67 protein-coding genes and 5 pseudogenes (3 of these 72 cut by a window edge) are annotated in these 52,764 nt (G+C 60.9%); 17 read left to right on the top strand and 55 right to left on the bottom strand.

The annotated features are described in order from the left end of the window. Positions 1-329, top strand: the 3' portion of a protein-coding gene (locus tag AC3EMP_RS18905; protein WP_352713244.1) for a LysR family transcriptional regulator. 631 nt of this gene lie to the left of the window's left edge; the window shows 329 of its 960 coding nt (coding positions 632-960); the start codon falls outside the window, past its left edge; it ends in the stop codon at positions 327-329. 44 nt (positions 330-373) lie between these two features. Here AC3EMP_RS18905 and AC3EMP_RS18900 read toward each other — a convergent pair whose 3' ends face one another. From AC3EMP_RS18900 to trbB, 11 genes and pseudogenes are all read right to left on the bottom strand, one after another. Continuing rightward, entirely contained in the window at positions 374-598 is a 225-nt protein-coding gene (locus AC3EMP_RS18900) for a DUF2274 domain-containing protein (RefSeq protein WP_023673788.1), read from the bottom strand. A 1-nt stretch (position 599) separates the two neighbouring features. Next, complete coding sequence (locus AC3EMP_RS18895; RefSeq protein ID WP_352713247.1) at positions 600-1,853, bottom strand: TraB/TrbI/VirB10 family type IV secretion system protein; 1,254 nt, start codon at positions 1,851-1,853, stop codon at positions 600-602. After that, positions 1,850-2,989, bottom strand: coding sequence for a P-type conjugative transfer protein TrbG (gene trbG / locus AC3EMP_RS18890; RefSeq protein ID WP_352504300.1), 1,140 nt, complete (start codon positions 2,987-2,989; stop codon positions 1,850-1,852). Before trbG ends, AC3EMP_RS18895 begins: the two co-directional genes overlap by 4 nt. Further along, the gene (trbF, locus tag AC3EMP_RS18885) at positions 2,986-3,669 is read right to left on the bottom strand and encodes a conjugal transfer protein TrbF (RefSeq protein ID WP_023697518.1); all 684 of its coding nucleotides are present in this window, start codon (positions 3,667-3,669) and stop codon (positions 2,986-2,988) included. The genes trbG and trbF overlap by 4 nt, the downstream gene beginning before the upstream one ends. Before the next feature lie 2 nt (positions 3,670-3,671). Further along, positions 3,672-5,034, bottom strand: a pseudogene (gene trbL, locus AC3EMP_RS18880) (P-type conjugative transfer protein TrbL). 1 nt (position 5,035) lies between these two features. Continuing rightward, on the bottom strand, positions 5,036-5,431 hold the full coding sequence (trbK-alt, locus tag AC3EMP_RS18875; protein ID WP_352713253.1) for a putative entry exclusion protein TrbK-alt: 396 nt from the start codon (positions 5,429-5,431) through the stop codon (positions 5,036-5,038). A 10-nt stretch (positions 5,432-5,441) separates the two neighbouring features. Continuing rightward, on the bottom strand, positions 5,442-6,200 hold the full coding sequence (gene trbJ, locus AC3EMP_RS18870; RefSeq protein WP_023825257.1) for a P-type conjugative transfer protein TrbJ: 759 nt from the start codon (positions 6,198-6,200) through the stop codon (positions 5,442-5,444). Beyond that, on the bottom strand, positions 6,197-8,650 hold the full coding sequence (gene trbE, locus AC3EMP_RS18865; protein ID WP_352713256.1) for a conjugal transfer protein TrbE: 2,454 nt from the start codon (positions 8,648-8,650) through the stop codon (positions 6,197-6,199). The genes trbJ and trbE overlap by 4 nt, the downstream gene beginning before the upstream one ends. Before the next feature lie 14 nt (positions 8,651-8,664). Further along, complete coding sequence (locus AC3EMP_RS18860) at positions 8,665-8,961, bottom strand: VirB3 family type IV secretion system protein (protein ID WP_352713259.1); 297 nt, start codon at positions 8,959-8,961, stop codon at positions 8,665-8,667. Further along, positions 8,961-9,293, bottom strand: a complete 333-nt coding sequence (locus AC3EMP_RS18855) for a TrbC/VirB2 family type IV secretion system protein (protein WP_023694927.1) — start codon at positions 9,291-9,293, stop codon at positions 8,961-8,963. Before AC3EMP_RS18855 ends, AC3EMP_RS18860 begins: the two co-directional genes overlap by 1 nt. Then, positions 9,290-10,306 (bottom strand): P-type conjugative transfer ATPase TrbB, encoded by a 1,017-nt coding sequence (gene trbB / locus AC3EMP_RS18850; protein WP_023715508.1) that lies wholly within the window; start codon positions 10,304-10,306, stop codon positions 9,290-9,292. The genes AC3EMP_RS18855 and trbB overlap by 4 nt, the downstream gene beginning before the upstream one ends. A gap of 342 nt (positions 10,307-10,648) precedes the next feature. Here trbB and AC3EMP_RS18845 point away from each other — a divergent pair, with 342 nt between their 5' ends. Beyond that, positions 10,649-10,777, top strand: coding sequence for a hypothetical protein (locus AC3EMP_RS18845; RefSeq protein ID WP_023694925.1), 129 nt, complete (start codon positions 10,649-10,651; stop codon positions 10,775-10,777). Positions 10,778-11,000: 223 nt separating this feature from the next. Here the strand turns inward: AC3EMP_RS18845 and AC3EMP_RS18840 are convergent, their stop codons facing one another. The 18 genes and pseudogenes from AC3EMP_RS18840 to AC3EMP_RS18755 all read right to left on the bottom strand — a co-directional run bounded on the left by AC3EMP_RS18840 (position 11,001) and on the right by AC3EMP_RS18755 (position 23,325). Continuing rightward, positions 11,001-11,318 (bottom strand): helix-turn-helix domain-containing protein, encoded by a 318-nt coding sequence (locus AC3EMP_RS18840; RefSeq protein ID WP_006338687.1) that lies wholly within the window; start codon positions 11,316-11,318, stop codon positions 11,001-11,003. Beyond that, the gene (locus AC3EMP_RS18835) at positions 11,315-11,662 is read right to left on the bottom strand and encodes a type II toxin-antitoxin system RelE/ParE family toxin (RefSeq protein WP_488494736.1); all 348 of its coding nucleotides are present in this window, start codon (positions 11,660-11,662) and stop codon (positions 11,315-11,317) included. Before AC3EMP_RS18835 ends, AC3EMP_RS18840 begins: the two co-directional genes overlap by 4 nt. A 110-nt stretch (positions 11,663-11,772) precedes the next feature. Further along, on the bottom strand, positions 11,773-12,228 hold the full coding sequence (locus tag AC3EMP_RS18830) for a ribbon-helix-helix domain-containing protein (protein WP_023825250.1): 456 nt from the start codon (positions 12,226-12,228) through the stop codon (positions 11,773-11,775). A 7-nt stretch (positions 12,229-12,235) separates the two neighbouring features. Then, positions 12,236-14,222: pseudogene (locus tag AC3EMP_RS18825) on the bottom strand (conjugal transfer protein TraG). Between the two features lie 27 nt (positions 14,223-14,249). Then, positions 14,250-15,989 (bottom strand): relaxase/mobilization nuclease domain-containing protein, encoded by a 1,740-nt coding sequence (locus AC3EMP_RS18820; RefSeq protein WP_352713266.1) that lies wholly within the window; start codon positions 15,987-15,989, stop codon positions 14,250-14,252. A gap of 243 nt (positions 15,990-16,232) precedes the next feature. Beyond that, positions 16,233-17,006 (bottom strand): lytic transglycosylase domain-containing protein, encoded by a 774-nt coding sequence (locus AC3EMP_RS18815; protein ID WP_352713269.1) that lies wholly within the window; start codon positions 17,004-17,006, stop codon positions 16,233-16,235. 3 nt (positions 17,007-17,009) lie between these two features. Next, entirely contained in the window at positions 17,010-17,345 is a 336-nt protein-coding gene (locus tag AC3EMP_RS18810; RefSeq protein WP_352713271.1) for a DUF736 domain-containing protein, read from the bottom strand. Between the two features lie 70 nt (positions 17,346-17,415). After that, positions 17,416-17,919, bottom strand: a complete 504-nt coding sequence (locus AC3EMP_RS18805; RefSeq protein WP_488494735.1) for a S26 family signal peptidase — start codon at positions 17,917-17,919, stop codon at positions 17,416-17,418. 38 nt (positions 17,920-17,957) lie between these two features. Further along, positions 17,958-18,479: a DUF2840 domain-containing protein gene (locus AC3EMP_RS18800; protein ID WP_352713277.1), complete on the bottom strand. Its 522-nt coding sequence runs from the start codon at positions 18,477-18,479 to the stop codon at positions 17,958-17,960. Continuing rightward, on the bottom strand, positions 18,476-18,718 hold the full coding sequence (locus AC3EMP_RS18795) for a hypothetical protein (protein WP_352713279.1): 243 nt from the start codon (positions 18,716-18,718) through the stop codon (positions 18,476-18,478). Before AC3EMP_RS18795 ends, AC3EMP_RS18800 begins: the two co-directional genes overlap by 4 nt. After that, complete coding sequence (locus tag AC3EMP_RS18790) at positions 18,715-19,875, bottom strand: replication initiator protein A (RefSeq protein ID WP_352713282.1); 1,161 nt, start codon at positions 19,873-19,875, stop codon at positions 18,715-18,717. Before AC3EMP_RS18790 ends, AC3EMP_RS18795 begins: the two co-directional genes overlap by 4 nt. Before the next feature lie 17 nt (positions 19,876-19,892). Then, positions 19,893-20,174, bottom strand: a complete 282-nt coding sequence (locus AC3EMP_RS18785) for a helix-turn-helix transcriptional regulator (protein ID WP_023690466.1) — start codon at positions 20,172-20,174, stop codon at positions 19,893-19,895. A 140-nt stretch (positions 20,175-20,314) separates the two neighbouring features. Then, positions 20,315-20,860, bottom strand: a complete 546-nt coding sequence (locus AC3EMP_RS18780) for a DUF2285 domain-containing protein (protein WP_023673528.1) — start codon at positions 20,858-20,860, stop codon at positions 20,315-20,317. After that, complete coding sequence (locus AC3EMP_RS18775) at positions 20,832-21,080, bottom strand: transcriptional regulator domain-containing protein (protein WP_084013101.1); 249 nt, start codon at positions 21,078-21,080, stop codon at positions 20,832-20,834. Before AC3EMP_RS18775 ends, AC3EMP_RS18780 begins: the two co-directional genes overlap by 29 nt. 134 nt (positions 21,081-21,214) lie before the next feature. Then, a complete protein-coding gene (locus AC3EMP_RS18770; protein WP_352713284.1) occupies positions 21,215-21,475 on the bottom strand; it encodes a DNA -binding domain-containing protein in 261 nt (86 codons plus the stop codon). A gap of 175 nt (positions 21,476-21,650) precedes the next feature. Next, complete coding sequence (locus AC3EMP_RS18765; protein ID WP_023673530.1) at positions 21,651-21,977, bottom strand: DUF736 domain-containing protein; 327 nt, start codon at positions 21,975-21,977, stop codon at positions 21,651-21,653. 613 nt (positions 21,978-22,590) lie between these two features. Then, positions 22,591-23,031, bottom strand: coding sequence for a hypothetical protein (locus AC3EMP_RS18760; protein WP_352713287.1), 441 nt, complete (start codon positions 23,029-23,031; stop codon positions 22,591-22,593). 126 nt (positions 23,032-23,157) lie between these two features. Beyond that, positions 23,158-23,325 carry a hypothetical protein gene (locus tag AC3EMP_RS18755; protein ID WP_352713290.1) on the bottom strand — a complete coding sequence of 56 codons (168 nt, stop codon included), beginning with the start codon at positions 23,323-23,325 and terminating at the stop codon, positions 23,158-23,160. Positions 23,326-23,676: 351 nt separating this feature from the next. Here AC3EMP_RS18755 and AC3EMP_RS18750 point away from each other — a divergent pair, with 351 nt between their 5' ends. After that, on the top strand, positions 23,677-23,955 hold the full coding sequence (locus tag AC3EMP_RS18750) for a hypothetical protein (RefSeq protein WP_023694917.1): 279 nt from the start codon (positions 23,677-23,679) through the stop codon (positions 23,953-23,955). 53 nt (positions 23,956-24,008) lie between these two features. On the opposite strand, the pseudogene AC3EMP_RS18745 reads toward AC3EMP_RS18750, so the two are convergent. After that, positions 24,009-24,228 (bottom strand): annotated as a pseudogene (locus tag AC3EMP_RS18745) (DUF768 domain-containing protein). Positions 24,229-25,672: 1,444 nt separating this feature from the next. Here AC3EMP_RS18745 and AC3EMP_RS18740 point away from each other — a divergent pair. From AC3EMP_RS18740 to AC3EMP_RS18730, 3 genes are all read left to right on the top strand, one after another. Continuing rightward, on the top strand, positions 25,673-25,879 hold the full coding sequence (locus AC3EMP_RS18740) for a CsbD family protein (protein ID WP_023690464.1): 207 nt from the start codon (positions 25,673-25,675) through the stop codon (positions 25,877-25,879). Positions 25,880-25,949: 70 nt separating this feature from the next. Further along, positions 25,950-26,129 carry a hypothetical protein gene (locus AC3EMP_RS18735; RefSeq protein WP_023697507.1) on the top strand — a complete coding sequence of 60 codons (180 nt, stop codon included), beginning with the start codon at positions 25,950-25,952 and terminating at the stop codon, positions 26,127-26,129. 54 nt (positions 26,130-26,183) lie between these two features. Continuing rightward, positions 26,184-26,474 carry a helix-turn-helix domain-containing protein gene (locus tag AC3EMP_RS18730; RefSeq protein WP_031203328.1) on the top strand — a complete coding sequence of 97 codons (291 nt, stop codon included), beginning with the start codon at positions 26,184-26,186 and terminating at the stop codon, positions 26,472-26,474. Between the two features lie 42 nt (positions 26,475-26,516). Here AC3EMP_RS18730 and AC3EMP_RS18725 read toward each other — a convergent pair whose 3' ends face one another. After that, complete coding sequence (locus AC3EMP_RS18725; protein ID WP_156936055.1) at positions 26,517-26,924, bottom strand: hypothetical protein; 408 nt, start codon at positions 26,922-26,924, stop codon at positions 26,517-26,519. Positions 26,925-27,067: 143 nt separating this feature from the next. Between AC3EMP_RS18725 and AC3EMP_RS18720 the strand changes: the two genes are divergently transcribed. Further along, entirely contained in the window at positions 27,068-28,216 is a 1,149-nt protein-coding gene (locus tag AC3EMP_RS18720) for an ATP-binding protein (RefSeq protein ID WP_023690463.1), read from the top strand. A gap of 706 nt (positions 28,217-28,922) precedes the next feature. On the opposite strand, the pseudogene AC3EMP_RS18715 reads toward AC3EMP_RS18720, so the two are convergent. The 3 genes and pseudogenes from AC3EMP_RS18715 to AC3EMP_RS18705 form a co-directional block, all read right to left on the bottom strand. Beyond that, a pseudogene (locus AC3EMP_RS18715) lies at positions 28,923-30,118 on the bottom strand (IS256 family transposase). Positions 30,119-30,926: 808 nt separating this feature from the next. Beyond that, entirely contained in the window at positions 30,927-31,097 is a 171-nt protein-coding gene (locus AC3EMP_RS18710) for a hypothetical protein (protein WP_245262835.1), read from the bottom strand. 140 nt (positions 31,098-31,237) lie between these two features. Further along, complete coding sequence (locus AC3EMP_RS18705) at positions 31,238-31,978, bottom strand: SDR family NAD(P)-dependent oxidoreductase (RefSeq protein WP_023673881.1); 741 nt, start codon at positions 31,976-31,978, stop codon at positions 31,238-31,240. Between the two features lie 359 nt (positions 31,979-32,337). On the opposite strand from AC3EMP_RS18705, the gene AC3EMP_RS18700 reads away from it, so the two are divergent. Beyond that, entirely contained in the window at positions 32,338-32,550 is a 213-nt protein-coding gene (locus tag AC3EMP_RS18700; protein WP_023695016.1) for a hypothetical protein, read from the top strand. A gap of 89 nt (positions 32,551-32,639) precedes the next feature. Here AC3EMP_RS18700 and AC3EMP_RS18695 read toward each other — a convergent pair whose 3' ends face one another. Beyond that, on the bottom strand, positions 32,640-32,879 hold the full coding sequence (locus AC3EMP_RS18695) for a hypothetical protein (RefSeq protein ID WP_023695015.1): 240 nt from the start codon (positions 32,877-32,879) through the stop codon (positions 32,640-32,642). 219 nt (positions 32,880-33,098) lie between these two features. On the opposite strand from AC3EMP_RS18695, the gene AC3EMP_RS18690 reads away from it, so the two are divergent. Next, positions 33,099-34,097, top strand: coding sequence for a hypothetical protein (locus tag AC3EMP_RS18690; RefSeq protein ID WP_460221720.1), 999 nt, complete (start codon positions 33,099-33,101; stop codon positions 34,095-34,097). A gap of 146 nt (positions 34,098-34,243) precedes the next feature. Here the strand turns inward: AC3EMP_RS18690 and AC3EMP_RS18685 are convergent, their stop codons facing one another. The 3 genes and pseudogenes from AC3EMP_RS18685 to AC3EMP_RS18675 all read right to left on the bottom strand — a co-directional run bounded on the left by AC3EMP_RS18685 (position 34,244) and on the right by AC3EMP_RS18675 (position 35,845). Continuing rightward, positions 34,244-34,549: a hypothetical protein gene (locus tag AC3EMP_RS18685; RefSeq protein WP_023673877.1), complete on the bottom strand. Its 306-nt coding sequence runs from the start codon at positions 34,547-34,549 to the stop codon at positions 34,244-34,246. After that, positions 34,546-34,704: a hypothetical protein gene (locus tag AC3EMP_RS18680; protein ID WP_155929886.1), complete on the bottom strand. Its 159-nt coding sequence runs from the start codon at positions 34,702-34,704 to the stop codon at positions 34,546-34,548. Before AC3EMP_RS18680 ends, AC3EMP_RS18685 begins: the two co-directional genes overlap by 4 nt. Before the next feature lie 275 nt (positions 34,705-34,979). Then, a pseudogene (locus AC3EMP_RS18675) lies at positions 34,980-35,845 on the bottom strand (ATP-dependent DNA ligase). Between the two features lie 126 nt (positions 35,846-35,971). Between AC3EMP_RS18675 and AC3EMP_RS18670 the strand changes: the two are divergent. From AC3EMP_RS18670 to AC3EMP_RS18660, 3 genes are all read left to right on the top strand, one after another. Beyond that, positions 35,972-36,157: a DUF3606 domain-containing protein gene (locus AC3EMP_RS18670; protein ID WP_023815822.1), complete on the top strand. Its 186-nt coding sequence runs from the start codon at positions 35,972-35,974 to the stop codon at positions 36,155-36,157. 193 nt (positions 36,158-36,350) lie between these two features. Beyond that, positions 36,351-36,545, top strand: coding sequence for a hypothetical protein (locus AC3EMP_RS18665; protein WP_023699326.1), 195 nt, complete (start codon positions 36,351-36,353; stop codon positions 36,543-36,545). A 41-nt stretch (positions 36,546-36,586) separates the two neighbouring features. After that, positions 36,587-36,814: a KTSC domain-containing protein gene (locus tag AC3EMP_RS18660; protein WP_023673160.1), complete on the top strand. Its 228-nt coding sequence runs from the start codon at positions 36,587-36,589 to the stop codon at positions 36,812-36,814. Positions 36,815-36,948: 134 nt separating this feature from the next. Here AC3EMP_RS18660 and AC3EMP_RS18655 read toward each other — a convergent pair whose 3' ends face one another. The 6 genes from AC3EMP_RS18655 to AC3EMP_RS18630 form a co-directional block, all read right to left on the bottom strand. After that, positions 36,949-37,233 (bottom strand): hypothetical protein, encoded by a 285-nt coding sequence (locus AC3EMP_RS18655; protein WP_023673895.1) that lies wholly within the window; start codon positions 37,231-37,233, stop codon positions 36,949-36,951. Between the two features lie 782 nt (positions 37,234-38,015). Continuing rightward, positions 38,016-38,936 (bottom strand): YihY/virulence factor BrkB family protein, encoded by a 921-nt coding sequence (locus AC3EMP_RS18650; RefSeq protein ID WP_352713820.1) that lies wholly within the window; start codon positions 38,934-38,936, stop codon positions 38,016-38,018. Positions 38,937-40,076: 1,140 nt separating this feature from the next. Beyond that, positions 40,077-40,319 (bottom strand): DUF982 domain-containing protein, encoded by a 243-nt coding sequence (locus AC3EMP_RS18645; RefSeq protein WP_352713818.1) that lies wholly within the window; start codon positions 40,317-40,319, stop codon positions 40,077-40,079. After that, positions 40,319-40,549, bottom strand: a complete 231-nt coding sequence (locus AC3EMP_RS18640; protein ID WP_023690600.1) for a hypothetical protein — start codon at positions 40,547-40,549, stop codon at positions 40,319-40,321. Before AC3EMP_RS18640 ends, AC3EMP_RS18645 begins: the two co-directional genes overlap by 1 nt. Before the next feature lie 574 nt (positions 40,550-41,123). Further along, positions 41,124-41,879 carry a Crp/Fnr family transcriptional regulator gene (locus AC3EMP_RS18635; protein ID WP_023706251.1) on the bottom strand — a complete coding sequence of 252 codons (756 nt, stop codon included), beginning with the start codon at positions 41,877-41,879 and terminating at the stop codon, positions 41,124-41,126. 433 nt (positions 41,880-42,312) lie between these two features. Then, positions 42,313-42,504 (bottom strand): hypothetical protein, encoded by a 192-nt coding sequence (locus AC3EMP_RS18630; protein WP_352713825.1) that lies wholly within the window; start codon positions 42,502-42,504, stop codon positions 42,313-42,315. A 320-nt stretch (positions 42,505-42,824) separates the two neighbouring features. On the opposite strand from AC3EMP_RS18630, the gene AC3EMP_RS18625 reads away from it, so the two are divergent. After that, positions 42,825-43,097 (top strand): hypothetical protein, encoded by a 273-nt coding sequence (locus AC3EMP_RS18625; protein ID WP_023690703.1) that lies wholly within the window; start codon positions 42,825-42,827, stop codon positions 43,095-43,097. A 645-nt stretch (positions 43,098-43,742) separates the two neighbouring features. Here the strand turns inward: AC3EMP_RS18625 and AC3EMP_RS18620 are convergent. The 6 genes from AC3EMP_RS18620 to AC3EMP_RS18595 all read right to left on the bottom strand — a co-directional run bounded on the left by AC3EMP_RS18620 (position 43,743) and on the right by AC3EMP_RS18595 (position 48,536). Next, complete coding sequence (locus AC3EMP_RS18620; RefSeq protein WP_245261975.1) at positions 43,743-44,111, bottom strand: VanZ family protein; 369 nt, start codon at positions 44,109-44,111, stop codon at positions 43,743-43,745. Positions 44,112-44,814: 703 nt separating this feature from the next. After that, a complete protein-coding gene (locus tag AC3EMP_RS18615) occupies positions 44,815-45,060 on the bottom strand; it encodes a hypothetical protein (protein ID WP_023673947.1) in 246 nt (81 codons plus the stop codon). A gap of 663 nt (positions 45,061-45,723) precedes the next feature. Next, positions 45,724-46,104, bottom strand: a complete 381-nt coding sequence (locus AC3EMP_RS18610; RefSeq protein ID WP_023690706.1) for a hypothetical protein — start codon at positions 46,102-46,104, stop codon at positions 45,724-45,726. Between the two features lie 381 nt (positions 46,105-46,485). After that, positions 46,486-46,896, bottom strand: a complete 411-nt coding sequence (locus AC3EMP_RS18605) for a TadE/TadG family type IV pilus assembly protein (RefSeq protein ID WP_023708223.1) — start codon at positions 46,894-46,896, stop codon at positions 46,486-46,488. Beyond that, a complete protein-coding gene (locus AC3EMP_RS18600; protein WP_245260130.1) occupies positions 46,886-47,311 on the bottom strand; it encodes a TadE/TadG family type IV pilus assembly protein in 426 nt (141 codons plus the stop codon). The genes AC3EMP_RS18605 and AC3EMP_RS18600 overlap by 11 nt, the downstream gene beginning before the upstream one ends. A 19-nt stretch (positions 47,312-47,330) precedes the next feature. Continuing rightward, positions 47,331-48,536, bottom strand: coding sequence for a pilus assembly protein TadG-related protein (locus AC3EMP_RS18595; RefSeq protein ID WP_348529196.1), 1,206 nt, complete (start codon positions 48,534-48,536; stop codon positions 47,331-47,333). Between the two features lie 147 nt (positions 48,537-48,683). Here AC3EMP_RS18595 and AC3EMP_RS18590 point away from each other — a divergent pair, with 147 nt between their 5' ends. Next, positions 48,684-48,908, top strand: a complete 225-nt coding sequence (locus AC3EMP_RS18590) for a hypothetical protein (RefSeq protein WP_084013115.1) — start codon at positions 48,684-48,686, stop codon at positions 48,906-48,908. Positions 48,909-49,489: 581 nt separating this feature from the next. On the opposite strand, the gene AC3EMP_RS18585 is transcribed toward AC3EMP_RS18590, so the two are convergent. Beyond that, positions 49,490-49,702, bottom strand: coding sequence for a hypothetical protein (locus AC3EMP_RS18585; RefSeq protein WP_023690461.1), 213 nt, complete (start codon positions 49,700-49,702; stop codon positions 49,490-49,492). A gap of 132 nt (positions 49,703-49,834) precedes the next feature. Next, positions 49,835-50,044: a hypothetical protein gene (locus tag AC3EMP_RS18580; RefSeq protein WP_023694061.1), complete on the bottom strand. Its 210-nt coding sequence runs from the start codon at positions 50,042-50,044 to the stop codon at positions 49,835-49,837. Between the two features lie 363 nt (positions 50,045-50,407). On the opposite strand from AC3EMP_RS18580, the gene AC3EMP_RS18575 reads away from it, so the two are divergent. The 3 genes from AC3EMP_RS18575 (at position 50,408) to AC3EMP_RS18565 (ending at position 52,031) form a co-directional block, all read left to right on the top strand. Then, positions 50,408-51,043: a class I SAM-dependent methyltransferase gene (locus AC3EMP_RS18575; RefSeq protein WP_023670654.1), complete on the top strand. Its 636-nt coding sequence runs from the start codon at positions 50,408-50,410 to the stop codon at positions 51,041-51,043. A gap of 585 nt (positions 51,044-51,628) precedes the next feature. Next, positions 51,629-51,853 carry a hypothetical protein gene (locus AC3EMP_RS18570; protein ID WP_023690459.1) on the top strand — a complete coding sequence of 75 codons (225 nt, stop codon included), beginning with the start codon at positions 51,629-51,631 and terminating at the stop codon, positions 51,851-51,853. Continuing rightward, entirely contained in the window at positions 51,843-52,031 is a 189-nt protein-coding gene (locus AC3EMP_RS18565) for a hypothetical protein (RefSeq protein ID WP_245261925.1), read from the top strand. The genes AC3EMP_RS18570 and AC3EMP_RS18565 overlap by 11 nt, the downstream gene beginning before the upstream one ends. Before the next feature lie 109 nt (positions 52,032-52,140). Here AC3EMP_RS18565 and AC3EMP_RS18560 read toward each other — a convergent pair whose 3' ends face one another. Beyond that, a complete protein-coding gene (locus AC3EMP_RS18560; RefSeq protein WP_023670652.1) occupies positions 52,141-52,419 on the bottom strand; it encodes a hypothetical protein in 279 nt (92 codons plus the stop codon). Positions 52,420-52,461: 42 nt separating this feature from the next. Continuing rightward, positions 52,462-52,764, bottom strand: partial view of a LysR substrate-binding domain-containing protein gene (locus AC3EMP_RS18555; protein ID WP_084013112.1) — the 3' portion only. 66 nt of this gene lie beyond the right edge of the window; only the last 303 of its 369 coding nucleotides appear in the window; its start codon lies beyond the right edge, outside the window; the stop codon is at positions 52,462-52,464. After that, a protein-coding gene (locus AC3EMP_RS18550; RefSeq protein WP_023690457.1) for a LysR family transcriptional regulator crosses the window boundary here: on the bottom strand, positions 52,736-52,764 show its 3' end. 598 nt of this gene lie beyond the right edge of the window; the window shows 29 of its 627 coding nt (coding positions 599-627); the start codon falls outside the window, past its right edge — the gene reads right to left on this strand; it ends in the stop codon at positions 52,736-52,738. The genes AC3EMP_RS18555 and AC3EMP_RS18550 overlap by 95 nt, the downstream gene beginning before the upstream one ends.

Raw genomic sequence — 52,764 nt, 5'->3', positions numbered from 1 at the left:
TTGCCGCAAGTGGTGGCCCCGCTATTCAAATATGTCGCGCGAGCGAAGCGACGGTCATCCTCAAGGTGCAACTCGGTCAAGGCGTTACTCTGGCGGGCGAAGGTTTTGCCAGGACAGTCGCCATCGACGCTACAGTATGGAAACCCATTGACGGTCAGCACAGCATCAGTTCGATTAAGGCGGTGTGGCTGGAATCGAACCCAAAGCGTGCGCTTCTGCGCCTGGTTGGGACCGCAAGAAACCTGGTGGCCGCAACGCGACCCGGGCCTACCCCTGTCAATGGAGGAAGTTCGGGACGCCGCGGCGCGATTTCTGAAGTCACGCCATGACTGGGAGGTGCGACTGACCCGGTTTGACTTCAGTCGTCCAGCCTCTAACCACCCTCCGAACGCTTTGCCCTGGCAAAGCCTCGATCCGTCGCAATGAACCGCTCCAGCATCGCAACGATGAGGCGCGGCGCATCGGCGGGCCGTTGCCCCGCTTCGCGGCCGAGGATCTCGGCATAAGCCGTCAGATCACGGTGCAGTGCCGCAGGGAGTTCCACCATGACCTTGACAGGCTTGTCGTCAGCGATTGGCCCCAGTTTCAGCTTGGCCATTTCAGCCCCCATAAGGTTCGAGCACGAGATCGCGTGTGACGATCACCCGCACCGGGAATCCCGGTCGGATGGTGAGCGTCGGCGCTATGTTGAGCTGCCGCTGGACGATCTGCTGGCCTGTCTGGCTGATGCTGTCGGAAGCACCCTGGCGAAGAGCGCGCATGATGTCGCTCTCCTGGCCCGATGAGCCTGCTTGCGCGCCGATGCTCAGAACCGTGGAAAGTGCTGCAGCCTTGAACAACTCGCCCCAGTGATAGTCGACGCCGTCCTCGAGACCGGCATAGCCCTCAGCGTCCGCGCCAGGCTCACGTTCCAGAACGATGGAGCGGCCGTCAGGAAAAATCAGCCTGGTCCATACCAGCAACACGCGACGCTGGCCGAAGCCGACCCCATTGTCATACTGGCCGATGAGGCGCGTCCCCTGCGGAATGAGACGGATATGTCCGGTGGGGCTGTCATAGACATTCTCCGTCACCTGCGCGGTAATCTGACCGGGCAGGTCTGAGCGAATGCCAGTGATGAGGGCAGCTGCGATGACGGCGCCCGCCTGCAGGACGTTTTTCGACGCCGGCGCCGCAACACGATCCGACGAGACGGTGCGCTTGTCAGGCGGCTGGTCGAGGAACGCAAGTTGGCGGTCTTGCGCCGAGGGCGTCGCTGACTGCGGCGCGAGGCCAAGGTTGGCGAGATCGGTTTGTGGCATGGTGTCTGTCGTGGCTCGAGCGACAGTCGCGTCACTAGCGGGCCGCGTTTGCGTGGACGCGAACAGACGCGCGGTCCTCGCCGCCTCCAGTTCCTGCTCCCGGCGCTGTTCCTCTGGATCCGGTCCGACCGAGCCCGACGACGGCGCTCCGTTCGCCGGGCCGCCATTCTGCGCGTTGAGGATCGGGCGGCCGAGATCGCCGGGAAGCGGTGGGCCAAGCTTTGGAACGCCCGTATAGTCCTTTGGCAGACCGGCGAGCCCATCGGGCGTCGAACGATTATCGGTTGAATAGAGCTCCTGACCCTGGCCTTGCTGACGGTTCTGAAGCGCGTAAATCAGCGCACCGCCGACAGCGAGGCTAGCGGCGAGCCCCAATCCGGCCAACGCCTTGCGGGACAGACGCGTCACGCGCGACGGCTCGGCGCGCAGCCGCATGGCCGCGGCCGGCTCACCTGTCAACGGCCGGGCGTCATCCTCGACCGGTGCCTCCGGCCGGGCGTCATTCGCCGGCCCCCGGCCTTCTTTCTTCCCGGGATCCATTTTGTCGCTCATGATGACGACCCTCCCCTGCCTGTTCGGAGGTTCGTCGCTGGCGGGGTCTCACCAGGGCCATGCATCCATGAAAATCGACTGCTCCTTACCCCATCGGTGCGGGAGACGCGGACGCGCCTCTGGTTCTTGCCGGCGCCGAAGCGCAACTCGGCGGCGGCAAACATCCGGTCGACGATCATGTAGTTGCCGCGCACGCGATAGTTGACCAGCTCGGACGTGTCGCCTTCCGGCCCTACCACGAAGAGTGGCGGCATCTCACCCTGGCCGATGCCCCGCGGGAACTCGATGAACACCTGCTTGCCATCGTCGAAGGCGCGCAGCGGCCGCCACGGTGCGCGATCGCCCGTCACCTCGTAGCGGAAATTGACGCGAGAAAGATCGATGCCTGTCGAGACCGGCTGTGCAGCCTCAGCTTGCTGGTTCTGCCTGCGCAAGGCGATGAGTTGGTCCTGCGGGTATTGCCAGGAAACCGACGCCATATAGGTCGACGGCGTCGAGCGCAGTTCCATGTGATAGGTACGCCGATCGGTATTGATGACGAGATTGGTGAGAAGGTCGGCGCGCGTCGGCTTGACGAGTATGTGGACCTGCTTGGCCGCGCCCGTACCGCTCTCGGTATCGCCGATGATCCAGCGCACGGTGTCGCCGGCGGCGACGGGACCGGAACCGACGAGCTGCTCGCCGGGCTGGAGCGCGATGTCGGTGATCTGCCCCGGCGAGGCATAGACCTGATAGAGCGCGCCATCGACGAATGGATAGACCTGCATCGAGTTGATGAAGCCGTTGCGGACAGGCTGGACGCGCGCGGCCGCATTGGCCAAGTTCACGCGCGCGGTCGGATCGGTCGGTTCCGGGTCGGGCTTTGCGGCCTTGCCGACCGGCTTCAACTGGCCTGGAAGCGGCAGCGGCTTCGACAGCTCCACCACCTTGACGGGCGGTGGCGGATCGACGGCATGCACGGCCGGGACCGGATCGTCATAGGAAATCTCCGGCGGCTTCTGCCTGGTGGCGCAGCCCGCAAGCGCCGAAGTGCAAAGCAAAAGCGCTGGAAGGGCCATTTTGCGGAAGGCCGGCATTGCGTGGATGAGGAAAACCGGACGCCCCCAGGGGGCGGCTTTGCAGAGTACGGGCATCATTGTCCAAGCTCCTTCGACCAGTTGATGGCGTTGATGTAGATTCCAAGCGGGTTCTTCCTCAGCGCATCAGCGTCGCGCGGGGGCTGGACGACAATGGTGAGGATGGCGGACCAGCGCTCCGTGGAAGCCAGTGAGCCGTCCTGATAGCGGCGTTCGACCCAGGCGATTCGGAAGCTCACCGGCGATGCGCGGATGACCGACGACACATCGACGGCGACCTGCTGCTTGCCGACCTTGGTGAACGGGTCATTGGCGCGCGCATAGTCGTTGAGAGCCAGCGCCCCGCCCTGCGTCGCGAAGTCGTAGGCGCGCAGCCAGTTCTGCCGCACGATGACCGGATCGGCGGGGATCGACCTCACCTGTTCGATGAAGTGCGCCAGGTAGAAGGCAATCTGCGGATCGTTCGGCTGATAGTCGCCGACCGCAGGTCCCACAGCCTGCGCCTGGCCGAGACGATCGACCTGCACCACCCAAGGCACGATCGAGCCTTTGGCGGATTGCCAGATGAGCGCGGCCGAGAACCCCGCGGCGAGCGCCAGGCAACCGAAGGCCATGGTGCGCCAGTTGCGCGCCTGCACGCGAGCCGAACCGATGCGCTCGTCCCAGAGCTGAGCAGCGCGTTGGTAGGGGGTCTCGGGTTGTGGGGACTTGCCGTAGTGCGTGGACGGTCGTTTGAACATGCTCAGTCACTTTCAGAGAGGTTGATCGAGGAGCCGCCGCCATGGCTGTCGCCACTGCGAACGGCGTGGGCGGCGGCCTGGACGCCATGGGTCATCTGTTGCGAGCGCTTCATGCGCTTCGCCCAGGCTGGCTGACTTTCGGTTGCGGAGGACGCGACGGGTGCGGAGCCGGCTTCGGGCGCGTTCGCACCGATTGTGCCAGCCGTGGATGACCCGCCCGTCGTCTCGAAGGCAGCGCGAGCGCCCGACTGGTAGCTGTGCTTCATGCTGCCTGCCGCATTATTGGCCGCACGCTTGAGCGGTGAGATGGCACCTTGGGCGCCGGCTCTGATGACACCGCCGAGCCCGGATGCGACGCCAGAAAAGCCAGAACTCTCCGGCCGCGCTGAGGCCGTAGGCTGTGGACGCCCTGCCCGCCATGGCGGCACCGCCACGGGCCGCCGCTGCAGCACCGCCGCTGACAGCCGCGCCGCCGGACACGACGGTACCGGCGGCGGCGGCGCCCACTGCTGCCATGCCGCCGGCGGCGAGCCCGGTCCCGACAGCCGCGCCCGCACCGAGTTGCGGGCCGCCGGAGACGAGACCGTTGGCAATGCCCGGTCCAAAGATGCCAAGGCCGAGCAGCGACAACGCGGCCAGCACGATCGCCATGGCATCGTCGATCGACGGCGTGTTGCCGCTGAACCCCGCGGTGAACTCGGAAAAGAGCGTTGAGCCGATGCCGATGATGACGGCGAGCACCAGCACCTTGATGCCGGACGAGATGACGTTGCCAAGCACCCGCTCGGCCATGAAGGCGGATTTGCCGAACAGACCGAAGGGAATGAGCACGAAACCGGCGAGCGTGGTCAGCTTGAATTCGATCAGCGTGACGAAAAGCTGGATTGCCAGGATGAAGAAGGCCAGCAGCACCAGCGCCCAGGCGAAGAACATGCAGGCGATCTGGATGAAGTTCTCGAAGAAGGACCAATAGCCCATCAGGTTCGAGATCGAGTCCAGCAACGGCCGGCCGGCATCGAGCCCGGTCTGCGCCACCTTGCCCGGGCGCATGAGATCGTTGACGGTAAAACCCGTACCCGAGGCCTTCAGGCCAAGCCCGGCGAAGCTTTCAAAGACGATGCGGGCGAGATTGTTCCAGTTGGAGATGAGATAGGCGAAGACGCCGACGAACAGAGTCTTCTTGACGAGGCGCGCCATGATGTCGTCGTCCGCACCCCAGGACCAGAAGAGCGCAGCCAACGTCACGTCGATGACGATCAGGGTCGTCGCGATGAACCCGACCTCGCCGCCGAGCAGGCCGAAGCCGCTGTCGATGTAGCGCGTGAAGACTTCGAGGAAATGGTCGATGACGCCCATGCCGCCCATGTCAGCGAGCCTCCGGCCGGGGCGGCTCGACCTGCATCGCGGGAGCGGTCACATCCGCCCGCTTCCCTTCTTTCCGGTCGGCTGACGGCGGCACATTCGGAAACAGCGTTGTCGGCGCTACCGGAGCAGGCGCGGTTGCCGAGTCACGTTGACCGAGAAACCGGCGCCGGCTGGCTGCCCACGCTTTCAGACAGCCGGGATCGCGAGGACCGGCCTCGCCGATCCCGGAACAGCGGCGCAATTCGGCCGCGAGTGGGTGTTGTGGCGCGACGGAACGGTCCCCCGTCGCAAGGGCGTCAGGCTCGTCGTCCTCGCTGCTCATCTCGATTGCGGTCACTGTCAAAGCGACCGCGATGAAGACGACCGCACTGACACGAGCGAGGATCTTGCCATCCATCGCTCCGGCCTTAGTTCTTGCCATAGAACATCTGCGCACTGCCGGGTTGGTAGCCCGAGCCCTGCGTCAGGAAGCGGCGGCGCTGCTCCCGGCCCTGGTCGGCGGCGGTGGCCTGCTCGGCCGATTGCAACGCTTGCGCCCGACCATTCGCGGCGACGACAGCGGTGAGATCGGCAAGCTGCTGCGCCTGAAGCCCGAGGAGCTGGTTGCCGGCCTGTGTTGCCTGAAGCGCGCCCGTCGCACCCTGGCTTTGGCCGACCAGTGCCGACATCTCACTGCGATTGGTGTCAATGTTGCCGACGACGCCCGCCTGCACACGCATGGCATCCTGAAGGCCACCAACCGTGTTGCCCCAGCGCGAGCGCGCGTCGGCGACGAGTTGCTGATCCGAAGCCGATAGCGAGACGTTGCCGTATTTCTGCTGGAAGGCCTGATCGATCTGCCGCACGTCATAGGCAACGTTCTGCGCCTGACTGAGCAGTTGCTGCGTACGCTGCACGGACTGCTGAAGCTGTTCCAGCGAGGAGAACGGCAGGCTTGCGAGATTGCGCGCCTGGTTGATGAGCATCTGCGCCTGGTTCTGGAGCGAGGTGATCTGGTTGGTGATCTGTTCGAGCGAGCGCGCTGCCGTCAGGACGTTTTGCGAATAGTTCGACGGATCGAAAACGATGATGGCGTGTGCCGGCGTCGCCAGGAAGGGCGAGAATGCGGCGGGTGCGACAAGCAGTGCGGCGGCGAACCGCATGCCAAGGGAACGGCGCAGTTTCATGGGGACTTCTCCTTGTTGGTGAGGGCGGGGCTGGTTAGGGCGGGAACAAGTTCAGCGGCCCAGCCGACGCCACGATGGCTAAGCCAGGCTGCGAGGAATCCGTCGCGGCCGTGCTCGGCGAAGATGCGTGCGATCGCGGCCTGGTCGGTCTTCGAGGACACAGCGCAGAGCGCGAGCGCCACATCCGACAGACCGAGCTCGAACAGCCGGTTGCCGCGTCGGGACTGGCAGTAATAGTCGCGCTTCGGCATCGCCCGCGCGATGATCTCGATCTGCCGATCGTTGAGGCCGAAGCGACGATAGATCGCCGTGATCTGCGGCTCGATGGCGCGCTCGTTCGGCAGCAGAAGACGGGTCTGGCAGCTCTCGATGATCGCGGGCGCGATTGCCGAGCCGTCAATGTCGCTGAGCGACTGCGTGGCGAAGATCACGCTGGCGTTCTTCTTGCGCAGCGTCTTCAGCCATTCGCGGAGCTGGCCAGCAAAACCCTCATCGTCCAGCGCAAGCCAGCCTTCGTCGATGATGAGAAGCGTTGGCGAGCCATCGAGCCGGTCCTCGATGCGATGGAAGAGATAGGATAGCACCGCGGGCGCAGCGCCCGTTCCGATCAGTCCTTCGGTTTCGAATGCCTGGACCGACGCCGATCCGAGATGCTCGCGCTCGGCATCGAGCAACCGGCCATGGGGACCCCCGACGCAATAGGGGCGCAATGCCTGCTTGAGGTCATTTGATTGCAGCAGCACGACCAGACCGGTGATGGTGCGCTCCGCGACAGGCGCGGACGCCAGCGAGCTCAACGCCGTCCAGATATGCTCCTTGACCTCAGGGGTGATCGTCACATTCTCGCGCGTCAGGATCGCAACGATCCAGTCGGCGGCCCAGGCGCGCTCGGGGACATCGTGAATGCGGGCGAACGGCTGAAGGCTGACACTGTCGATCGCCCCATCGCTGAGATCGCCGCCGAGATCATGCCAGTCGCCGCCCATGGCGAGTGCCGCCGCGCGGATCGAGCCGCCGAAATCAAAGGCGAAAACCTGTGACCCTGGATAGCGGCGGAACTGCAGCGCCATCAGTGCCAAGAGCACGGACTTGCCCGCGCCGGTCGGGCCGACGATCAGCGTGTGGCCGACGTCACCGACGTGAAGCGAAAGCCGGAACGGGGTCGAGCCTTCGGTCTTGCCGAAGAGCAGAGGGGGCGCTGCAAAATGCTCGTCCCGTTCCGACCCCGCCCACACCGCGGAAAGCGGAATGATGTGGGCGAGATTGAGCGTGGAGATGGGAGGTTGACGGACGTTGGCATAAACATGACCCGGCAGGCTGCCGAGCCACGCGTCGACGGCGTTGATGGTTTCAATAATCGCCGTAAAGTCGCGGCCCTGGATGACCTTTTCGACCAGGCGCAGTTTTTCGTCGGCGATGTTGGGATCATCGTCCCACACCGTCACCGTCGCGGTGACATAGGCCATGCCGGCATAGTCGGCGCCGAGTTCCTGCAGCGCCATGTCGGCATCGGCGGCCTTGTTTGCGGCGTCGGTGTCCACGAGGACGGACGCCTCGTTGGTCATCACCTCCTTGAGGATCGCCGCCACTGACTTGCGCTTGGCGAACCATTGACGCCGGATCTTCGTCAGCAGCCTGGTGGCATCGGTCTTGTCGAGCAGGATCGCGCGTGTCGACCAGCGATACGGAAACGCCAGCCGGTTCAGTTCGTCGAGCAGACCCGGCGTGGTTGCGGTCGGGAATCCCGTGACCGTGAGAATGCGCAGATGCGACGCGCCAAGCCGCGGCTCGAGCCCGCCGGTCAGCGGCTGGTCGGCCAGCATGGCGTCGAGATACATCGGCGTTTCGGGAACGCGGACACGGTGGCGATTGGTCGAGACGCAGCCATGCAGATAGGTCAGCGTCTCGGCGTCATCGAGCCAGCGGCACTCCGGCATGAAGGCTTCGACAAGGCGCAGGACGCGGTCGCTGCGGTCAGTGAACCCGGTCAGCGCCGCGTTGGGGTCGAGGCCCTTCTTCTCGCGGCCTTCGTAGAGCCAGCTTTCCGCGCGGGCGGTGTCTTCGGCGGGCGCAAGATAGGTGAGCGTCAGGAAGTAGCTGGACTCGAAATGCGCGCCGGCCTCCTCGAAGCCCGCCTTTCGCTCCGCATCGACTAGCGTGGAGGCCGCATCCGGAAAGCTGCTGTCGGGATAGCGGGTCGAGGCATGGCGCTGCGCTTCGACGAAGATCGCCCAGCCGGAGCCGAGACGGCGGAAGGCATTGTTGAGCCGGCCGGCGACGGCAATCAGTTCGGCCGGAACGGCGCTGTCGAGATCGGGGCCGCGAAAGCGCGCGGTCCGCTGGAAGCTGCCATCCTTGTTGAGGACGACGCCGGCGCCGACCAATGCCACCCAGGGTAGGAAGTCGGCGAGCCGGCTGCTACGGTTGCGATATTCGGCAAGGTTCATCATCGGTGCGACCTCGCTCAAACAGTGAGATGCGCTGGGATGCGCAAATGCCGGCGAACGACGTCGACGAAAAGCGGATCGCGCTTGGCGGCCCAGACGGCGGCGACATGGCCGATGGCCCAGAAGGCGATGCCGACGAGCCAGAGACGCAGTCCCAGCCCCACGGCGCCTGCGAGCGTCCCGTTCATGATGGCAATAGCGCGCGGGGCGCCACCGAGCAGGATCGGCTCGGTCAGCGCCCGGTGCACGAGGACCGCATAACCCGGCACTGCGTAGTCCGGCATTGGGCCGCTCTGTTCGACAGCGCCCGCCATCAGACCAGCGCTCCGCCGCCGAACGAGAAGAACGACAGGAAGAAGCTCGACGCCGCGAAAGCGATGGACAGGCCGAACACGATCTGGATGAGCCGGCGGAAGCCGCCCGACGTGTCGCCGAAGGCGAGCGTCAGGCCGGTGACGATGATGATGATCACCGCCATGATCTTGGCAACCGGGCCTTCGATCGACTGGAGGATCTGTTGCAGCGGTTGTTCCCACGGCATCGACGAGCCGGAGGCATGGGCGGGCGCGGCCATCACCAGGATGAGCGTGGCACCCGTAACTGTCATGGCGAGACGATGGCGCGTGAGGCGCAGGCGTTGGATCATGGATTTTCTCCTTCAGGGTTTTGGACGAGCAAGGTCGGGCCCTCGTCGCCATCGAGGACGGCTGGCGCGACCCGGTAATCACCGTCCGGGCGCAGGCCATCGACACGGGCGAGTTCGGACAGCCGGCGCGCGGAACCGCGGCCGGAAAGGACGGCAACCAGGTCGATCGTTTCGGCGATCAGAGCGCGTGGAACCGTGACGACGGCTTCCTGGATGAGCTGTTCCATGCGGCGGAGCGCGCCAATGGCGCTGCCGGCGTGGATCGTGCCGAGGCCGCCGGGATGGCCGGTGCCCCAGGCCTTGAGCAGTTCGAGCGCCTCGGACCCGCGCACCTCGCCGACCGGGATGCGGTCGGGGCGCAGGCGCAACGATGAGCGGACAAGATCAGATAGAGACGCGACGCCGTCTTTCGTGCGCATTGCCACGAGATTTGGCGCGGCGCATTGCAGTTCGCGCGTATCCTCGATGATGACGACGCGATCGGCGGTCTTGGCCACTTCAGCGAGCAGCGCGTTGATCAGCGTGGTCTTGCCCGTGGAGGTGCCGCCTGCAACGAGAATGTTGGCGCGGTTGGCAACGCCCTGGCGCAGCGTGTCCGCCTGGCGCGCCGACATAATCCCGGCCGCGACATAGTCCTCAAGGGTGAAGATGGCGACGGCGGGCTTGCGGATCGCGAAGGCGGGCGCCGCGACGACGGGAGGAAGAAGCCCCTCGAAGCGCTCGCCCGTCTCGGGCAACTCCGCCGAGACGCGTGGGGCGCCGGCATGGACTTCGGCACCGACATGATGAGCGACGAGGCGAACGATGCGTTCGCCGTCCGCCGCCGACAGGCGCTCTCCTGTGTCGGACAAACCCTCGGACAGGCGATCGATCCACAAACGCCCATCGGGATTGAGCATCACCTCGACGATGCCGGCGTCGTCGAGATAGCGCGCGATCGCGGGTCCGAGCGCTGTGCGCAACATGCGTGCGCCGCGAGCCAGACCTTCTGAATTGTGAGGCGAAGCTGCCATCCTGTCCCCGTTTCGATCCGGGGAACATCGGCGGCCCCTGGACGGGGATGATTAAGAGAGCCGTATCTCGAGTGGTTTCAACACCTATGTCGAGGCGTAGTGACGTAGCGTGCAAATACAGGAGATTGGCGGTGCCGACGTAAACGGCGCAAGGCGGCCATTATTAGTTCTGCTTTAGGTACGGCGATTATATTATGGTCCTCGACAGGACGGGACCCGTAATCCACGTATTAGACTGCGCATGTCACGCCGTACAAAGGCGAATCCGCTGCGACAGCTGCGAGGGTGCCCAGCGTCTCTTGATTTTGTACCCAGCCAAGATCGAAAACATGGAGCCTGATTATGGACGACTACGACAACGAAAAAGGCGCAAAGCCTGAAGACGTGCGCGCCTCGTTGAAGGGATGGGCTTGGTTTATTGCTCTGACGCTCGGGATCTTTGGTGCCGCCTACGCTTGGATTGAGGTCTAAGCGCGCGCCTTAGGTCCGGGGCTTAGAGAGCCGACGCTGGCGCGCTGCAACACCGTCGATAGCCTCGAAGTCGCTGCGAAGCCCAGCTGCGAAATTGTCGCCGTAGGTCTGACGAAGGGTGTCCACCTTCGTGCGTGCTTTTCGCTAATCCTACCGTCCTGTTGCGGTGGCGCCCATCCAAACCTGGACAATCAATTGTCCGCTCGTAGGCAAAGCTGTCTGATCAAGCGGCTTCAGCACGAGTTGACCGTCGAGGCTTGTGGCGAACCACCACGTCGACCTTGTAGTCGAGCCGGTCCAGACAGCGAACCAGCCTGTCTATTGAAAACTTCCCCGTGCGCCCGGTCGCGATCGCGGAGACGTCGGGCTGCTTCATTCCGAGCAGTTCAGCCGACTTCGCCTGGGTCAGGCGCCGGCGCTTGATAATGGCGCGGATCTCGCGGGCCAGCTTGGCCTTGAGCAATTCCTCTTCGGGATTGTCAAAGCCGAGGTCCGCAAACACGTTGCCGCTGCTCACTTCGGCGGTGATGTCTTCTGTCATGACTTTGTTCCTTTCCCATAGTTTTCGCGGTAGTGAGCCTCGGCCGCCTTCAATCGCACTGTCACGAGATCGATTTCGTGCCTGGGTGTCTCCCTGCCCTTCTTCGACTTCTTCTGGAAGCAATGAAGCACGTAGATCACCCCGGCAAAGCGCACGGCATAGACGGCCCGATAGGTATCTCCGTCGAAGTCGTCGACCACCTCGAGGACGCTGCGGCCCCCAAAGCCCTTCAGGGCCTTGACAGCCGGGTGCTCCTCACCATTCTGGGCGTCGTTGATTGCGACACCCATCAACCGGCGAACATCGACCGGAAACTCGCGCAGGTCGCCCTTCGAGGATCCCATCCACACCGTGGGCTTTTGGTTTTTCATTCTCCTGCCTTATAGCATACAGACTATAATTTTCAACCAAGAATCCTGATCGAGGCTTGCAAAATCTCAGTCCTCCCGTCCATTTAGCCCACGGGCCCGCCGGGCTGGTTTGTGTCCAGGCCGCCATCGATATCCTCGGAGATCTCCTGGCGAAGCTTTGGACCTTTTGCCAGGCGCCGGCCGAGCGCGGTGACAAAGGCATCATAGCGCTCGCCCGCCTTGGCATGGGCAGCCTGCCCCGCGGGCTCGGGCAACGCTGGTGTTGTCGCCAGCCAGAAGCGGACGAAAACGGCGAGCGTCTCCACCGCTATTCCAACATCGCGCTCCTGGCGTGCCATGCGGCGATCGAGCTGGTCGAGCCGCTTGGTGATCGCCGCCTCCTGTCGCTCGGCGGCATCGGGTGAGAGGAACGACTCGATGGCCGCCTCGGCGACGAGCGACCGTGAAAAATCTCGACGCGCCGCATGTTCGGCCAGCCTGCTCATGACCTTCGGATCGAGATAGACGGACAGGCGTTGTTTGCGGGGTGGCTTTACCATGGGAGCCTCACATATCCACGCCGTCGCCGGGGTCGAGCGACGCCTGCCGCGCAACGCCTTGCATCAGGCGCGTCAGTCGACGGTTGCGGGCAACCTCGTCCTTCACGTCATCCAGGTGATCGATCTCGAACTCATTCTCGGTCGAAGGCTTCACGACCTGCTCGACGCGACTGAGCTCGGGTTGCCGACGACGCTCGGAATCAGTTGTGTCGTCATCCGTGGCCAACGGCGCCGACATGGCTTCGGCAATCTGCGGTCGGGAAGGCAGAGGCAGTCTGGTCCAGTCGTCGGGCCTCCCCTCCTCCGCCGCCGCCGTCAGCACCGGCGGCGGCAGGATACGCTCCCGGAGGCGAGCATCCTCATGATAGCGCGCCTTTTTGGCGCGGATCGGCGGCGCACCCGAGACCATGACGATCTCGTCGGTGGCCGGCAGTTGCATCACTTCACCCGGCGTGAGCAGCGGGCGAGCCGTCTCGGAGCGGGAGACCATGAGATGACCAAGCCACGGCGACAGCCGGTGGCCGGCATAGTTCCTCATGGCCCTCATCTCGGTCGCGGTTCCCAGAGCGTCGGACACCCGCTTGGCGGTGCGCTCATCATTGGTCGCAAAGCTTACCCGGACGTGGCAGTTGTCGAGGATCGAGTTGTTGGCGCCATACGCCCGCTCGATCTGATTGAGGGATTGAGCGATCAGGAAGCTTTTCAGCCCGTAGCCGGCCATGAAGGCGAGCGCCGACTCGAAGAAGTCGAGGCGGCCAAGCGCCGGGAACTCGTCGAGCATCAGGAGCAGCCGGTGCCCTTTCGCCCTCACCTGCAGATCTTCAGTCAAGCGGCGGCCGATCTGGTTGAGGATCAGGCGAATGAGCGGCTTGGTCCGGCTGATGTCGGACGGCGGCACGACGAGGTAGAGTGTCGTCGGATGCTTGTCGTCAACGAGGTCAGTGATGCGCCAGTCGCAGCGGCGGGTGACCTCGGCCACGACGGGATCACGATAGAGGCCAAGGAACGACATGGCGGTGGACAGCACGCCGGAGCGCTCGTTGTCTGATTTGTTCAAGAGCTCCCGCGCGGCGCTGGCGATGACCGGGTGCGGACCGGCCTCCCCCAGATGCGCCGTTTTCATCATGGCGGACAACGTCGATTCGATCGGACGCTTCGGATCGGAGAGGAAACCGGCCACGCCAGCAAGCGTCTTGTCCGGCTCGGCGTAGAGGACATGCAAGATCGCGCCGACCAGCAGGGCGTGGCTGGTCTTCTCCCAATGGTTTCGCCTCTCGAGCGAGCCTTCGGGATCGACCAGAATGTCGGCGATGTTCTGAACATCGCGGACCTCCCATTCGCCGCGACGCACCTCGAGCAGTGGATTGTAGGAAGAGGATTTCGGATTGGTCGGATCAAACAGCAGGACCCGGCCATGCCTGGCGCGAAAACCCGCGGTGAGTTGCCAGTTTTCGCCCTTGATGTCATGGACGACGGCTGAACTCGGCCAGGTCAGCAGCGACGGGACGACGAGGCCTACACCCTTGCCCGAACGTGTGGGCGCAAAGCACAGCACGTGCTCCGGTCCATCGTGGCGCAGATAGGCGCGGTCAAACCGCCCAAGCACCACTCCATCGGAGCCGAGAAGGCCCGTTGCCTTGATCTCCTGCTTGTCGGCCCAGCGGGCGGAGCCGTAGGTCTCGACCTTTCTTGGCCTCGCGCGCCCGCCAGACCGACATGCCGATGGCGACGGCGACGCAGGCGAAACCGCCGGAAGCCGCGATAAAGGCTCCCTCCACGAAGATCGACGGCGCGTAGGCATCGAAGCCATACCACCACCAGAAGAAGGACGGCGGAAGGTAAAACGGAAAGCCCAGGACATGGAACCATGGCCTGCCGAGCTCGGGCTGGAACGCCAGGCGCCAGGCCACCCATTGCGTCGCGCTCCAGATGGTGATCAGCACGATCATCAAGACCGCGAGGATCTGGCCCCAGAGTATCTTGGTGGCGGACATAGAAGCGGTCCTTTCTTCAACATGAGGTTAGAGGCCGAGGCCTCGCTTGCGGCCGAAGCTCCAGTCGATGCCGCCGTCATCGCGAGCGGTGCCCGAGACGTGGCGGCCAAGATGCTTTTCGAGGGACGGCGTCCAGGGCACCAGTTGGAACCCGAGGCCGTCATTGATCATGGCGAAGCGGCCCGACGCGAGCGTGAAGCGCTGCCGGTAGGAACCGGTGACATATTCGCCGCCGCGGGCGCGGTTGAAGGCCTGGCCGGTTTCGGCCGAGAGCTTTTCGCCGAGCGTCTCCAGTTCGCGGCGACGCAGCGTGTCGATGAGGCTGCGGGTGAAGGTTGTGCGTTGGCCATGTCGCTCGCCGAGGCCCTGTTCGACCAGATGGTCGGCGCGGCGCTGCATCGCCTGCCGCACCTCGGCGCCGAAGCCGCCTTCCGCCAACGCAGTCGGTTCGCGGGCGATGTTCTGGCGGTCAAGCCAGGTCGCGCCGGCGGCGGTGACCTGCCGCTCAATATCGAGATCGGAACGGACAGCGAGTGCTGCGCGCCCATGTCCCTGCGCGTCACTGAACTTGCGCAGCTCAACGATGGAACCCGGAGCGCTGTCGCCGGCGGCATCGAGATCGGACAGCTTGATGTGATGGGTGCGGCCGTCGGTGCCATCGACCACGGCGTAGGCACTGCCCTTCAGCTCATCATCAAGGCCGCGGTCGACCAGCCGACCGACGATAGGCGAGTCAAGGCGCTCCGCCGCCAGCACATAGTTCGCCGCGCCGCGCTCGATGCCCTGTTCTGTCAAGGCGCGATGCATACGCTTGATGATGTCGCCGCGCTCACCAAGCTCGCGCAGCGTCTCCTCGGCCTTTTCGCCGATCATCCATTGGCCTGGGCCGACCTGTTCGGCAAGGCCAAGGGTTTCGAGCTTGCGCACCCGCCCGACCTTCAGCACGTGATACTCATCGGGCTGAGCGTTCGCCGGGGACGCAAGATTGACAACGCCTGTGTCGCGGCCATCGCGAACAAGCTGCCGATCAAGTTGGGTCCAGCGTTCGGCTTCGACCTGGCGCTCCAGATTGCGATGGATGTCGACATCGGTGCGCGGGCCGAGCTCCTGCGTAACAAGGTCGGCGGCGCGGGCGCGCATCCCCTCCTTGATGTAATCGCGGGAGATCACAAGATCCTGCCCATCATCAGTCTGGCCGCGCAGGATGATGTGAAGGTGCGGGTTGTCGGTGTTCCAGTGATCGACGCCAGCCCAATCCAGTTTCGTGCCGAGGTCCTTTTCCATCTGACCCATCAGATCGCGGGCGAAGGATTTGAGGTCCGCCATGTCGACGGCATCTTCCGGCGAGACGATGAAGCGGAAGTGGTGCCGACCATCGCTGCACCGCTCGGCAAAAGCACCGTCATCCACCTCCCCGACTTTCGGCCCGAACAGCCTTGCCTTCTCCCCGTCACGGGTGACGCCCTCGCGGCGCAGATAGCTGAGATGGGCGGCAAGCGGGGCGCCGCGCGCGTGATGGCGCACCAGCCGTGTCTTGATGATCACGGTGCGCGAGCGGCCGGTGAGGAGACGATTGGCGCGCACGCTCGCCGAGCGGCCACGCCCGAAGGTCGAGCGATTACCCGGACGGATCCGGCCGGAGCGAGAGATACGGGCGCCCGCCTTCTGGGCGGCGGCAAGCGCCTGCGCGATGAAGGGCTTGGCGCGCTGGGCACTGGGCGAGCGGATACGGCCGGGCCGGATGCGGAAACCATCCTCGTCAGTCATCGTGAAGATCCGCACATCGTCTCAAGGCACCGAAATCACAGGTGAAACGGTGTTCCGGCGAGGTGCGCCACATGTTCGCACCTCGCGGAAATGCCACATAACCTCTTGAAACAGCACAACCGATCGACGCCGCACCTCGCGGCCTTTTATCTCGCCATCTTCCGGTTGTTCTGCCCACCTTCCGCCTCCATCCACGCCACGGTGCGCTGGGGCTCGCGGTTGCGCGAAGACGCCCATGTGCGCTCATGGCTGGATCCTGTCGCCGGCTCGCGCCACGAAGAGGCCTTCGGACAGCGGCACGATGGCGGAGACATCGCGCACGGTGGGTGGAGAGCTCGCGTCATTTGGCGGTCGCTCACTCGGCACGAGAGCGACAGCTTGTATGCGATCCGGCTGACCGACGAAGAGCGAGCCGCGCTTCCACGGAATGGCCTCGACAGACGTAACGGCGAAAGGGCGCATACCCTCGCTTTCACCGATCAGGGGCGCAAATGCTGCGACATAGGCGCGGGTCTCGGCCGGTAACGGACGCCCAGTGAGGTAGGCTTGGTAGCGTGCAGGTCCCGCATTGTAGGCGGCCAGAAATCCCGGAGAGCCGAAGCGATCGTGCAGTTCGCGCAGGTACGCCGTTCCAGCCAGGATATTGTCCCGGGCATCGAACGGATCGCGGCCGAGCGACCAACGGGCACGCAGTTCATCCCATGTGCCGGGCATGATCTGCATCAAGCCGCGGGCGCCTGCGCTGGACACGGCGCGCACAGCCCCCGCACTTTCCTTGCGCATGATGGCGCGTATCAACGCGGTCGGAACGCCGAAGCGGCGCGAGGCTTCTGCGATATGCGCGCCGAACGGATCGCGTTGCGACGATCGTGTGAGAGGTGTTTCCTGCGCCAAGGTCGCCGCCGGCATGACGGTCGCAACGGACAGGCCGCAAAGGAGGAGCAGAGCCATGCGCCGGGCAGCGCGAAGCGGCCCGGGCGCACCGCGATGGCTCGTCGACGGACGGCGAGCGCGCATCGTTCAATCCTTCTCGCTACGGTCGCGCGGTCGCCCCCAGTGCAGCGACCAGGAGGTTTTGTCGTCGCCATTGCGAAAGAGGTTGGCGCGTATCGGCTGCGCGAAGGTCGGGTCGTCGAGCTGGATCGAGACATAGTCTCCGGCCTTTTCGCTGGAGCGTTTCCAGCCGGCGCCGATCTCGGGGCCGTCCTCGCTTGCGGCGTGAATGCGGTAGTCAGGCGCATTCTCCGTTTCGCTCGCCTCTGCCGCCACGATGGCGATATCCAGGTTGAGACTGAGCGTGTGGATGCGCCCGCTATAGCCAGTCTTCTGGCGCGTGAATTCTCCGATCTGTTGCATGTCAGGCTCCTGTTTTCGAGTGGTGCGGTGATGAAGACTGGCGCCACGACGCGCGCCGCTGGTCGCGCGCTCACCGCGTTGGCGCGCACCATTCGAAGCGGCCGTTGCCGTCCTCGTCGGTCCACAGCGGGACGGCGCGGCCGATGATCTGGGCGGTGGAGGTGGGGCCGAAGTAGCGTCCGTCGAGGCTGTCGCGGACCTGCCGGTTCATCAGGAAGACTTCCCCTGTCGGGATGCGGCGGCAGCCCTGCCAGACCGGCAGGCCACGGCCCGCCCGATCACGCTTCAACGCCATGCCCGTCTCGTTTCCATCGACCGTGATGGTGAGGTTCGAGCGACAGACACGTTGCCCGGAAACGCCAAGGATGCGCTTCAGGAGTGGCACGCCCCTCGGCAGATAGCCGCGATCGGCGAGGAACGTCGCGAGTGGCTCGGGCGCGTCGACGGCCACAAGATCGGTGACTTCGAACGGCCCGTCGAAGTCGATCGTGTAGAAGCCGATCGGTGCGCTGGCTGACGCATTCCAGATGAGCTTCGTGGGCATCGAAGTGAGGCCGGGATAGCCGACGCCCATGGTTGCGACAACGCTGGCCAGGATGATCGCTGCGCGCGTCACGGCTCGGTCCTCTTGCGCAGCAGGAAGGCACGATGTTGGTCGAGTGTGTAGCTGCGCGGCGCGTGGCCGGCGGTTATCCGGTTATGGATGTGCCGCCAATGATCGGTCGATACCGACTCAGGTTCTATGCCGAGGGCTTGGATGGCGTCGATCGCCTGCAGCACGCGTTCGACCTTGGGCCAGCTCTCGACCTTCAGAAGGATGTCGCCGCCGGGGCGCACGAAGGGGAGCGTCTGATAGGCTTCGCCACGTGCGACCGCACGCACGATATCGATGCGTGAGATGATCGTTCCGAAGTCGTTCGCGGCCCAGCGAACGAACGCGAAGACCGCGCCGGGGCGATAGGACAGGATGCGCCGGCGACGATCAACGATCTGTTCCTGGGCGTGCGTGCCGAACCGTATCCAGTTCTCGATCCTCTTCTCGACCCAGGTCAGTTCGACATGGACGAGATTGTCGGTAGCGTGGTGCGTCGCCGGGAACGCGCCGCGCATGCGGGGAGCCGCAATGCCAATCATTTCGGTTCTCCTGATGTGGTGGGAAATGCGCGCGCTAGCCTCGCGCGCAGCGTGTTGGCGACGATGACGTCGTGCTCGAAAGCGGCGATGCGGTCGCGCACCTGCGGCGTCATGTCGATGGTCGGCCGCACGACGAAGGTCGCGAACTGATTTCGCTTGCAGGTCAATTCACCGGCGAGATGCAGCGTCAAAGTTGCCTTCCCGACACGGCTCTTTCGATTTAGGGGTGCGGCGCTCATCGGGCGGCTCCCGAGCGCGGATCAAGCGGCGGAGTCGGACCTTCGGAAGCGCTGGTTGCCGTGATGCGACCGCCAGAAACCGTCGACGTGTTGGGGGTGTTGTTGATGGTTACGCTGAGTGCGTGGCTGGCTCGCCGTACGAGCCTCTGCCCATCTTGCGCGCGTGCTTCAAAGTTAGAATCTGGGTTAGAGTCTAAGTTAAGGGCGCGATTTCGGCTTTGCTTTCCTACGGTTAGGCGCCGTTTCGGTTGCTGATAGCACGAGCCTGCGGTTCCCGATGGCACGATGGGTCCGGTTCCCGATAGCACGAGGCCGTCCACAGGCCTTCCACAGGAGCCGATCCGCTCGAAGGCAAGCAGAACCCGGCCGCCAATCTCCACTTCCAGCGCAAGGGTGTAGCCGGGCAGCGGCTGGCGGCGGATGATGTCGCGCAGCTCGAAGGCAAAGCGCTTGTAGGGCGACAGGCTGCCGGATTTCTGATGAAGGTGACGGAAGTCGAAGCGCCAGCCGTCGCGCTGGCGTCCGCCATGCTTGCGCACCAGCCGATAGAGCCAGCGCTCCAGCCCGCCAGTCAGGTCGAAATAGGCGCGATCGATCGTCAGCACGAGCGCCTCATCGAGGACTGCCTGGTAGAACCAGTCGGGGACGATCAACTCGATCCCCGCGGGTTTGCCATGGCGATTAATGCGCTCCTGCCACTCATTGATCCATGAGAAGCGGTGACGCCGGCCTTCGGCGGGCTGACGAATCGTCGTCGAGACGGTGGTCGACTGCAGCCGGTCAAGCCCCGCCTTCAGGCGCTGATAGTCGCGCAGGCTCTTGCCGCGGCCAACGAAGGTCAGAATCTCATAGGGCGTGGCGGCCATCAGGCGCGAGGTGCGAAGGCCCGCGTCGCGCGCCTCGACGATCTGGCTTGCGGCCCAGATCAGGATGTCGGCGTCCCAGATGGTCGCCATGCCATGATCGGGCACGGCTTCGACCCGGATCGTGACGTTGCCGGCCGTGAAGTCGATTGGCGCGACGCGATGGGTCTTGGACAGGGAGAAGAACGGATAGGCCATGAGATCCTGCGCATCTCGTGGGGCGAAGTCGCCAGGCAGCGCCCTGAACAGGTCGAGCTGCCCGCGCTCCGAAAGGGATTGGTTTCGAGCCACCATTGGAAATCCGCGCGCGGTCAGCGTGCGTATCGTCCGCCGTGCGTCGGCGGCGTCGGCGTGTGACGCTTGGCCGGCAGGACCGACCCCCGCGGATCGGATGTAGACGTGACAGCGCCGCGTTCGGCCCACGCCTGAAGATCGTCGACGGCATAGACGACACGGCCGCCGAGCTTGCGGTAGGAAGGACCAGTGCCATAGGTCCGGTGCTTTTCGAGCGTGCGGGCGGACAGGCTGAGGAAATCCGCGGCCTCCTTGGTGCGCAGGAAGCGCGGCGGCAAAACGGCGATATCGGGTCGCATGGGTCGAACCTCCGTGGGGTCTTGGGCAGCCGCTGGCGTTCAGCGGTGGGCGGAGACCACGGTGGCGGAGAGTAAGCTTCGTCAGGGATGGGGAAGTTGAGGGGGGCTAAAACTCCACCCCTTTTGCGCGGCCAGACCCGCTAGGATCGGCGGCGATGACGCAGGATTTGCAAATAGCCACCGCCGATCATGGCGGTGGCACCTTCGACCAGGCCGATCACCGCGTCGCGCAGTGCGGAAGTTTTCCAGGGATCGGCAGCGACGCGCTTAGACCCGTAAAGGGCGACGGCAATGTCGCGGTAGCTCGCGCCATTCGAATGGCCGTCAGCGGCCTGCATCATCAGACGAAAGCGGCGGCGCTGCTGCGGGGTCATCCGCGTGTCCGAAGGTTTGGGGCGCCCCTGCAACGAACGCCAGAAACGGGTGAGTGCTTCGATCCGTCCCAATGTTTCTGCGTCCAAGGGGATCAGCGCCGCCAGGTGACCGTGCGGGTCACTGCCGGGCAGAAGGAGAAGTTGGGTGACGACACCTGCACTATGGACAGTGTGGCGTCCTTCCGGGCTGTCGTGGACCACGCCCAGGCCGGTCAACGGCGCCGATCGCAAGGACGACAGGAATTCCGGCGCCGGCACGAGAGAAACCACAGCTGGATCGACGTCAGGCGACCACAGAACGTCTTGCGCCAAGGCGGACAAATCCGGCGTGGCCGGGAAATCGCAACCCCCACTGCCGCTGTGCCTCAGGGTGGAAGGGTGCTTTTTCGGATCTTGTGGTAAGGAGCGCTTGGTAGTGCCGTTGATAGGGTTGGTGACGCCGCAGACACTCCCAGGCGAGCCCTTCGATAGGTAATGTATCAAAATAATCATAGCTGGCATTGTCTCGCCAATGCGACGTATCCGGCCTCATCCAAGAGCTCCTCGCAAACAACGCGTAGACCCCGCCTCCAAACGATTCCGGGTTGTAGCGATTGGCGGAAGACCCTTGCCGGGCATCGGGTGATGCCACTTCGGCATCACCCGCGAACCACAGGCGCTGTGGTGCTAGTTGCCGGGTCGACGCAAGAGATGACGGTAGCCTGCACGCGCCATCCAGCGCGCTCGCGCCAGATGGCTGTCGTGGATGCGCCGGGCGCGTTGTGGCTCCTTCGTCAGATCAATGCCGAAGAGGATTTCGACCACCTCGCGCCAGTCCGCGCCGTCGTCGGCGGCGTCAAGCAGGCGCATATAGAGCTTGACGTGGTCCCGATCGTATTCGGTGAGTTCGTCACTGGTCGGCGCGGTTTCGTCAAACGGCTCGATCATCGCTTGCCTCGTCTTCACAGTGAAAGCCTGCATTTTATAGAAACAACAGCGCCGATGGAGGACGGTTGATAAGCATCAGGCGATGCGGTTTCGGCATCGCTCTCGGCTTGAGTGAATCGAACCGGACGTCCGCGGAAGAAGGCCCCGGCCTTCCGGCCGGGGCCTGCGCGGGTCCTTAGTCACCCCGCCGCGCGTTCGGGCGGGACCAGATGAGCGAGAAACCCTCCCCTTCCTCGTCGTCGAAGAGGTTGGCGTAGATCGGGGCGTTGAAGCTCGGATCGTCGAGCTTGAGACCCAGGTAATCGCGGCCTTCGTTGGAGGTCTTCGACCAGGCGGCGCCGATCTCGGCGCGGCCGACCAGCACCCGGTGGCTGGGAGCGTTCTCGCCGGTGGCGCGTGTGTCTGGGACGATGCGCACGTTCTTGGCTTGGACGCTGAGGGTGACGATGTCCCCGGTGAATTCGTTCGAGGCGGTCTTCTTGAAGGTGCCGATGGTAGCCATTGTAAGTCTCCGTTTTCTGTTCCCGAGCCCGCACCATGCGGCCTCGATGGCGATCGGGTGGCCGAAGGCGACCGACGACGCATCGCTTGCGACCGGAGCAACGCGGAGGACGGCGCAGGAACGACTTTCTTGTCTCGCGAGGAATGGCGGCGCTCGGGGTCCCCATGCGCTTGCGGCATGGGGTGGGAGCCGGCAGGGGAAGAAAGTCGAGATGCGCCGTTGCGGCCTAGGCGGTCGAGGCTTCAGCCGTCGTTCGGCCAGATCAGCCCATTGAAGAGGCCGTTTGGAGCGCTCTTGGGACAGATTGGGAACGGAGACGTTGGCGTGCAACGCGCCTCCGGCAGATCGCTACAGGCTTCACCGGCATCGCCCACGCATTCCAGGCACAGATTCCGCGCACCTGCAACGCCGCCGCCACCGCGCGCGCTGCCGTCCTGCTACCGACTTGTCGGTCTGCCATGGGCATCGACCAAAGAAAGTCCAAGTCCCAGACGAGGCCGCGCCGGCACGTGGCCGTTGCTCGATCCTGGCATGGAACCCGATTGCTCCAACCACCGATAATGAGGAGGCTAGGCCTTCGTCGGTCTGGTCCACCTGCGCCGCCCGCGGGGGTCTAGGCTCGAACCACGTCCCTGCCGGATTGGTCGGCTGACGTCATGCCCGCGACCCGCAGATATGCCGTGACGCCGACGGCGGTCGCGCCAATGACGGAGAAGACGACCTGCCAGGTTTCCGAAGGCATCATGTGCTTCGCGATGCCATGGGTGGCATGGTAGCCGGCAACCATCGCAGGCGCGACGAAGACAAGCGTGATCGCCAGCTTCGCCCACATGGAGCTGATAACGCCGAGGAGGATTTGGCCGATGCCGAGCGTCAACCCGGCTGCGAGGCTACCGACGAGGATCGCGCCAAGCCAGCCGGCACCGGTGTTGAATGCCCAGGTGCCTGCGCTGACCCCGACGAACAACGGAAGGGCGAAGATAGCAAGCGTGAAGAGCAACCAGCACAGGATGCCGATGGCCGCGATACAAAGAAACATGCCGAGGATGATCATGGTGGTGTCTCCGAGAGAATACCTCTGGCGATTGCGCCTTCCACCACCACCTCGGCGCAGCGCAGAGCATAGCAAGGGAAAAGGGCGGGCGAAACCCGCCGGTGTTCTTGGCGCGATTCCGCTCCGTCATGGGGCGAACGGGTCGATTTCGCCGATGATGGCGCTGTCGTCGCCGTCATACTCGTTCGCGGGCACGACCGAGAGAGTGCCGTCGCCGGCGCGAAAGATGACGATGGCTACCATGAGGGTGGCGGCGAGGCTGAAGGCGAATGCATGTGCGTCGGCGAGGGACATCGATCCGGCTCCTGTTTGAAGCGGAGGACCCTCCCCCGCTGACAGGCGCCCGATGTGTTCGGCGGATGGCCGCAATCACCGCGAAGGCGAAGCCGGAGCGGCGGCACGCTTCGCGTAGTCCGACCCCTTGCGGGTTGATGGCGTCAGGCCGTCGGCTGGACCAAGGATCAGCGCAATGGATCGCGGGGGTGGGGTCATCTTCAAGTCAGGAGCAGCGGCGTCGTTAGCGCGACGCTTATGTTCCATGAGAGTCTGAGCAAGCCGCCGCGCGATGTGGCGGGCGTCGAGCGAGAAACCGGGCGGCCATGAACGCGCTGGGTCCCGTTGGAAGCCGCCACGCTGAAAATGAGGATGAAGCTGGGCGATGACGCTGTGCAGTTGCGGTGGCAGGCCCAATCCAGCTCTCTCGGCGTAACGAGCGGCCTTGCCGAGATCGTGCCCGATATGGCGGCGATTCCAGCGATCGTCGGTCGCTGTTCTGAGAAGATGCGACTTCAGGAGCAATTCAATGGCGATGGCGATGGCGTGAAGGGCCGCATTGCGCCTGCCCAGATCCGCCGCCCGGTCAGCGCCATCGAGGCACACTGCGGCATTGCGCAAGAAGGTGTCGGCCAGCGCGATGTCCGGTGAAGCTATCGGGAAAGGATAAGAGCGACGGCTTGAAGAATGCCGTGCCTCCCCTGCTAATTTATAGGGGGGGTAAGTTCCGAAGGCGCATCGACCAGCGTCCGATATAGGCTGTCAACTTCTTCGTCGATCTCTTCGCGCCTGATCCCGAGCGCCTTAGCGTCGGCGTACAATTTGTGTGTGTACTCACTTATCGAAACCGTGTCGGCCTTCGCCGTTTCGGGGAGATTGTTGCCGATCCCAGCGATCGAGGAAATTGATACCGCGTGTACTCATGGAGCCTTAAGCTCCATTAAGCGCTTAGGTTCCGGCTGTTCGGTGGCGAGGTCATAGACTAGGCTGTTCGCAGCCGCCGAAGTAGCTTTTGACCTTCAATCAGGCCGCACGTCGGCCCAATCACTATGAATTGGCTTCGCACCAAAAATCCATGTGTGAGATGTAAGGCAAGAACCCCCATCGGAGTCCGTGAGTTCGACCTGGAGGATGATACCACCCCCGAACAGGCGTCATCGATCATACAGAAAGATGACGCACGACAGTCGCCAGTGATCGGGACCGACGAGACCGCGAAACAGATAGTCGCTCTGCTTCAGCGCGTCTCTCGCTGATTTCGTCAAGTTGCTCGCTTCGGGGGAGCTTCCAATCCTAGACGAGAAGACTGATCGCCAGCGAAAGCGACGGCATCTGCTTCATATTCGAATGCTCGGGAATACGTTTCACCGTTCCTCCCTATGATGCGAACAACCCACTCGCCCAACGAATGGCGGATCTCTAAGAAGAGGGAAGACGAAGGCGGCGGCCGGTACGTGACGCTGTGCAATGCCCTCGGGAGGCCTGTCCCGCCAAAATCGGCACCATCGGAGGAATGAACTTCACGCATGCACTGACTCCCGAGACCGCGAGTCAATTAGCGCGTGCTTAATTAGTTCCAGAACGTTTTAACGAATCGTTGACCGCGCTGTCCCATATAGGACGGCGCGGTCAAACCCCAACCTTGGCTGCGCAGGCGGCTTCGGCATTGAGTTCCACCCCGAACTGTCGGAGCCGCCACCCACATTTCACAATTTACCAGCAATGGTTGAATCAACCGTTACTGCACGTGCTTTCAATGGCGCTTCCCTGATCGTTAGACTTTGACGGAACAAACAGGGGATTCACAGGTTCGGCGTTCGAGACTCGACCGATGGAAGCGATCTTCGATGACATCGCCAACGCCCTCAGAGCGCCCCGCCAAGACGTGTGGCGCCCTGTCCGGCGCCTTCGCCATCGATATGGTCGGCGAACTCAACTCCCCACGTACGCCGCGTCCTGGCTGCGTCAAGGAAGCTCTTGGAACAGATGGCCGAACGCGAAGACCCCCCGCCGCCAAGTTGAGGCGGCTTCTATGGAAATCCGCTCATCTGACGCCAGAGCAGCGCTGGCAGGTCCATCAACCGGCTACCCTCAGAAGCAGTGCGACACCGACTCCATAAGGGATGAACACAGCCGCCAACGCGACCCAGATGCCCGGATCGGCGAGCACGTGCATTTCCTTGCGAAGCTGTTCCAGACCAACGGCAAAAGGCCGGCTGTGTTCCCAAACCGGAAAAGGCCGGCGCACACATGCGGTCGACGGGCATTAGGTTCCATTGCTAGATCACAAGCAAGCGCGCTTACCTGCAGCGGAACCTGACAGCCATACGACCGTTATTCGAAAGGACAACGAAAGGAGATCGCCATCATGGACTGGAATCGCGTCGAAGGAAATTGGAAGCAATTCAAAGGTAAGGTCAAGGAGCAGTGGGGCAAGCTCACTGATGATGATCTCGACCGCATAGCCGGCAACCGCGATCAGCTCGAAGGTACGATCCAGGAACGCTACGGCATTGAGAAGGATCGCGTGCGGCGAGACGTCGACGACTGGTATGGTCGACAAGACTCGTATTAGGACGGTGCGCCGTTCGGATCGACCTTGTCGGCTTCCAGCCGCGTTGATCTCCACAATGGAGATTGTAGAAATGTCCATCCACAAAGAAGACTATCGAACGAACAAGGCTGACTACCTGATAGCGAAAAGGCCAGATCTGGTTGAGAAGACCAAGCCGAAAAAGAAGACGTTGCGGCGTGACGATCAGCGTTCCGCAAAGTTATTGGAAAACCCCGCCGCGTTACCCGAGAGGCCGGCATCACGCCGTTAGAAATCGCAGAAGGTCAAGAGGAACATTTAAGCGATATTGAATGTTCGACTGTTTATGGACAGCCGAACCGTACTCTCAGCAGATCAATCCAGAGCAGCACGAGCCCTACTGAACTGGTCGCGTGTGCGACTTGCCGCAAAGGCAGATCTTAGCGAAATGGCCATCAGCGATCTTGAGAACGGATTCAGGAAATCGCGTCCCCACAACATCGCGGCGATCCGCAAAGCGTTTGAAGACGCCGGAATCGTCTTCACCGTCGAAGGCACTCCATCGCTCGCCCGCTCAGAAGGTGGCAGCGGCCTCGCCACCGACAATAGACAGTGGCGCCGGCGGCAGAGAAAATAATAAGGGCGAAAAGCCTACTCAGGAGCGTCTTAGGCTCGGAACTCATACCGGAAGGCTCGCAATGCGGAGCGCTGATTTACGGCTTTGAAGATTGCCGATCTCGTCGACCAAGGTCAGGCCGCTCAATCTGCGATCGAACTCTATGGGCTTGAAGCGCCGACCGCCGTGGCGCACTGCGCTTTGGAGGCACATTTCGACGGCCGACCAAATGACTTCCGCTTTTGGTGCGATGTCTTTCACCAACTGAGAAGACCAAACTGACGGAACTTTTGCCGCGGAATCGTGTTCGTTCGAGCATGACCAGAATAGCAGCCCTTGGCCCACGCATCCCCGGCAAACCACATTCGCCGGCAGACGGACAAGACCGTTTCGACCTTTGGCCCGATATGCGGCCAGCAGGTTGACCGCCGCGACTTCCGTCAAGTGATGTGGCACGAGCAACCAGATCACGAGCCGCTTGAATGGACGCTTAGAGCAGTTCAGATTTTGACTGAATCTGCGGGATTCCCGTGAGAGTGGTTTTGTGATTCAAGATGCTGGCTGGATCGGAGGCCAGCATCAGATGACGGCTCCCCCTCAACGTCCGCAGGAATTTGGAGGATCAGCTGCGCCAAAGCCAGAAAATGGAGGCGGTGGGGCAACTCACGGGCGGTATCGCGCACGACTTCAACAACATGCTGGGAGTTGTCATCTCAGGACTCAACTTGATCCAGCGGCGCGTCGACCGCGGCGAGCCCGGCGTGCACCAACTGATCGCAGCCGCGACCGAGGGTGCCCACAAAGCTGCCATGCTGACGCAAAGGCTACTGGCTTTTTCCCGGCAGCAGCCGCTTTCCCCTGAATCCCTCGACGTCGGCCGGATGGTGCAGGATATGTCGGAGCTTTTGCGCCGGACCCTGGGCGAGCACGTAACACTCAATACGGTCGTGCAATCCGATGACGGTGCAGTGCTCGCTGATCCCAGCCAACTCGAAAATGTCCTCGTAAATCTGGCGGTCAACGCTCGCGATGCCATGCCGGAGGGCGGAACCCTGACAATCGAAACCTCTGCACTCCTGGTCGACCAGTCGGTTGCTGCAGATCATGGCATTTCCCCCGGCCCCTACGTCCTTATTGCGGTGAGGGACACGGGCTCGGGTATGAGCGCGGAGGTTCTGGAAAGAGCCTTCGAGCCGTTTTTTACCACCAAAGGTGTCGGCAAGGGAACCGGCCTTGGGCTGAGTCAGGTGTTTGGCTTCGTCAAGCAGTCCGGTGGCTATGTCAAAATCGATTCAAAACTGGGGGTGGGGACTACCATCAGCATCTGGTTGCCAAGGCACAATGGTCCCGCCGATGGAGCACGGCGGGCGAACAGCCAAGACGTTGCCAATGGCAAGCCAGAGGAATTGATCCTCGTCGTCGAGGACGAGGCGAGTGTAAGACAACTGACAATGCAAATGCTCGAGGATCTCGACTATTCGGTGATTTCTGCTGAGAATGGGGTTGAAGGCCTGCGCATTCTTGAGGATCGAGGAGACGTTTCCTTGCTGCTGACGGATGTTGTCATGCCCGGAATGAACGGTCGGGAATTTGCGGATGCTGCCGTTGAATTGCGGCCTGACTTGAGGGTGCTCTTTACGTCCGGTTACGCACGTGATGCCATAGTTCGCAATGGGATCATCGATCCAAACGTTCAACTCCTGCAGAAACCCGCTACCCTCCAAGCTCTCGCCCAGAAAGTCAGATTGGTTCTGGATAACTAGCCATTCGGCAACCGGCCGTTCCGGTTTTCAGGCAAGAGGGTAGCGCGCTCGACCTGTCATATTAGACGCAAAGCGGTCATTGAGCTCTATTGAGAGCTTCGGGTCACCACGAGCGTCCGCGGTGATGCCGCCGACATTTCTCCTCGGGTCTCTACCGACGTGGTCGCGGGTGCAACAATCTGTTGCACAACTCTGCTATCTGTCCCGCCAATGCCTGACCCTCAACTTGCTCACCCCTGAATAAGTCATCGCTCGCTGTCACGGCCAGGTAAGCGACGGGACTCTTCGAACGGGCGCGTTGCATGCGGATCAGGCCATCGTTCCTCAAGATCAGCAAAGCAATCATCTATCCCAGCGGCGAGTGGATCGCTGGGACAAATCGATCGTGGTCGTCTGCAAACAAAGACGCGAACTGCCGCGGGAGAAGAAGACGGCACGGCCAGAGTAAGCAGAGAGGCGGTTCATTCGCCCGAGAGGCGTGGGTTAGAGAAATATGCGTGCGAATCCGTGCTCGATCGGGGCGTCACAGTTTTCATACATAACTAACCCGCTCGATACCCTTTGCGAACGCAGCGTCACGTCTAATCAGAATGGCTTTGAAGAGCGTGACTTGAGCATCTCTGTCGCGGGTGTTTTGGGGGTTAAATCCGCCCTTCCCTACGGTTGTGTGCGTCAAGTTCTGCAAAATGGGCGATCATGAAACTGGTCATGCGGCTTGGCGTAGAGCGAGCTTCTTGTGCTCGCGCAGATCATCCATGTTGATATAGCGGTTGGCCTCCATCCAGTTTTCATTGGTTTCGACGGCCAGCTGACCAGGCGCAGGCGCAGGCAGCTTTCGGCGTTCGGGAAGATGCGCACGACATAGGTGCGCCGGCGGATTTCCTCGTTGAGCCGTTCAAGCATGTTGGTGGACTTGAGGTGCTTGTGATGCTGACGCGGCAGCCGGAAGAAAGTCAGCGTCTGTTCTATGGCTTCTTCCGCCCAGGTGGTCAGCCGCGGGTAGCGGGCGGACCATTTGGACAGCCATGCGGCAAGATCAGCCCTGGCCTCTGCGAGATCGCGCCGGTCGTAGAGCCAGCGCAATTCCTGCAGGCAGTCGTCGCCGTGCTTCCTCGGCAGATGATCGAGCGCGTTCCTGAGGAAGTGCACGTAGCAGCGTTGCCAGGCGGCTTCGGGGATCACCTCGCCGATCGCCGCGACCAGGCCGGCGTGATCGTCGGACACAACCAACTCGACGCCCTTGAGGCCGCGCGCCTTGAGGCCGACGAGGAAGTCCCTCCAGGCCGAGCGGCTCTCGCGATTGGCCATCTCCACGGCCAGGATCTGGCGCCTTCCGTCCCAGTCGATACCGACCGCGATCAGCACCGCCTGGCTCATGACAACACCGGCTTCACGCACCTTCTCGTAGCGCGCATCGAGGATGAGGTAAGGAAACGGCTCCTGAGGTCGTTCGGCAAACGCCTTCAGGCTCTCGTCCAAGCGCTTGTTGATGGCCGAGATCGACGAAGCCGAGAAGGCATGACCGCACAGCTCTTCCGTGATCGCCTTGACCTTGCGGGTCGACACGCCCTGGACATACATCTCCGCAAGCGTTGCCACCAAGGCCCGCTCCGAACGCTGGTAGCGCTCGAACAGCTCGGTGGAGAAGTGACCCGCCCGGTCCTGTGGAACCCGCAGCTCAAGCTTGCCCACCCGGGTGACCAGGGTGCGGCCGTAGTAACCCGAGCGATAGCCAAGGCGCTCAGGCGTGCGTTCGCCCTTCGAAGCACCCAGCGCCTCCTCCATCTCGGCCTCGAGAACCTCCTGCATTACCGCACGGATCACTTCGTGCAGCCCCTCCGGGTTCGAAAGCAGAATGTCTTTGACGGCAGCGCTGGTCGATTTACCTTCTGTCTTGGTCATGGTGGCGTTCCTTCCAGGGAATCGGTGACGTTGAACATCACCAGCCTGCCATGACCGCCCTCTCTCAGCGAATTGCAGAACTCTCAGCACACTACCTTCCCTACTCGCAATGCGACGCGCGCTTCACGCCCTGCCTGTGATCGGTATGACTGAGATGGGGCCGCAAGCGGACCGTCAGCTTCGCGGTGAAAATCCTCAGAAAGCGGCCAGCATGTAGTCGTCGCACGGCTGAAAGAGAGGCGTGACGGGCGAGGAATAGGTCTGGTTTCACCTGATCACCTACGCAGGCAGTTCGACGATCATTGAGCGGCGAGAACGCGGCCCGAGGCAGGAGCTTTGAGCGTCCGATTTTTCACGATCGACCTTCAGGCTCGTCGAGCGCATCGTCTCGACGTTACTGCCGAAACCGAGCCTCCATGCCGGCGCCCTGGGGAGGCAAGACAGCCAGCAACTGGACGGCTCGGGGATTTAGCACCGTTCACCCAGAGCTTTTTGTCGAGATGCAGGCGTATCCGCTGGCTTTCTGCGAAGGACAGCGCAAACGATTCAGGCCGAATGAGCGTGTAATTTCCTGGTCGGTCTCTATGATGCGGACGACCCTACCCATTCGCCACTGGCTCCGACTACTTCCACGCAAGGCGTGGCCCTGCGAATTGGCACCACCTTGCCCATCACATCCTCCCTACGAAACGCAATGGGAAGTCGATTTAAGACCGTCGTAGTCGGTAGTTCAATAACTAATGCTTGCTCGGAATCGGACGAGCCATCCTGGATGGGCAGTACGAAGGCTGGTTGAATGGCTAACTTGTCATGCCACCTCGGTCAGGCGAACCTTCGGGGACCTCCCGTGATATAGCCTATGCTTCAGGTTGTTGGCATTCAGGATGGCTGCCAGCTCTTCAGCATACTCCATGTCGGGAAGGTCGACAGAAGGGTGGCCCACCATAATAGCCGGCTGCCCGGTGAACACGTCGAACACCGTCCACGTCCCATCCGGTTCCCGCCTTACCTCGTACCGCAGAGTTGCCATGAGGGGATCACATAGGTCGCCGTTTAGGGGTGGGAGTATTTGGTCCACGGTGACGCCGGGCCACCTGAAAGCACCGAGACAGTCGGCGCTTAGTAACGCGCCCGCCCACCCGACATGTCGAATACCGCGCCGGTATTGAAGTTGCTGGCGTCCGAGCACAGCCAGGCCACCATGTGGGCAACTTCTTCGACCCGGCCGAGCCGGTTCATTGGACTATCGGCGATCATTGTCTCGACAGCTGCGACCCCGAGGTTTCGGATCATGTCAGTATCGATTGGCCCAGGAGCGACGCAGTTCACGCGTATGTTTGTATTGGCAACCTCACGCCCAAGCGCCTTTGTGAAGACTACGATACCTGCGCTGGAGGCTGAATAGGCGGCAAGGTTGGCAAGTCCTTCCTTGCCCGCCAAAGAGCCCATATTGACAATGCGGCCAACACCCCATTTTCGCATGTGGGGCAAAACCAACTGCGTCACTTGCATCGTGCCGATCAGATTGGTTTCGATGATGCTTCGCCAGTCTGCAGGTTCGTGTTGGTCAAACGGGTGAAGGGTTCCTAGATAACCGGCGTTGTTAACCAGAACGTCTATACGCAGGCCACGATCGACGATCATGTTGATCGCATGGGTTACCTGATCGCGGCTGGTAATATCGACCTTCGTAGACACCACACCCTTCAGTTCGATCTGATCTCGATCCCACACGTGCACTGAGGCACCCGACGCTACAAGGCGCTCTACGATTGCCTTGCCGATACTCTTTGCTCCGCCGGTTACGACGGCTGTCTTGCCAATGAGGTCATATGATACCGGCACAAAGCCCCCATTCATGTGTGTTCACACGGGATAAGTTTAGCAGGATCGCATATTTTCGCCAGCGGCCAGATGGTCTGGGGGGCGCCGGAGCCAGCTATGACCTGATCGGTAGCGAGCTCCAGATCGTACACAGCTTCGCCTTGCGGCGCCGCCTGGCGCTTTTCGTCACCTTTTCCTGTTCAGATGCCTCTTGGCAGGTCAAGGGGGCTAGACGATGTTGTTCTTTGTCCCGCTCTCCTGCGGCGACACGCCATTGCCCAGTTTGAAAGAACCAAAGAGACAATCAGGACAGGCCGGCGATATTTCGATGAAGGGCTTTCGCCATTAGTTAGCGCAGGCTAATATGCGTTCTTCGCGGTCAGAGAGCCGCCTGCATGTTGGGCAGAGATGCTTTAGCACCTGATACAATCGTGCCAGCCGCGATGCCTATCCCAATTTGCCTTGGCGTCTTCCCCGACGGGCTCTGGCTAGAAGCATTCCAAACCGATCAGGATATCCGTGCCTATTGGAGAGGCTATGCCCTTGCGGGCACGGTGTGCGCCGTTTTGCTGATCATCGAGCTTGTGACAATTCACCTGCTGCTCTGACGTAGCAGCGCTGTCTTGATGGCGCTATCGCTGTAGCGGTCGGACCGCTCTAGTGCGCCTTCTCCGCCTCCATCGTTGAGCAGTCAATTTCAGCTCGAGCGGGCTGGACGAGGGGAGCGCGGGCGCATGACCGTGGTGCCTACATTCGTCGTGACCACGCAGCCCACCTCATATCGGCCGACCACCACGCTTCCGCTTGCATAAGCCTCGGCGCGAATTCGATCTTGCAGCGTTTCGGGACCGAGTTCTGAAGCTGCGATAACGCCCATCTGCTCCATGACCGGAGCCATGGTCGCTGCGAGATTGGAGATCAGATCAATGCCGCTCATACTGTCTGATCCACCTCCGGCGAGAGCACTTACCGCCTGGCCCCGGCCGGCGTTTCGTTCGATTGGAAGCACCGGCGCAATGTCGCCGCGGACTAGCGTCCGTCATCTGCCCTGCCGTATGCATTCGGGGTAATGCCACCAACTGCGGTCCATGGTATGGTCCCGAGCGCACGCAGTGGCGCCTGATAAACAATCAGGAGTGAACGGGAGTGGCGGCCATTGAGGCGCTATAAGAAGTTTATTTTGCATTGCGGAATTCACAAGACTGGAAGCTCTTATCTTCAGGCGAGCCTGGCCTCCAATCGGGATCTGTTGGCGGGGAACTCGATCCATTACCCCGACCCCCACGACCCGGCCAATGAAGCGTTCGGGCCGCAGCACAGCATAGCCGCAATCGGTTACGACGACAGCAAATCGTTTGAGCAGAACGTTGGCGCGTTCTTCGCACTCGATTCCGATTGCGAGACGTTGCTGATGTCAGGCGAGGAATTTTCGCGAGCCAGCACTCATCCATCTTTTTTTCAGGGTCTGTTGGATATTGGCGCCGAGGTGAAGGTGGTGTTCTATTTGCGGCGCTTCGATCACTTGCTTGAGAGCGTGTATGCGCAATGCGTCAAAGACTACCTGACGGGCCCCATCGAAGTCGCGGAATATCAACTTGATTTCTACGAAATCCTGCGACCGTTTGTTGAGGCGCTCGGACCTGATCGTGTTGTCGTTCGACCATACAACCCTAAATTTTGGCCCGGCGAATTGATCGGTCAGGATTTCTTCTCTGCAATTGGCTTGCCTCACCTCTGGGGCGCCATGAGGAAGCCGGCCGGCCGGATCAACGAAAGTCTGTCACGGCCGGAAACATACATGATTTCAGTTACTGAAGGCATCGCTGAAAAGCAGCGCTTGATGGACCACTTCCGAGCCCGGCCTTTCCCGGACTGCGACAGGGCCAAGTTCTTCCGGTCACCCGATTTTCGCTTTGACTTCAACCTGAGATACATCGGCTTGAACTCTGGCGTCGCCGCCCTCAATGGCGGGGTGGACATCACCGAGTTTCTCGATCTGGCCAACGTCGATGATGATCCACATTGGCAAGCGTTCGACCCGAACGACCCTCAGATAGTCGACTATCTTGAAACCTTCAGGGCCAAGCATTCGGACTTAGACGGTGGGGATGATTGGGAAGTGCGTGAAGATGGCATCGAGGGGATGCGCTTTTAGGGCGCGGATAATCGGGCGGAAACACTTACCCAACCGTAGGGTAAGGGCCGCTAGCTAAAAGCCCGCCAACCTTTCGGTGGGCGGGCCTCTACTGTCGGAACTGGAGAGTGTCATGTCGACAGCTCCGGCACTTGCGAACGGTTTGGTTAGTGGCGCCAGATCAGCAGGCAGAGCTGGCGCAGGTCACGATCATAAACGCCCCGGCTCTCGATCACGTCGATGCAGCGCTTCTTGAACCGAGTGATTTCGGCGCTCGACATAGCGTCGACAATGCGAGGCAGATCCGTATTGGTCGGATGGTCGGGGGACTCGGTTCCGACAGTGGCACCGCTCGTGCCAGTGGGGGCAGTGGTTCCGTCGTCGCCAACTGCGGCGTTCGCCGGCATGCAAAGATTTGCGAGAACGGCTCCAATCGCCATGCTTCCCACCAGGATCTCAAAAATCTTTGTCATAATTCGCATCCAGGATGGCCCCTTTTCCAAACCAAGGCCGGCGGGATTTTGCTCGCAACCAGCGGGACGGTGACAGTCGTTGAGTGATTGATTGGGTATTGATCGAAAAACGGGAACGCGATCAGATAGGCGTAGTCGGCGGTAAGATGTGCCATGCGGAAACCTCCGCTGGCGGCATCAATTATCATCCACGACATCCTCCAATATCCGGGTGAAGGTGCTGAAAGACATAGCTCATTAGAAAGCACGGATAGATGAATGAATGTCTAAAAACTCCTTTCCTATTCTTTGCAATGACAGTGTTAGGCGTCCTTAGCCGTGTTAACCGTTGATCAGCGTGAGGCGAGTTCCTGCGGTATCGCGTTCAGCTCGGCCTTTGCGGCGTTGGGATGCGCGCCTCTCGCAAAAGCGATGGCCAGTTGTGGAGCTGCTATTTGTTCTCCTCGCGGAAGTCCTGCAGCGATGCATGCCGCAGGTCATCCTCCACACGCAAGTGCTTCACGCGGCCGATCAGCCCGGCTTGACCCATTGCGTCGCAGGCCGCTTCATGACGCCCTTGGGCGCCGTGCCTGGGTGCTCCTGGACGCGTTTCCATAGCCTCTCGCGCATTTCCCGGTTCAAGGTGACGAATGCGCTGCCGACATAGCGCCCGGTGCCGCGCTCAGCCATCAGAGCGAAAGCCGGCTTGCCCGCTTCACGCTCGACGCCGAGCAGATCGAACTCGTCAATCGCATAGCACTTGGCCTTCAGCCAGTTGGTCGACGGACCGCTTCGGTATTTGCTGTCCTTCCGCTTCGACACCATGCCTTCAAGTCCGGCCTTGTCGAGCAAGTGAAAGATGGCCTTGGCTTCCCCCGGCAAGGGCTCGCTGAACTGAATACGCCCGCCGGGCTCGATCATGCCGGCCAGGATCTCGCGCCGCTCCTCTAGCGCCATATCGCGCAGATCGTGGCCGTTAAGATGAAGCAGATCAAAGGCAACAAAATACAAGTCGTGCTGCCGGCGGGTAATGGCTTTGCGCAGCGCTGCGAAGTCCGAAAGGCCCTTGTCGTTCAGAACGAGGATCTCGCCGTCGACAATGGCGCTTTCGGCACCAAGGCGCTTGGCCTCTCTCACCAGGTCGCGATATTTCGCCGTCCAGTCGTGGCCGTTGCGCGTATAAATGCGTGTGCCGTCTTCATCGATGATCATCTGCGATCGGTAGCCGTCGAACTTGACCTCGTGGGTCCAGCCTTCACCCTCGGGAGGGTTCTCCACAAGGGTCGGCATCAACGGCTCGATGAACTTCAAACGCATGCACTGATCCGCCCTCCGGCGATTTAATAAGATTAAGCTAAAATAGTTCCGAAACTGGAAATCAGCCTCTTGGGTGCAACAAACTCGTCAACTCGGCGTTGCGGGATGAGCGAAGGAGGAATCGATATGGCCGACGACAAGAGCAAGCGGGACTTCCGCGATCGGGACCGGGTCTCGGCCGATGAGGATTATGAAGTCGAGTATTTCGCAACAAAGACCGGCATCACACCCCAGCAGGTGAAAGAGCTGATCGCGAAGCACGGCAACCAACGCGAAACGCTGGAGCGAGAAGCGAAGGCTCTGCGGAAATAATGACCAGGCTATCGGATCTCGGCAGACCAATAATTGGGCACCGACATGAAGGCCCGCCCGCGAGCGAGCTCGATCATTTCATGCCTTGCCCTGTTTGCGGCCAACAGATCGACATGTGCGATTTTCGCCAGGTCGCTTATCATTCCGATCCGGATCACGATCAGCCTATCGAACTAGACGCCTAGGAACAAAAGTGCCGAAATACCACGTTGAGGAAATGGACGGCGATACCGTGACGGCTACCCACATCGTCAACGCGACAACGCCGATCAGGGCGGCGCGGGAAGCGACAGAGCGCGACATCACTCTGCGCACCACCGAGCCCATCTGGATCAGGGTTGCCGACGAAAAGCGCGGCCACATATTCGAATACAGTTTCAGCCTGTAGCTGGCGATCCAACTCGGCTAGCTGAGTTTGGATGGCATACCATGCCGTCGACTTCGATACGCAAGTTCGACTATGACCCGAACACCAGGGTTCTCTCGGTTTGGTTTGTAGCGAGCGGGAAGCATTACGAGTTTTTGGACGTACCTGCTGAGGCCGTTGCCGCGTTCAAAGCTGCCTTTGCCAAGGGCGTCTATTTTAACAGCCACATCCGCAATCGTTATGCATTCCGGCTCGCGGCAGGGAGGGCAGCAGCCGCGTCGGGCGATTGACAGAATTTCAGATTCGAGGCGGCCCGCGCCATCGCAGGGGAGCAACTGTGCGAATTGACCAGGTTCCGAGGGCAAACGAAAACGCCCGCCGGCCGGGCCAGCGGGCGCGTATTATATTAAGCTAGGTGCTGGGCCTATTTGCCCATCATCATCGCAGCTTTGCAGAAGTTCTCATGGGCCTTCGCAATATCTGCGTCAGCGCAGTCCTTCATCACAGCGTCCTTATCCTCCTGAGACATAGCCGACCAAGCGGTTTTCGCTTCGGCCTCAGACTTCATGGTCTTCATGCTGCTGTCCGTGAAGAAAGGAGACATTTTTGCAGGATCGTCGAGCGCAGACGTGCCAGTGGAACTGCCGGCAAAGGCCGATCCGGTCATAAGGGCAAATGTCGCGCCGAGAATGAGCATTTTCGAATTCATCAAAATTCCTCCGAATGCAACTGCTTGAATGCAGCCGTGCTAATTCAACGCTTGCGGGTAGAAAGGGTTTCCAGCCAAATTGAAAATTGTAGAAATTGCTACCGATATTTCGTCGTCAACCTAGGAGGAATTGGCCCGCAAGTTCGGTCAAGGCGGCCGGCGGCCACCATCGATGCTGCAATTGCCTGGCCGGTTGCCCCGGACTTGTTCAGGGATGGCCCGCGCTTGCTTCCGAGCGCGGGCCGACCATGATGAGTGAGGGGCGATCTTGGTCACCGGCAGGACCGCTTAAGAACGAGCCGGGTGTGACCGAACAGCCTCAGGGTGAGGATGTTCCCGACTGACGCAAAAAAGCCCGCCAGCGTGAGCCAGCGGGCAATCGGCCTTGAGTATACTAGAACGAGTTCCCCGGCTCGCTCGTTGAGAGGCATGAAAGACAAATGGGAATCTGACCACCAGTTCGTCGAAGGCGCCCGCCGTAGCCAGCGATGGGCGGAGAGAGAACTTGAATCCCTACAATCGACCATCCAAGAGACGCGCCGTGTCCTAGAGGCTTCACGGAAGCTCTTGGAAAAAATTGCCGAGCGCGAAGACCATACGCAGCCGTAGGGAATGGCCGGTGCAGTTGGGCATGCTTGTGGGCTTAACCGCACCGATATTGCATAAGTCACGGCTGATGGGCAAACCCACGGCCAGTACTTTCCGTGCAGGTGGACAGCTCGCCGGGCGAAGACCCCAACCACCTCGATCCCGGCGAGCCTAGACCTGATCAGAGTACGCGATCAGGACCGGGGATCAGCCGGCGATAGTGGCATCTCTTGCAGGTCAACCATTGTGAAGCACAGCTTCTGATCGGACCTGCTGCCGTGTCGAATGGAATAGGCGCGAGTGATTTCCGCACCAAAAAGAAAAATTTCCGCCGAGTAGTAAGCCCACAACAGGATGACGAGCAGCCCACCGGCGGCCCCATATGAGGCCGCGACCGCGCTGGAGCCTATATACCAACCGATAAGCGATTTCCCGAGCGTGAACAGGGCAGCAGTCACAACAGCGCCAATCCAGACATCCCGCCATTCCAGGGTTCGATCAGGCAAGATCTTGAAGATGGCAGCGAAAATAGCTGCGAGGAGGACAAAAGAAACGACCGCGTTGATAACGCCCAGGACAAGTGTCCCGAACGGCAACTGTGCGTTGATGAGGTTGCCTAGGGCCGAAATCGCCGCGCTCGCGACTAGAGAGACGAGCAACATGAAGCCAAGTGCGGTGACCAGTCCCAGACTTACCGCACGTGCGCGCACCAGGCGCGACAACGAACTTCCCTGCGCTTCGACCTTCCATATCATGTTCAAAGACTGCTGTATTTCGCCGAAGACCCCGGAAGCGCTCACAAGCAAGGTGATGATGCCAATCACCGCCGGCCAAGTGCCGCCGGATGGCTTTTCGGATGCGCTCTTCAGTGCGGTTTGCAGGATATTTGCGCTTTCTGTACCCATCATCCCTGTGATTTGGGCGGACAATGCCGCTTGCGCTGCCTCGTGACCGAATGCGAGACCCGCAATTGCAACCACGATGAGCAGAATTGGCGCCAACGATGTTGTGGCATAAAAAGCGATTGCTGCGCCATGGCTGAGAGCATTGTCGTTGACGAACCCAACGACGGCTTCTCGCACCATTGCCCATGCATTTGTGATCCCGCGATGCATTTTTCGCCCCAGTCGAATTGGCGTTCACTAGCAATGCACCAGCACATGTGATGTTCCGGTTGCGGGCTGTGGCAGGAGTTTCGCACCGACTTCCGCGGAGGGTCGCCGGCATAGAACTTCCGCTCCGATGCGCTCGCATCGCCTTCGCCCCCATTTCGGGACGCGCATTTGATAATGGTTTTCTCAAGATCATTTTAGTTCGTTCGGAAACCATAGAAGCGGAGGCTGGCTCGTTTGCACCGACAAGGACAACAGCACGGAGGAGGTGTTGGAGGCGGCGCAGGAAGCTGGCGTGCATCCTGCGATCTCCGCCGGCCGCTGGCGGTACGAGCATCCGGACTATCGCCGCTTTTCCAAGCTGATTGGTCGAGGTGAGATTAAAACCGTCCTGAGCCTCAATATCGCTTTGAGGCGCCAAAGCTGCCAACGCGGTACCACCGTGTCTGCTTTCAGGCAGCGGCAACCAACGTCGTTGCGGCCAAGATCGCGCCACCAGCGGAATGGCACCTTTCCGCTGGTTTGCACCAGAAGCAGACCTTCTGCTCTCGTTCCATATACTGCCGGACCGCATGCGCCTCATATCGGTCATTCAGAATTAGCAGCCGCCTCTTTTCCGATGCCAACGCCTGAGCCTTTTGTGAGACCTAGGCGCAGCTTGCCGGCCGCAGCCTGTCCCAATTGGGACGAATAGTTGGCACCCATATTGCAAATCTACTACTCCTAAAGCTGCCGGACCGCTCTCGTGATGAGCCGCCAGTCGGCTAAGCGCCTCGTCGGTCTTTGAGCTGGCCCCAGCGGATCCCAAAAGCAGAAATTCGAGCGTACAGGCGACGTGAGGGAGGATACCCGAACCCGCGTGAACGAGGCTGTAAGGTCGATCGGATTTCAGTTCAATCGACAAGCAATTGATTTTCGCCGGGGTCGTTCCGATTCGCTTATTGTTCTGGTGTCGGACATCGCGAACCCGTTCTTTCCGGTATTCTTCAAGGGATCGAAAAGGAAGCTCGGGAACGAAGCACAATAGGTAACACAAAAGGTCAAAACAGAGCAATGGCCACAGCCGTTTGCGTCAGATTATTCAAGTTAATTCGCCGACCGCCAACGCGAACAGACGCGCATGGTCCCGTCCGTATAGCGTTGTTAATCCGGCAGTAGCATCTCCTCTTCATCGGCTGCGGCTTCGAACAGCAGCCGGAAGTCGTTACCCGGCATTTTGCCATCCATCGCAGATAGGCAAGCCTCAGCCGCCAGCCGCCACTTGGGGCCACGATTGGACCACTTTAGAAGCCCCTCCGCGGCGGCATCAACTCGGTTGACACCAAGGCGAAGCCCCGGGCGCTCAGTCTTCACATAAACCGGAGGGTTGAACCAGCGGTGGGGCATCAAGCCTCTCGAACGTCAAAGGCGATGAACAGTCCCCAAACGGAGGCTGAATTGACGATCATTCCGACCAACTGGCAGTCAGTCTCACGAAGATCATGGCCGCGCTCGCGCACCGCTGCAATGGTCGCCTTCAGGGAAATTATATTGCCCGGTTGAGAACCCAACAGGACCTCGCGGACCAGCTCCTTGGCCGTTTGCTGCACAGGCCGAACAGGTGCTTGAACGTCCATCCCATCCTCCCAGAGAGATAGAACCTCACCAGCTATTCTGTGGGTCACTTTCCGAAAAAGGCAAGAGCCGGAAACGTACAAAGCAGGTTGCCGCAAACACCCCATTTTGGAACGGGACCCGCCCTTTGCTCATTATGGGTGGAATCAATTTTTGAATGCAAATCCAAGGAATTTACGCCGTGCTCGCCAAGGATGGACAAAGCGGAGGAGTTCTATACCCGGCTTTTCGAGCGGAGGCCTGATGATCGTCCCATGGACGTGTTGATCCAATGGCGCAACGTCGCAGGCGCGAACTTGCAAATCTTCCATGATAAACGGCGAATGATAAAAAGCCCGCTGACGTCTGGCGACGCTGCAGGGATGGCCCGCGCCTGCTTCGGAGGCTGCGCGGGCCGACCATGACGAGTGGAGAGGACATCTTGGTCACCGGCACGGACCGCTGAAGAACGAGCCAGCTGTGGCCAAACAGCCTCAGAGCGGGAATGTTCCCGCCTGACGCAAAAACACCGTGGCTCAGCCGGCGGGCTCCGTTGCAGGGGCACTCAGGATAGTGCCACGGGCGCGGCGTCTGGGGTCAATGCAGTTTGCCGACTAGCCGAGCGTATTCGGCTTCAGCCCTGCCATATGACCCATCAGCCAGCGCAATCAGACGCGCTCGGTCAAGAATGACTACCTCTCCTCGCATTGAGCGTATCAGACCTTGGCCCTCCAAGGTTTGCAGCGCTATGGTGACGCCGGGCCGCCTGACACCGAGCATAACTGACAAGAACTCGTGCGTAATCGCAAAGCTGTTCCCGTCGACGCGATCATCGCACATCACCAGCCATCTTGAGAGCCTGTCGACGATGTTCATCCGGGCATTGCTGAGCGCGGTGAAGCTTGCCTGGAGGTGAAAGTAGTGAACGTAGCGGAGCAGAAAACTTCGCAGGGTTGGGCTTGTCAAAAGCGCCTTGGTGAAGAGGCCCGCGTCGATAACAAAGGCTCGGGCCTCTAATTGGACGTAACAATCGTGCGTTGACCGGTCATCGCCCATGATAAGCGCTGAGCCGGTCATACCCTCACAACCTATGATTCCGATCTCAGCTTCAATACCAGGCCGCAGTTCGCCCACCACTGACCCGAGACCGCTCTCGAAGAAGTACACGGTTCTGATTGGAGACCCCGCCACTTCGAGATGCGTCTTCAGTCCAAGGGAGACGCTTTCCAAATGAGGTTGCAGCAAGGCCAAATCTGCCGAGCACATTCGAAGCAGCAGCGAATTGCGATAGATGGAATTTTGGCGGGTGTCGCATTGCGCGGCAGTGTGAGTTCGTGAACTGGAGTCTGTCATAGCTCCCTCTCCCTATTGGGGCGGAAGCATGTTGATCGCTCACAGCCGACGGACGCCCTTAGAGTTGCCGTCGATAGCACACTGTATGCCTGCGGGCCGCGGATGTCCCATTTATTAACAACTGCGTTGATCAGCGCGAGCCAAGCTTTGGCGCGCCCGCGCTAAGACGGCATTCAGATACTCCAGGAATTCGTCATCGCTTTTCGTTGACAAGCCGACTTGTCGAGCGCGAGTCACAATGCGCTCCTGGAGTGAAACCGCTGTCTCATAGTGGTCCACGATCATCTGAAATGAAGCGCTCACTGGGGCGGATTCAAAGAGCTGTGCCATTGTGGCAATGTAGTTCCAAGATGATGAGAGTCGATGCGGCCGCTGCTTTGCGTAACAATCGTACAATGTGCTCAAGAATGTGCGGTTACCGGATCTAGACGGCCTATCCGGAGGTGGTGTGGAATTCTGCTGACTTAGCAGCACGGATAGAACTCGTGATCCGCCACGCAGCACGCGCCAGATAGGACCAATAGGGCGTAACTAGCGACGCGAGCGCCGCCGCTGCGCCGAATGCGCCGAGGCCCATCAACTTCCACCGGGTCACCTCGGCAGTGGCCGCCTTCACCCCGGTCATGTCTTCGCTGAGCGATTCACCGCGTCTTCAGCCTTGGCAAAACGCTGCACCAGCTTGTCGGTCTTGGCGTACATCTTCGATCGGCTGGCGGCTGGGCGCTGCTCGGATTGCTCGTAAGAGAGCGCGGCTCAAGCATCGCTGTCGTTTAATGTCGCGCCGGATCTCGGTTGCGTCTCGCTGAACGCCCTCCATGGACGCCCTTCATCGTGGGTCCACCAGGGCTTTCTTGTTGTCTGAATAGCCGCCTTCGTGCGCGAGCACCTTGGCAGGCGCTTTCTTTTCGCGCGAAATTGCCATCGTTTTCAAGCGGGAGGGTCGGGATGCAGATTTTCGATGACATCGAGGCGCTGCTGGATGCGGGTGAAGCCTCGACGGCACTTAAGGAAGTGCGGGCGCTGGTGCATCAATTTGGGCGCGGGTCCAGTGTCTTGGCGGGCGCGATCGACGACCTCATTATTGACCTGTCGACGCTATCATTCGTCGCCGATGCTTACGGAGGCCGCATCGCAGAGGCGGCGCGCATGTTGGCCCGAAAAAGACTATTGAAAATCAAGTTGCTCGCACCTCGTCAAAGCGTTGAAGTGGTCAGCTAGAGATTGGTGGTCGCTACGAAAAACGTGTAGACCTGCTCGGTGCTCCGACGCATCGAAACCTCTCGCCATCATCGGTTCCGTGCGGACGAAAGAGCCGCCTGACCCTGCGACCAGATGAAAGCTTGGACTTGCGGCAGACCGCAAGCAGTTGGAGCTTGAATTGCCGACACACTCTCAGGAACCGTTGCCGGGATCGCACTCCATTGGTCGTCGGCCCAGATCCGGCGCGCCTCGCTTAAGGTGCCGGTCGAATATGGCCAGTTCTCTTCGTAGCCGATCCGCACTCTGGACCTGCAACTATCGCATTTGAAACCGGCAATCGTTTTCAGCCAGGATCCCCTTCTCACCATAGGGCGTGAACAGGAGGGGCATTGGAATTCTAAAGGTACGTCGCGCAGTTCATTTGATAGAGGCACTGTGCATGTTCTCCTCAGCGGCACGGCCACTGCAACAAAGTAGAAGGAGAAATGTTTCCGGATTCGGCCATTTGCGGGAAAGAATCGGACCTAAGTCTAAATGGTGAGCGGCCCTGAAACCCATCGGCCTTTGCGTCGGAAATTAAAAATAGCGAGGGTTCGAAGGCGGCCGCGGGCGTGAGGCTGGCAAGTGGGCCAAGACGGCGGCGGTAAGGCGGAGCTGTGGCGATCAAATAACCGGTTCGCCCAGAATCTCGTTCACCCAGCTCATGGTTCTCAGCCCGTATGCCATTCCGGCGCAGTCGGCAAACCAGTCGAAGACACTCATGTCACGCCCTGTGACGCTTTGAAGGATTTCGATCGCTGCGCCCGTAAAAGCAAGTAGAACCGCCAGCCGGACCACCTGTTGGGGCCAGCCGAGGCTACCCAAAGCCGACAAGGTGGCGAACGCGGCGGCGTGGTTGAGCTTGTCGTGATGAGACGTAAAGGCCAACGCGTGCAGCAAGTGGTCTGGCAATAGCGCGAGCAACAGGACGACCGCCAACGTGGAGAGAAAGGCAGCCCTTGCCATGCTCTGATAAAAGCTCGACTGCGGCAATCTATCCGCAGCACTCCCGGTTCCTAGTTCTCGCTTCCGATACTGGCGCACTAGGCAGAGCTCCAACCTGCATCTGAGCTACGAGCGCGAACAACTGGCATGCTTAACAGGCCTCCTGATGTCATCAGGAAGTTCCATGAAACAGCCTATGTCACTCTGGATGGTTCCATAGGGCGCTGCGAATGTCGCCCTCCATTGTGATGAGGCCGAGGGTTTCCTGCCGAAAAGGCGCGGCGGAATAGGCGAGCCATTGGTACCGCTTGCGCCCAGGTGCGATGCGTATCGTGCTGGGCGGGAGCGGAACTCTTTCCAGCCTTGGCCCAGCTGTGCAGCCGGGCCGACGCCCTTCTGAATTCAATTATCGCCGGCGTCGCGGCTAAAAGACGAAACCGCTGTTTAGTCTGGTCATCCCTGCCTTGGTGATCTCGCCTCTACATATTCCAATCCTAGACGCTAGGCCAGCAGCGGCCACTCGCGGCTGTCCATCAACAATCCCAAACATCAGGTCGCGGTTATATACAAAAAAGCCGGCCACCTTTCGGCAGCCGGCCAGTGCAAACAAGGAAGGGAACGTTGCACTGATGGGGCAGTGCACCGTCCGAAGCGTTTCCAGGCGACAATGTTCCACCGATGAGAGAACAAAGAAGGCTTCACCGCCAGCGCACATTCCCCTTAGCTGCGCTGTATTGCCAGCGGCTAGTCTCTAAAGGCCTTTAACCAGCCACGGATCGGTGTCGTATCCGAGGCGCGGCTTTTCCGGCGTTCCATCGGCCGGCAATTTGGCGGTTCCGGTCGGCCTGCAGTCCAGTTCGAGCACCTGCTTCTTGGCAGAGTGCTTCGTAGAGCAAAGGTCCGTGGCGTCACTCACCACCACCTTCTTCTCCTTGGCTATAGCGACACCAGTCCCAGCGATCACGATCGCCGCGCAAAACACAGCTACTCTCATCATACTCCCCACCGTTGCTCCTCCCCAAAAATGCTGAGCATGACGTTACGGCACATTTAAATTAGCGCAAGCGAATATTAGCTTGACTAGTCCCCTTCACATCGGCTCTGGTCGCCTCCCCTTGCTGCTGCGCCTTGCGAAACCGGCAGCGCGATATGCTAGGATGGGCGCATGCCTGCTCATGACCGGGCGGCCGCTGTTAACGACTTGAGCTTGACATGGCAGAAGGCTGCAGCCGTCAAGTTTCCCAAGTCGTCGTGGCGATGAACGATCGCGTCGAGGATCGCTTACCAAGCGGCGTTTACTAAGTTCCGCTGGTGCAGCCCTGCGCGAACACCATAACCACGTGATGACAAATCAGCCATGTGTGTGGCGCGGCGGGCTTGTTCCGCTTGTGGCCGGCGCCTACCCACCCGGGTTCCCCAACCATGGCGTCGGCCATTTTCGTTCTCTCAGCGATTATAGGCCTTTGCTATCGGCCTATGTGTTGGCCTTGGATGGCGAGATCGCGGTTAGATCGCCTCGTTCGTTTGGATGTTTCGCTGGCGTTGGCAGGAGGCGCATATGTTCGCCAGCCGGCGGATACCACACCGCCCCACCGGTCAGGCCCAGCGCGTCCGCTGCAAAGTCCCCGCAGACCGCTGCTGGGCCGCTGGCGGGCAGCGGCTACTTGCTGACGATCCAATCCACCAAGCCAGTTTCGATCAGCTCGCACCCAGTGAAATCGCGCACCAGGGCCTTGGCTAAATCGCGCCATTGACACTCAGGCGTACCCGTTTCCCCTACTAGGGCTCGGAATGCACATCGGAGAACGTCGGCTTGAAAGGCGGAGACGGCAACAGTAGACGGGTCGGCATCTTCCCAGCCTAGCGCCACGTCGCGACGACGTTGACCAAGGCGCTTCAGAAGCTCGCGTGAGGCTCGGATGGCCCTGCGCGATTGATCCATGTCCCGGCGAAATGTGGCGGGTTCCGCCATGGACTTCTGGCGCATCAGCAAGGTGGCCGTAGTGGCCGCTCGAGCGATATCTATGGGCGTTGCAACCATCGCAGCCTCCCAGAAAAGGCAATGGCAAACGACACATTAATAAGCTCGCCGAAACTCTCTCCGCAATGAAAAGAGTTGTACGAATTTTACCAACCCGCACCCTTTCAGTGATGCCGGGCCGCTGCTGTCCTCGCTCTTGTTCTGTCATCGTAATGAAGGACGACATCTCCGAGCACCCGTAGCACACCTGTTGCATGGAAAAAGCTGTAGGCGTTTATAGGTGCCCGGGCACTCCGCCATTTGTTTGCGTTGTGGAGCGGGACAAAGCAGGTTTCCTCACTCAGGCCGCCTACCGTGAAGCGGGGCACAAGCCCGACTTCGACGCATTGCCTTGGGAAGCTGAATACAGGGCCGCCAACTCAACGAAAGCCGGTCGTACGCCTAGCTAGCAACCAGAGGCACCGTGACGGTCGTGGCGTAATTTATCGGATACTGGTCGAAATACGGGAAAGCGATGACGAAGGCATAGCTGGCGGTCAGATGCGCCATCTTGAAACCGCCGCTGGCAGGGTCGGTCGCGATCGTCACAATGACGTTCTTCAGACCCAGGTTCACCAATTTCTGCGTGGCGATGGCCTGGATGTCGCTCTGCGAAAGCGTGTTGTTCAGCTGCAGCGCCCGGGAAGAGGTTTCCAGTGTATAGCGGACGGTCGACACGGCATTCATGGCCCAGCCGAAGGCGAAGATTCCGAACAAAAGCATCACCAGGAAAGGCGCGATCAAGGCGAATTCCAGCCCGGCTGCGCCGGAGCAGTCACGGCGCCACCTGGATCCGATCCTTTCAGCGGACACGGATCACCTGCTGATGACTGATCGCGCGCGGGTCCGGGAAGACACCGAAGTTAAACGGGGGCACCCAGGTGCCCGTGGCCGTTATCTGGACGAAGACGGTCGGCAGCTTCGTTCCGCCGCAAATGGTGGTCGCATCCACGACCGTGGCGCCGCACAAATAGGAGCGGACCAGTACGACCGCGGCGTCCTCGGGCTTGTCGTTCCAGCTCGAAAGCGCGACCGCCTGCGTTCCGGTGTCATTGGACGCGCCGGCCATTACGAGATTGGCCGCGGTTTTGACGCCCGCGCGCATCTGCAGGTAACTCGTTACGTAGGACCAGCCGTCGGCGATGCCGAGGCAGACGAGGCACAGGATGGGCAGCAACATGGAAAACTCGACGGCAGCTATCCCGGATTTGTCCAGGACAATGCGCAAGGTCCGCCCACCCATCCCGCTACTCGACGAGCTGAACGGATTGCGTCGCCGGAATGTTCTTCATCCCGAGGCTGGTGCAGTCCTGCTTGATGGTCGTACTGCCGGACCACTGGATGGTGTCGGCGACGACCTGAGTGCAGCCGCCGTTCCCCGAGAAGTTGCCAAGGTAGTTGACCTGCTGCCTGGGGAAATAGATGGCGCCGGTCAAAAGCGAGTCCGCTGTGCCGTTGAAGGTGCTCTGTGCCGCAGTCCCGGTCCTGTCGCCGTAGAACAGCACGCCGGAATAGGCTCCGGAGGTAGGCGCGCTCAGCGTCACCTTGGCGTTGCCGTTCATGCTGACGGTGTTGCTGCCTGCCATGAAGATGGTTACCCCGCTGCCGGCGACGACCGCGTTGGCGTTGACCTTCATACCGCCCTGCACGACGTAGACGCCGGGCTGCAGGGTGACGTTGCCGCTGAGGCTCATGCCGCTACAGTAGGTGCCAGGCTGGAGTGTTTGCGACGTCTTGTTGCCATTGACATTCTTGCAAGGGTTGCCGGCTGTCGGCGTCGCCAAGCCGGAGAAAGGATCGGCTGCCGGCAAGGCTCGGGTGATGTTGGACTTGCAGACTGTGGTCGCTGGATTGTTCAGCACCATGCCGCCGACCGTGATCAGGCAGTCGGCCTTGAGCACCGCCGAGCCCTGCGTCTTTATGGCGTCCGAGGCAATCGAGTCCGACATGACCGAACAGCCGGTGAGGTTGACGGTGGTGTTGCCGGAAAAGAGCGCAGCCTGGGAGGCCGACGGACTGAGCGCCAGCACGCAAGCTTTGGAGGCGTCATTGATCAGCGCCACCGCCCTTGCCTGTTCGGCAACGGGCGCCTGGTTGAAAATCGCCGTGAAGTAGCGATCTAGGTTCTGCTTGACGATGACCTCCACTGCCTTCTTCGCGGTGTTCGGGCCGGACAATGGCGGCGTGTTGACCTGGATCGTGCCCGGCGTGGCAAAATTGTTCGAGGTCGCGGACTGCGTGGCGGCGGCGATGATGGTCGGGTTATCGGAACCCGCGACTTTCTCGAGCGCGCCGGCATAGGCCGCGGCATCGGCAACGGCCTGCAGCTTGAGGCTGCTGTAATACCAGAAGGATGTCTCCACACCGAGGCCGGCGCCGCCAACCACGACCGGCAAGGTGAAGGCAACGATGACGGCAACGTTACCGTTCGTGGCGCGCCTTAGGCGGCTCAAAGCAAACCAAATCCGGGTGAACGCGTTGGATGCCATATGTATTAGAAACCACGAATAGATAAACGAATGTCTAAAAACTCCATTCCGATTCGATGAAGTCCGACCTGCCAGACGAAATAGGTGCGCTGCAATTCCTCCTCGCCTCGCATGTACCGAGATCAGGCCGCTCAATCTGCGGTCGATCTCTACGGGTTGGAAGCGGCGACCGCCGTGGCGCAGTGCGCTTTGGAGGCTCATTTCGACGGTCGACCAGATGACTATCGCTTTTGGTGCGATGTCTTTCACCAACTGAGAAGAGCAACTGAAGGAACTTTTGCCGCGAAATCGTGTTCGTTCGAGCATGACCAGAATAGCCGACCTTGGACCGCCTAAGCCCGGCAAGCCACACCAACCGCAGGACGGGCACGATCGATTTCACCCATGCCCGATCTGCGGCCAGCAGGTCGACAAGCGCGACTTCCGCCAGGTCATGTGGCACGAGCAACCAGATCATGAGCCGCTGGAGCTCGATCAGTGAGGCAGGAACAACTGGGCCGCCAGCCAGAAGCCGACGGCCATCAAAGACAAAACAACGAGTGCGACGAGGAACAGCCTCATCGCCGGTTCCTACCACGCGTCAGAACAAAACCCGCCGACCGAAGCCAGCGGGCTTTTGTTGCAGGGCCGTGGTTTGCTTAGGATGTGGATCGCGGTTCAACACTGGGTGCCAATTGCGCAGTCACTGCGCTCAGACGCCCACGTTTGGTCAGTACTGGCTTGCTGTATTCTTTCTTCATGCAGTCCCTCCAGTGGAAATTTGAGGCAAAGCGCATTTACAGCCAAAGGTTGTCAATCAGCCCGCGCCTTGTCAATTCAAAAGGTGCCCGCCGCCCTTGCGTCCGGCGGACGAGAGACGTCACACCGCAAGCATCTCACCAGCCATGGAATCGTCCAACACCGTCCAGGTACTGAGGTTACCTAGCCGCAGGAGGGTCCTGAAGCCGCACAACCTTGTCGAGATGTAGCCGTATCCGCTGGCCTTCAGCGAAGGACAGCGCAAACGATTCCAGGCCGAATGAGCGTGTAATTTCCTGGTCGGTCTCTATGATGCGGACGACCCATTCGCCACTGGCTCCGACCACTTCCACGCGAGGCGTGGCCTTGCGAATTGACACCACGTTGCTCATCACATCCTCCCTACGAAACGCAATGGCAAGTCGATTTAAGACCGTCGTAGTCGGTAGATCAATAACAAATGCTTGCTCGGATCGGACGAACCATCCTGGATGGGCATACAACGGGGGCTAATGCCACTTCAGTCAGGCGAACCCTCCGGGGAACCTCCCTTGAGATAGCCTCTGCTTCAGGTCGTTGGCATTCAGGATGGCCGCCAGCTCTTCGGCATACTCCATGTCGGGAAGGTCGACAGATGGGTGGCCCGCTACAATAGCCGGCAGCCCGGTGAACACGTCGAACACCGTCCACGTCCCATCCGGTTCCCGCCTTACGCCGTACCGCAGAGTTGCCATGAGGGGATGCTAATGGAAGCCGCGAATATATGGTACAAAAAATGCGAGCGGGCGATCGGACAACGGGCACGCCTTGCAGAAGTTTTGCCGCTACGACGGGTTCGGTCGGGCACGGCCAGAATAGCCAACCTCGGACCGCCCATCCCCGGCAAGCCACATGACCTGACTGGGAAGAGCATTTCTATGCGCGCCCCATTTGCGCGCAAAAGGTAGACCGTCGCGACTTCCGCCAGGTGATGTGGCACGAGCAACCGGACCACCAGCCGCTGGAATGCGACGCCTAAGAGCGCAGCACAACCCAACTGGTCATCGCTATCGAAGCAGCGTTTGCGGGGCGGCCGCTTCTAGGCGCATGGTGGCTAGATGACCCGAATATGGGTGGGATCGGATGGCGCCACGATTTATAGCGAAACCACTGTCCTGGCCGACCGAACCGGCGGCTGGCTGGTCCGGGCCGGAATGAACCGGGGCAATGCCCGGCTCAACGGCTACGCTCTCGATCAAGTGCACCTGGTCCCGGTAGATCGTGCCGTGGAGGTCGGTTTCGGCGGCGCAGTTTTACTGCCGCAACTTATCCGTGAGGCAGCATTCGTTTGCGGTGTTGACCGCTCGCAGGATGTCGTGAACGCTGCCTCCCACCGGTTCGCCGATGCAGTGCGCGTCGGACGAGCCGAGTTCCGAACCGGGCTAGTCGAGGACTTGCCCTTGCCGGATAGCACATTCGACAAGGCTCTCAGCGTCCACACAGTGTACTTCTGGCAAAGCCTTAGAGCTGGATCCGCAGAGCTCCATCGCGTCCTCAAACCAGGCGGTCGCGTCGTGCTTGGCTTCCTCCCGAAGGCACATATGGACCGGATGAACATGCCGGCCGATATTTTTACACCTCGCGAGCCGGATGAGGTCATTGCTGCCTTGCGAGAGGCAGGGTTCAGCGACCCTGAAGTGCGGAGACCGAGCACGGAAACCGCATGGCTCGTTGTGACAGGCACGCGAAGATAAGTTTCGGCGCCTGGAAGCGGAAAAGCCCGCCGCCGAAGCCAACTGGCTTTGTTGCAGGGGTTTGCCTAGGCTCCTCTGGGTTCAACACTGGGTGCCAATTGCGCCGTCACTGCGCTGAGACGCCCACGTTTGGTCAGTACTGGCTTGCTGTATTCTTTCTTCACTGCAGTCCCTCTCTAGCGAATTTCGGCAAAGCGCCTTGGGCCTAAAGGTTCTCACTCATCGGTGCAGGTTGATGGCGTGCACACAGCCGTTACGGCCGAGAGCTTCTCGCGCTTCTTTAGTTCCGGCTTCTGATAAGGCTTCTTCATGCAGGGTTCCCCACGTTTGTCCCTCAATGCGAAAATGCGGTGCGCCGACCACGATTGTCAACCGGAAACACTGAAGTAGCGGCCGAGCGACGCCAGGGGCCGGCACGCGCGGTCAGGGCGGCGTGCGCAGCGTGGATGCTGCAATTGCCTGGCCGGTTGCCATGGCCTGCTAACGAGCGCACACTGCTGCGGTCGCCTCGAAAAATCAAAAACAAACAGGCACGAGGCGCTTGGGAGCGATCATCAGGCTTTCGCCCGACCAGGGAGAAGGCCCATGCCCACACCGGCACAGAGCCGGCTCATATATTTTATGGGCCAACTCGTTCACAACGAGAGCATCGTTTCCAAGCAGGATATTATCGTCGGCTTACTGGATCACGAAGGCAGTCCGACGGCCGACGCCGACGAATTGCTGGCGAACTTGCATCGATCACTGCAACAGGCCCGACAGAGCTTGCACGAGGCGCAAGAGATCTATGGAGTCAGAAATGCGGAGTAGCGAAAAAACAAAACTCGCATACACAGCCGCAGAGTTCGCCGAAAAACACGGTTTGACCGTGAAGGCAGCCGAAATCATCCTGTCCGTGAACGGCTCCTCACGTGTCGCTTGCGATGCAGCAGCACGCGCATTCAAAGAAGCGGTTGCGCACCGAGCACACAGCAATGACGGCGAATGAGGCCCGCGCCTGCTTCCGAGGCTGCGCGGGCCGACCATGACGAGTGGAGAGGACATCTTGGTCACCGGCAGGAATCGCTGAAGAACGAGCCGGGTGTGAACGAACAGCCTCAGAGCGAGGTTGTTCCCGACTGACGCAAAAAAGCCCGCCAACATGAGCCGGCGGGCCAAGTAATGGGTCGCTGTCCAATGAACGCGTTAGGTGTCTTCAGATGGATTTTGGTCGAGAAGCCGCCGCGCGTCAGGCGCAACAAATCGGGCGCCGATTGAACGCCCTGCGGACGCAGGAACGCCTTCGTCTCGCGGGCGCTCCGCGTAAGCAAATCTTCGCCGCCGAGAAGCTCAATCGTCTCGGCCCAACCGTCGTCTGCAAGCAATTCGTGTGTCATCGCAGTTAGAATCCCACCCGATTCCGCAGGGCAATACCTATCTTATCGCCTAGGCCCTTTTGCCCCTACCGCCGAGACATGACCGCGCACCACGGAGCTGTCGAACATCTGCACCAGGTGCGACCGGTGTCGTTGCGCCCACTTCTGTGCCGGATAAGCAAAGACTAGGCCGGTAAACGGTGAACGCAGTTCGGGGAGTACCCGCACCAGATCGAGCTGATGGGCGAGATAGCCTGGAAGAAAGCTGATGCCCAATCCTATCGCCACGAGCGCCCTCACCGTTAGCAGATCATCGCAGGTGAGGCCCCCTGTCAGGTCAACACCGATCTTCCGGTCGCCCGCCAG

This window comes from Mesorhizobium sp. P160219, from assembly GCF_057786095.1.
The sequence above is the reverse complement of the archived record's forward strand: the minus strand, read 5'-3'. Positions and strand labels throughout refer to the sequence as shown.

Coding starts and splice junctions, on each gene's coding strand:
- AC3EMP_RS18900 (WP_023673788.1), bottom strand. CDS start 598: ATGGCCAAGCTGAAACTGGGGCCAATCGCTGACGACAAGCCTGTCAAG.
- AC3EMP_RS18895 (WP_352713247.1), bottom strand. CDS start 1,853: ATGAGCGACAAAATGGATCCCGGGAAGAAAGAAGGCCGGGGGCCGGCG.
- trbG (WP_352504300.1), bottom strand. CDS start 2,989: ATGATGCCCGTACTCTGCAAAGCCGCCCCCTGGGGGCGTCCGGTTTTC.
- trbF (WP_023697518.1), bottom strand. CDS start 3,669: ATGTTCAAACGACCGTCCACGCACTACGGCAAGTCCCCACAACCCGAG.
- trbK-alt (WP_352713253.1), bottom strand. CDS start 5,431: ATGGATGGCAAGATCCTCGCTCGTGTCAGTGCGGTCGTCTTCATCGCG.
- trbJ (WP_023825257.1), bottom strand. CDS start 6,200: ATGAAACTGCGCCGTTCCCTTGGCATGCGGTTCGCCGCCGCACTGCTT.
- trbE (WP_352713256.1), bottom strand. CDS start 8,650: ATGATGAACCTTGCCGAATATCGCAACCGTAGCAGCCGGCTCGCCGAC.
- AC3EMP_RS18860 (WP_352713259.1), bottom strand. CDS start 8,961: ATGGCGGGCGCTGTCGAACAGAGCGGCCCAATGCCGGACTACGCAGTG.
- AC3EMP_RS18855 (WP_023694927.1), bottom strand. CDS start 9,293: ATGATCCAACGCCTGCGCCTCACGCGCCATCGTCTCGCCATGACAGTT.
- trbB (WP_023715508.1), bottom strand. CDS start 10,306: ATGGCAGCTTCGCCTCACAATTCAGAAGGTCTGGCTCGCGGCGCACGC.
- AC3EMP_RS18845 (WP_023694925.1), top strand. CDS start 10,649: ATGGACGACTACGACAACGAAAAAGGCGCAAAGCCTGAAGACGTGCGC.
- AC3EMP_RS18840 (WP_006338687.1), bottom strand. CDS start 11,318: ATGACAGAAGACATCACCGCCGAAGTGAGCAGCGGCAACGTGTTTGCG.
- AC3EMP_RS18835 (WP_488494736.1), bottom strand. CDS start 11,662: ATGGGATCCTCGAAGGGCGACCTGCGCGAGTTTCCGGTCGATGTTCGC.
- AC3EMP_RS18830 (WP_023825250.1), bottom strand. CDS start 12,228: ATGGTAAAGCCACCCCGCAAACAACGCCTGTCCGTCTATCTCGATCCG.
- AC3EMP_RS18820 (WP_352713266.1), bottom strand. CDS start 15,989: ATGACTGACGAGGATGGTTTCCGCATCCGGCCCGGCCGTATCCGCTCG.
- AC3EMP_RS18815 (WP_352713269.1), bottom strand. CDS start 17,006: ATGCGCGCTCGCCGTCCGTCGACGAGCCATCGCGGTGCGCCCGGGCCG.
- AC3EMP_RS18810 (WP_352713271.1), bottom strand. CDS start 17,345: ATGCAACAGATCGGAGAATTCACGCGCCAGAAGACTGGCTATAGCGGG.
- AC3EMP_RS18805 (WP_488494735.1), bottom strand. CDS start 17,919: ATGGGCGTCGGCTATCCCGGCCTCACTTCGATGCCCACGAAGCTCATC.
- AC3EMP_RS18800 (WP_352713277.1), bottom strand. CDS start 18,479: ATGATTGGCATTGCGGCTCCCCGCATGCGCGGCGCGTTCCCGGCGACG.
- AC3EMP_RS18795 (WP_352713279.1), bottom strand. CDS start 18,718: ATGAGCGCCGCACCCCTAAATCGAAAGAGCCGTGTCGGGAAGGCAACT.
- AC3EMP_RS18790 (WP_352713282.1), bottom strand. CDS start 19,875: ATGGTGGCTCGAAACCAATCCCTTTCGGAGCGCGGGCAGCTCGACCTG.
- AC3EMP_RS18785 (WP_023690466.1), bottom strand. CDS start 20,174: ATGCGACCCGATATCGCCGTTTTGCCGCCGCGCTTCCTGCGCACCAAG.
- AC3EMP_RS18775 (WP_084013101.1), bottom strand. CDS start 21,080: ATGAGGCCGGATACGTCGCATTGGCGAGACAATGCCAGCTATGATTAT.
- AC3EMP_RS18770 (WP_352713284.1), bottom strand. CDS start 21,475: ATGATCGAGCCGTTTGACGAAACCGCGCCGACCAGTGACGAACTCACC.
- AC3EMP_RS18765 (WP_023673530.1), bottom strand. CDS start 21,977: ATGGCTACCATCGGCACCTTCAAGAAGACCGCCTCGAACGAATTCACC.
- AC3EMP_RS18760 (WP_352713287.1), bottom strand. CDS start 23,031: ATGATCATCCTCGGCATGTTTCTTTGTATCGCGGCCATCGGCATCCTG.
- AC3EMP_RS18755 (WP_352713290.1), bottom strand. CDS start 23,325: ATGTCCCTCGCCGACGCACATGCATTCGCCTTCAGCCTCGCCGCCACC.
- AC3EMP_RS18750 (WP_023694917.1), top strand. CDS start 23,677: ATGAAGCTGGGCGATGACGCTGTGCAGTTGCGGTGGCAGGCCCAATCC.
- AC3EMP_RS18740 (WP_023690464.1), top strand. CDS start 25,673: ATGGACTGGAATCGCGTCGAAGGAAATTGGAAGCAATTCAAAGGTAAG.
- AC3EMP_RS18735 (WP_023697507.1), top strand. CDS start 25,950: ATGTCCATCCACAAAGAAGACTATCGAACGAACAAGGCTGACTACCTG.
- AC3EMP_RS18730 (WP_031203328.1), top strand. CDS start 26,184: ATGGACAGCCGAACCGTACTCTCAGCAGATCAATCCAGAGCAGCACGA.
- AC3EMP_RS18705 (WP_023673881.1), bottom strand. CDS start 31,978: ATGAATGGGGGCTTTGTGCCGGTATCATATGACCTCATTGGCAAGACA.
- AC3EMP_RS18700 (WP_023695016.1), top strand. CDS start 32,338: ATGTTGGGCAGAGATGCTTTAGCACCTGATACAATCGTGCCAGCCGCG.
- AC3EMP_RS18695 (WP_023695015.1), bottom strand. CDS start 32,879: ATGAGCGGCATTGATCTGATCTCCAATCTCGCAGCGACCATGGCTCCG.
- AC3EMP_RS18685 (WP_023673877.1), bottom strand. CDS start 34,549: ATGACAAAGATTTTTGAGATCCTGGTGGGAAGCATGGCGATTGGAGCC.
- AC3EMP_RS18680 (WP_155929886.1), bottom strand. CDS start 34,704: ATGGCACATCTTACCGCCGACTACGCCTATCTGATCGCGTTCCCGTTT.
- AC3EMP_RS18670 (WP_023815822.1), top strand. CDS start 35,972: ATGGCCGACGACAAGAGCAAGCGGGACTTCCGCGATCGGGACCGGGTC.
- AC3EMP_RS18660 (WP_023673160.1), top strand. CDS start 36,587: ATGCCGTCGACTTCGATACGCAAGTTCGACTATGACCCGAACACCAGG.
- AC3EMP_RS18655 (WP_023673895.1), bottom strand. CDS start 37,233: ATGAATTCGAAAATGCTCATTCTCGGCGCGACATTTGCCCTTATGACC.
- AC3EMP_RS18650 (WP_352713820.1), bottom strand. CDS start 38,936: ATGCATCGCGGGATCACAAATGCATGGGCAATGGTGCGAGAAGCCGTC.
- AC3EMP_RS18645 (WP_352713818.1), bottom strand. CDS start 40,319: ATGCCCCACCGCTGGTTCAACCCTCCGGTTTATGTGAAGACTGAGCGC.
- AC3EMP_RS18640 (WP_023690600.1), bottom strand. CDS start 40,549: ATGGACGTTCAAGCACCTGTTCGGCCTGTGCAGCAAACGGCCAAGGAG.
- AC3EMP_RS18635 (WP_023706251.1), bottom strand. CDS start 41,879: ATGACAGACTCCAGTTCACGAACTCACACTGCCGCGCAATGCGACACC.
- AC3EMP_RS18630 (WP_352713825.1), bottom strand. CDS start 42,504: ATGACCGGGGTGAAGGCGGCCACTGCCGAGGTGACCCGGTGGAAGTTG.
- AC3EMP_RS18625 (WP_023690703.1), top strand. CDS start 42,825: ATGCAGATTTTCGATGACATCGAGGCGCTGCTGGATGCGGGTGAAGCC.
- AC3EMP_RS18615 (WP_023673947.1), bottom strand. CDS start 45,060: ATGATGAGAGTAGCTGTGTTTTGCGCGGCGATCGTGATCGCTGGGACT.
- AC3EMP_RS18610 (WP_023690706.1), bottom strand. CDS start 46,104: ATGGTTGCAACGCCCATAGATATCGCTCGAGCGGCCACTACGGCCACC.
- AC3EMP_RS18590 (WP_084013115.1), top strand. CDS start 48,684: ATGTACCGAGATCAGGCCGCTCAATCTGCGGTCGATCTCTACGGGTTG.
- AC3EMP_RS18585 (WP_023690461.1), bottom strand. CDS start 49,702: ATGAGCAACGTGGTGTCAATTCGCAAGGCCACGCCTCGCGTGGAAGTG.
- AC3EMP_RS18580 (WP_023694061.1), bottom strand. CDS start 50,044: ATGGCAACTCTGCGGTACGGCGTAAGGCGGGAACCGGATGGGACGTGG.
- AC3EMP_RS18575 (WP_023670654.1), top strand. CDS start 50,408: ATGACCCGAATATGGGTGGGATCGGATGGCGCCACGATTTATAGCGAA.
- AC3EMP_RS18570 (WP_023690459.1), top strand. CDS start 51,629: ATGCCCACACCGGCACAGAGCCGGCTCATATATTTTATGGGCCAACTC.
- AC3EMP_RS18565 (WP_245261925.1), top strand. CDS start 51,843: ATGCGGAGTAGCGAAAAAACAAAACTCGCATACACAGCCGCAGAGTTC.
- AC3EMP_RS18560 (WP_023670652.1), bottom strand. CDS start 52,419: ATGACACACGAATTGCTTGCAGACGACGGTTGGGCCGAGACGATTGAG.